Source organism: Rhodococcus sp. IEGM 1351, assembly GCF_030056875.1.
GTDB lineage: Bacteria > Actinomycetota > Actinomycetes > Mycobacteriales > Mycobacteriaceae > Rhodococcus_F > Rhodococcus_F opacus.
Map to the genome: position 1 here is coordinate 191,611 of NZ_JASHKU010000014.1, position 57,671 is coordinate 249,281.

49 protein-coding genes and 5 pseudogenes (1 of these 54 running past the window's edge) are annotated in these 57,671 nt (G+C 66.1%); 29 read left to right on the forward strand and 25 right to left on the reverse strand.

Annotated elements, in window-relative coordinates; translation table 11 throughout:
• On the reverse strand, window positions 1-243 hold a 243-nt coding region (locus QM806_RS24370), incomplete at its 3' end, for an Lsr2 family DNA-binding protein (protein ID WP_283293116.1).
• Window positions 244-1,427: 1,184 nt separating this feature from the next.
• Between QM806_RS24370 and QM806_RS24375 the strand changes: the two genes are divergently transcribed.
• Window positions 1,428-1,973, forward strand: coding sequence for a dihydrofolate reductase family protein (locus QM806_RS24375; RefSeq protein ID WP_005564900.1), 546 nt, complete (start codon window positions 1,428-1,430; stop codon window positions 1,971-1,973).
• Between the two features lie 259 nt (window positions 1,974-2,232).
• Entirely contained in the window at window positions 2,233-2,379 is a 147-nt protein-coding gene (locus QM806_RS24380; protein WP_005564901.1) for a hypothetical protein, read from the forward strand.
• 492 nt (window positions 2,380-2,871) lie between these two features.
• Here the strand turns inward: QM806_RS24380 and QM806_RS24385 are convergent, their stop codons facing one another.
• On the reverse strand, window positions 2,872-4,233 hold the full coding sequence (locus QM806_RS24385; protein ID WP_502943881.1) for a diguanylate cyclase domain-containing protein: 1,362 nt from the start codon (window positions 4,231-4,233) through the stop codon (window positions 2,872-2,874).
• Window positions 4,234-5,422: 1,189 nt separating this feature from the next.
• On the opposite strand from QM806_RS24385, the gene QM806_RS24390 reads away from it, so the two are divergent.
• The 6 genes and pseudogenes from QM806_RS24390 (at window position 5,423) to QM806_RS24415 (ending at window position 11,542) form a co-directional block, all read left to right on the forward strand.
• Window positions 5,423-5,761 (forward strand): WhiB family transcriptional regulator, encoded by a 339-nt coding sequence (locus QM806_RS24390; RefSeq protein ID WP_081276543.1) that lies wholly within the window; start codon window positions 5,423-5,425, stop codon window positions 5,759-5,761.
• Between the two features lie 13 nt (window positions 5,762-5,774).
• Window positions 5,775-6,068 carry a DUF4193 domain-containing protein gene (locus tag QM806_RS24395; protein WP_054248377.1) on the forward strand — a complete coding sequence of 98 codons (294 nt, stop codon included), beginning with the start codon at window positions 5,775-5,777 and terminating at the stop codon, window positions 6,066-6,068.
• Window positions 6,069-6,292: 224 nt separating this feature from the next.
• A pseudogene (locus QM806_RS24400) lies at window positions 6,293-6,716 on the forward strand (helix-turn-helix domain-containing protein); the annotation flags it as partial.
• A gap of 273 nt (window positions 6,717-6,989) precedes the next feature.
• Window positions 6,990-7,106: pseudogene (locus QM806_RS41750) on the forward strand (transposase); the annotation flags it as partial.
• A gap of 327 nt (window positions 7,107-7,433) precedes the next feature.
• The gene (locus QM806_RS24410; protein WP_169694499.1) at window positions 7,434-8,612 is read left to right on the forward strand and encodes a site-2 protease family protein; all 1,179 of its coding nucleotides are present in this window, start codon (window positions 7,434-7,436) and stop codon (window positions 8,610-8,612) included.
• A 315-nt stretch (window positions 8,613-8,927) separates the two neighbouring features.
• Window positions 8,928-11,542: pseudogene (locus QM806_RS24415) on the forward strand (cation-translocating P-type ATPase).
• A gap of 92 nt (window positions 11,543-11,634) precedes the next feature.
• On the opposite strand, the gene QM806_RS24420 reads toward QM806_RS24415, so the two are convergent.
• From QM806_RS24420 to QM806_RS24445, 6 genes and pseudogenes are all read right to left on the reverse strand, one after another.
• Window positions 11,635-13,134 (reverse strand): GNAT family N-acetyltransferase, encoded by a 1,500-nt coding sequence (locus QM806_RS24420; protein WP_120659138.1) that lies wholly within the window; start codon window positions 13,132-13,134, stop codon window positions 11,635-11,637.
• Between the two features lie 104 nt (window positions 13,135-13,238).
• Window positions 13,239-13,557 (reverse strand): annotated as a pseudogene (locus QM806_RS24425) (cold-shock protein).
• Window positions 13,499-13,936, reverse strand: coding sequence for an SPW repeat protein (locus tag QM806_RS24430; protein ID WP_054248887.1), 438 nt, complete (start codon window positions 13,934-13,936; stop codon window positions 13,499-13,501). The pseudogene QM806_RS24425 and the gene QM806_RS24430 overlap by 59 nt, the downstream one beginning before the upstream one ends.
• 58 nt (window positions 13,937-13,994) lie before the next feature.
• Entirely contained in the window at window positions 13,995-14,429 is a 435-nt protein-coding gene (locus QM806_RS24435) for a CBS domain-containing protein (RefSeq protein ID WP_005564923.1), read from the reverse strand.
• 62 nt (window positions 14,430-14,491) lie between these two features.
• Complete coding sequence (locus QM806_RS24440; RefSeq protein ID WP_043788861.1) at window positions 14,492-14,656, reverse strand: hypothetical protein; 165 nt, start codon at window positions 14,654-14,656, stop codon at window positions 14,492-14,494.
• Window positions 14,657-14,740: 84 nt separating this feature from the next.
• The gene (locus QM806_RS24445; RefSeq protein ID WP_039951477.1) at window positions 14,741-15,199 is read right to left on the reverse strand and encodes an Hsp20/alpha crystallin family protein; all 459 of its coding nucleotides are present in this window, start codon (window positions 15,197-15,199) and stop codon (window positions 14,741-14,743) included.
• Between the two features lie 197 nt (window positions 15,200-15,396).
• On the opposite strand from QM806_RS24445, the gene QM806_RS24450 reads away from it, so the two are divergent.
• Complete coding sequence (locus tag QM806_RS24450) at window positions 15,397-15,669, forward strand: hypothetical protein (RefSeq protein WP_005265613.1); 273 nt, start codon at window positions 15,397-15,399, stop codon at window positions 15,667-15,669.
• Between the two features lie 354 nt (window positions 15,670-16,023).
• Here QM806_RS24450 and QM806_RS24455 read toward each other — a convergent pair whose 3' ends face one another.
• Window positions 16,024-16,905 carry an SPFH domain-containing protein gene (locus QM806_RS24455; RefSeq protein ID WP_054248888.1) on the reverse strand — a complete coding sequence of 294 codons (882 nt, stop codon included), beginning with the start codon at window positions 16,903-16,905 and terminating at the stop codon, window positions 16,024-16,026.
• Window positions 16,906-17,348: 443 nt separating this feature from the next.
• On the opposite strand from QM806_RS24455, the gene QM806_RS24460 reads away from it, so the two are divergent.
• The 4 genes from QM806_RS24460 to QM806_RS24475 all read left to right on the forward strand — a co-directional run bounded on the left by QM806_RS24460 (window position 17,349) and on the right by QM806_RS24475 (window position 22,146).
• Entirely contained in the window at window positions 17,349-18,695 is a 1,347-nt protein-coding gene (locus QM806_RS24460; RefSeq protein WP_210461394.1) for a phosphoribosyltransferase family protein, read from the forward strand.
• Window positions 18,696-18,932: 237 nt separating this feature from the next.
• Complete coding sequence (locus QM806_RS24465; RefSeq protein WP_242323062.1) at window positions 18,933-21,305, forward strand: AMP-binding protein; 2,373 nt, start codon at window positions 18,933-18,935, stop codon at window positions 21,303-21,305.
• On the forward strand, window positions 21,208-21,735 hold the full coding sequence (locus QM806_RS24470) for a lysophospholipid acyltransferase family protein (protein WP_242323063.1): 528 nt from the start codon (window positions 21,208-21,210) through the stop codon (window positions 21,733-21,735). The genes QM806_RS24465 and QM806_RS24470 overlap by 98 nt, the downstream gene beginning before the upstream one ends.
• 186 nt (window positions 21,736-21,921) lie before the next feature.
• Window positions 21,922-22,146, forward strand: a complete 225-nt coding sequence (locus tag QM806_RS24475) for a DUF3263 domain-containing protein (protein ID WP_120659141.1) — start codon at window positions 21,922-21,924, stop codon at window positions 22,144-22,146.
• A 358-nt stretch (window positions 22,147-22,504) separates the two neighbouring features.
• Here the strand turns inward: QM806_RS24475 and QM806_RS24480 are convergent, their stop codons facing one another.
• Together QM806_RS24480 and QM806_RS24485 are read right to left on the reverse strand one after the other, a co-directional pair.
• Window positions 22,505-22,846, reverse strand: a complete 342-nt coding sequence (locus QM806_RS24480; RefSeq protein WP_269592287.1) for a hypothetical protein — start codon at window positions 22,844-22,846, stop codon at window positions 22,505-22,507.
• Between the two features lie 261 nt (window positions 22,847-23,107).
• Window positions 23,108-23,419, reverse strand: a complete 312-nt coding sequence (locus QM806_RS24485; protein WP_039951491.1) for a DUF4193 domain-containing protein — start codon at window positions 23,417-23,419, stop codon at window positions 23,108-23,110.
• A 718-nt stretch (window positions 23,420-24,137) separates the two neighbouring features.
• Between QM806_RS24485 and QM806_RS24490 the strand changes: the two genes are divergently transcribed.
• On the forward strand, window positions 24,138-26,189 hold the full coding sequence (locus QM806_RS24490; protein WP_283293123.1) for an NAD(+) synthase: 2,052 nt from the start codon (window positions 24,138-24,140) through the stop codon (window positions 26,187-26,189).
• Window positions 26,190-27,274: 1,085 nt separating this feature from the next.
• Here QM806_RS24490 and QM806_RS24495 read toward each other — a convergent pair.
• Entirely contained in the window at window positions 27,275-27,979 is a 705-nt protein-coding gene (locus QM806_RS24495) for an acyl-CoA thioesterase (protein WP_248949841.1), read from the reverse strand.
• Between QM806_RS24495 and QM806_RS24500 the strand changes: the two genes are divergently transcribed.
• From QM806_RS24500 to QM806_RS24510, 3 genes are all read left to right on the forward strand, one after another.
• A complete protein-coding gene (locus QM806_RS24500) occupies window positions 27,947-28,111 on the forward strand; it encodes a hypothetical protein (RefSeq protein WP_249343973.1) in 165 nt (54 codons plus the stop codon). The genes QM806_RS24495 and QM806_RS24500 overlap by 33 nt on opposite strands.
• Before the next feature lie 256 nt (window positions 28,112-28,367).
• Window positions 28,368-30,515, forward strand: a complete 2,148-nt coding sequence (locus QM806_RS24505; RefSeq protein WP_283293125.1) for an acetate--CoA ligase family protein — start codon at window positions 28,368-28,370, stop codon at window positions 30,513-30,515.
• A 175-nt stretch (window positions 30,516-30,690) separates the two neighbouring features.
• On the forward strand, window positions 30,691-31,482 hold the full coding sequence (locus QM806_RS24510) for an IclR family transcriptional regulator domain-containing protein (protein WP_005242619.1): 792 nt from the start codon (window positions 30,691-30,693) through the stop codon (window positions 31,480-31,482).
• Window positions 31,483-31,532: 50 nt separating this feature from the next.
• On the opposite strand, the gene QM806_RS24515 is transcribed toward QM806_RS24510, so the two are convergent.
• From QM806_RS24515 to QM806_RS24530, 4 genes are read right to left on the reverse strand one after another with little or no spacing between them, the layout of a single operon-like run.
• Window positions 31,533-32,432: an amidohydrolase family protein gene (locus QM806_RS24515; protein ID WP_283293127.1), complete on the reverse strand. Its 900-nt coding sequence runs from the start codon at window positions 32,430-32,432 to the stop codon at window positions 31,533-31,535.
• Window positions 32,433-32,462: 30 nt separating this feature from the next.
• The gene (locus tag QM806_RS24520; protein WP_005574796.1) at window positions 32,463-33,263 is read right to left on the reverse strand and encodes an SDR family NAD(P)-dependent oxidoreductase; all 801 of its coding nucleotides are present in this window, start codon (window positions 33,261-33,263) and stop codon (window positions 32,463-32,465) included.
• Window positions 33,260-33,796: a carboxymuconolactone decarboxylase family protein gene (locus QM806_RS24525; protein WP_043794065.1), complete on the reverse strand. Its 537-nt coding sequence runs from the start codon at window positions 33,794-33,796 to the stop codon at window positions 33,260-33,262. The genes QM806_RS24520 and QM806_RS24525 overlap by 4 nt, the downstream gene beginning before the upstream one ends.
• Window positions 33,797-33,841: 45 nt before the next feature.
• Window positions 33,842-35,203, reverse strand: coding sequence for a cation:dicarboxylate symporter family transporter (locus tag QM806_RS24530; protein WP_249343969.1), 1,362 nt, complete (start codon window positions 35,201-35,203; stop codon window positions 33,842-33,844).
• 336 nt (window positions 35,204-35,539) lie between these two features.
• Here QM806_RS24530 and QM806_RS24535 point away from each other — a divergent pair, with 336 nt between their 5' ends.
• The 4 genes from QM806_RS24535 to QM806_RS24550 all read left to right on the forward strand — a co-directional run bounded on the left by QM806_RS24535 (window position 35,540) and on the right by QM806_RS24550 (window position 39,616).
• A complete protein-coding gene (locus QM806_RS24535) occupies window positions 35,540-36,433 on the forward strand; it encodes an alpha/beta fold hydrolase (RefSeq protein ID WP_283293130.1) in 894 nt (297 codons plus the stop codon).
• Window positions 36,434-36,510: 77 nt separating this feature from the next.
• Window positions 36,511-37,488, forward strand: a complete 978-nt coding sequence (locus QM806_RS24540) for a Bug family tripartite tricarboxylate transporter substrate binding protein (protein WP_054247661.1) — start codon at window positions 36,511-36,513, stop codon at window positions 37,486-37,488.
• Complete coding sequence (locus QM806_RS24545) at window positions 37,485-38,108, forward strand: tripartite tricarboxylate transporter TctB family protein (protein WP_005265084.1); 624 nt, start codon at window positions 37,485-37,487, stop codon at window positions 38,106-38,108. Before QM806_RS24540 ends, QM806_RS24545 begins: the two co-directional genes overlap by 4 nt.
• A complete protein-coding gene (locus QM806_RS24550) occupies window positions 38,108-39,616 on the forward strand; it encodes a tripartite tricarboxylate transporter permease (protein WP_005265083.1) in 1,509 nt (502 codons plus the stop codon). The genes QM806_RS24545 and QM806_RS24550 overlap by 1 nt, the downstream gene beginning before the upstream one ends.
• 314 nt (window positions 39,617-39,930) lie before the next feature.
• Here QM806_RS24550 and QM806_RS24555 read toward each other — a convergent pair.
• Window positions 39,931-40,397, reverse strand: a pseudogene (locus QM806_RS24555) (DUF3109 family protein); the annotation flags it as partial.
• 535 nt (window positions 40,398-40,932) lie between these two features.
• Here QM806_RS24555 and QM806_RS24560 point away from each other — a divergent pair.
• A complete protein-coding gene (locus QM806_RS24560) occupies window positions 40,933-41,385 on the forward strand; it encodes a Clp protease N-terminal domain-containing protein (protein WP_005560720.1) in 453 nt (150 codons plus the stop codon).
• Window positions 41,386-42,332: 947 nt separating this feature from the next.
• Here the strand turns inward: QM806_RS24560 and QM806_RS24565 are convergent.
• From QM806_RS24565 to QM806_RS24585, 5 genes are all read right to left on the reverse strand, one after another.
• On the reverse strand, window positions 42,333-43,040 hold the full coding sequence (locus QM806_RS24565; protein WP_283293133.1) for an IS110 family RNA-guided transposase: 708 nt from the start codon (window positions 43,038-43,040) through the stop codon (window positions 42,333-42,335).
• Window positions 43,041-43,152: 112 nt separating this feature from the next.
• The gene (locus QM806_RS24570; RefSeq protein ID WP_283293134.1) at window positions 43,153-45,609 is read right to left on the reverse strand and encodes a tyrosine-type recombinase/integrase; all 2,457 of its coding nucleotides are present in this window, start codon (window positions 45,607-45,609) and stop codon (window positions 43,153-43,155) included.
• A complete protein-coding gene (locus QM806_RS24575; protein WP_283293136.1) occupies window positions 45,606-46,817 on the reverse strand; it encodes a tyrosine-type recombinase/integrase in 1,212 nt (403 codons plus the stop codon). The genes QM806_RS24570 and QM806_RS24575 overlap by 4 nt, the downstream gene beginning before the upstream one ends.
• Complete coding sequence (locus QM806_RS24580) at window positions 46,777-47,460, reverse strand: IS110 family transposase (protein ID WP_283293138.1); 684 nt, start codon at window positions 47,458-47,460, stop codon at window positions 46,777-46,779. The genes QM806_RS24575 and QM806_RS24580 overlap by 41 nt, the downstream gene beginning before the upstream one ends.
• Window positions 47,461-47,704: 244 nt before the next feature.
• Window positions 47,705-48,994, reverse strand: a complete 1,290-nt coding sequence (locus QM806_RS24585) for an ISL3 family transposase (RefSeq protein WP_283293140.1) — start codon at window positions 48,992-48,994, stop codon at window positions 47,705-47,707.
• A gap of 421 nt (window positions 48,995-49,415) precedes the next feature.
• Between QM806_RS24585 and QM806_RS24590 the strand changes: the two genes are divergently transcribed.
• The 6 genes from QM806_RS24590 to QM806_RS24615 all read left to right on the forward strand — a co-directional run bounded on the left by QM806_RS24590 (window position 49,416) and on the right by QM806_RS24615 (window position 54,642).
• Window positions 49,416-50,207, forward strand: coding sequence for a DUF3626 domain-containing protein (locus tag QM806_RS24590; RefSeq protein ID WP_283293142.1), 792 nt, complete (start codon window positions 49,416-49,418; stop codon window positions 50,205-50,207).
• A 240-nt stretch (window positions 50,208-50,447) separates the two neighbouring features.
• Window positions 50,448-50,810 (forward strand): hypothetical protein, encoded by a 363-nt coding sequence (locus QM806_RS24595; RefSeq protein WP_283293144.1) that lies wholly within the window; start codon window positions 50,448-50,450, stop codon window positions 50,808-50,810.
• Window positions 50,811-51,549: 739 nt separating this feature from the next.
• Window positions 51,550-51,837 carry a hypothetical protein gene (locus QM806_RS24600; protein ID WP_283293147.1) on the forward strand — a complete coding sequence of 96 codons (288 nt, stop codon included), beginning with the start codon at window positions 51,550-51,552 and terminating at the stop codon, window positions 51,835-51,837.
• A gap of 126 nt (window positions 51,838-51,963) precedes the next feature.
• Window positions 51,964-52,794, forward strand: a complete 831-nt coding sequence (locus QM806_RS24605; protein WP_283293149.1) for a hypothetical protein — start codon at window positions 51,964-51,966, stop codon at window positions 52,792-52,794.
• A gap of 94 nt (window positions 52,795-52,888) precedes the next feature.
• Entirely contained in the window at window positions 52,889-53,311 is a 423-nt protein-coding gene (locus QM806_RS24610; protein WP_283293151.1) for a hypothetical protein, read from the forward strand.
• A gap of 182 nt (window positions 53,312-53,493) precedes the next feature.
• Entirely contained in the window at window positions 53,494-54,642 is a 1,149-nt protein-coding gene (locus tag QM806_RS24615; RefSeq protein ID WP_265147458.1) for a hypothetical protein, read from the forward strand.
• Between the two features lie 91 nt (window positions 54,643-54,733).
• On the opposite strand, the gene QM806_RS24620 is transcribed toward QM806_RS24615, so the two are convergent.
• Window positions 54,734-55,669, reverse strand: coding sequence for a glycosyltransferase (locus QM806_RS24620; RefSeq protein WP_242323083.1), 936 nt, complete (start codon window positions 55,667-55,669; stop codon window positions 54,734-54,736).
• A 308-nt stretch (window positions 55,670-55,977) separates the two neighbouring features.
• The gene (locus QM806_RS24625) at window positions 55,978-56,337 is read right to left on the reverse strand and encodes a hypothetical protein (RefSeq protein WP_242323084.1); all 360 of its coding nucleotides are present in this window, start codon (window positions 56,335-56,337) and stop codon (window positions 55,978-55,980) included.
• Window positions 56,338-56,585: 248 nt separating this feature from the next.
• Between QM806_RS24625 and QM806_RS24630 the strand changes: the two genes are divergently transcribed.
• Complete coding sequence (locus QM806_RS24630) at window positions 56,586-57,110, forward strand: YceI family protein (RefSeq protein ID WP_183102182.1); 525 nt, start codon at window positions 56,586-56,588, stop codon at window positions 57,108-57,110.
• Between the two features lie 234 nt (window positions 57,111-57,344).
• Here QM806_RS24630 and QM806_RS24635 read toward each other — a convergent pair whose 3' ends face one another.
• A protein-coding gene (locus QM806_RS24635) for a MerR family transcriptional regulator (protein ID WP_407719927.1) crosses the window boundary here: on the reverse strand, window positions 57,345-57,671 show its 3' portion. It continues 51 nt past the right edge of the window; only the last 327 of its 378 coding nucleotides appear in the window; the start codon falls outside the window, past its right edge — the gene reads right to left on this strand; it ends in the stop codon at window positions 57,345-57,347.

The window sequence follows — 57,671 nt, forward strand, 5'->3', positions numbered from 1 at the left end:
CTTGTTCACGGCCGTCCTCGTGACCGGCGCCTTCGGCGCGACCCGCTTCTTCACGGCCGTCTTCTTTACCGGCGACGTTTTTGTCTGAACCTTCTTCGCCTGAGCGTCATGGAAGGCTTGCTCGAGCTCGGCCGAGATCCGGCCCCGGGATGACACCTCGCGCCCCTCCCCGATCGCCCACTCACGAATCTCCCTTGTTGTCTTCCTCGCCGAACCTTCTGAACCCCTCGGTGATACCGCCATGTGTCTCCTTCTTCGCCGGGCAACCGTCGAACGCACACAGTAACGGCAGGCGGCTTCTCCCGGTAATCAGGAAGCTCACCCGAACTGACAATTCACCGTCCCCAGCTCATCGCCGATCTGGGCAGGAAGTCACGGTCCTCTTGAAGCTCCACACTCACGACGCCCCAAGCTTCAGGCAGAACGAGCGCGGCTTACCTTGGCAATTAACAACATTGGTTGGCCGCAGCGACGACAGGCTTTAGAATTGCACTTCAGGTCCGGCGGTATCCATCAGGCCGAGTCACTCCGATCCGGATCAGCGATATCGAGCCGCATCTCTCGGGGCGGAACGCGTATCTGCGTGTTTCCGGAACGAGGCCTGAACCAGACAGCCATCCAATTGTGGGCCAGGAAATCCGGCTTTCGTTTCAGCCGTTCGGGAAATCGGCCAACTCCTGATATTTCTCTGATATTTCTCGAGAGGCCGCTTCCTGGTGGCCGTTGCTGAATACGATCTACGCCATCTGCTCGAAGTGCAAACCCGCCCGCTCAACAGCGTGAAAACCTCCTCACCGAGCACCATGGCATCCCCACGCCCCGGACACCAACGAATTCTTCCCAGAGTTGCTTTGTAGGCTGGTGCAGTGGGCTTGGAGGTTCTTGACGGAAGCGGACTGCCTTCTCCGATGCGAGTCCGGGATCGAGAATCTGCCACCGACCGATCTCGCCGAACGGGAGCAATCACGTGGTCGAGTGTGGACGCGTAGACCGCTGTCTCGCCCTTCGTGGCTAGCTCTTGAATCCGACTTCGACGACGTCGGACGCCGCGCTCTCCGACACAGACCTGATGTGGTGGATACTGCTACTGGCCGGGGCAGCGATCGGGGTTGACACGTGTTTGTCCTCACCGACCTGATTCAGACTCAGGCGGGCTGAGTCAGTAACCATCCACCGCCCGGGAGCCTTTCGCGCAGACAGATATCGCCCGGGGCACGGGTGGAAGAACCGTCCAAGGCCCAGTTCACCCGATCCAGATGACGACCCGATGGATGGCCGATCACAGAATGCCGGTCGACCTGAAGCCCAGACACGCCCCTCGCGCCGCGATGAAGTCGAGGGCCGTCAGTGCTTGGATCGCAACGGCACGGGTGGGGCTGTTTTCTGCTGGCGATGATTTTCCGGCCGAAGCGGGGTCAGTACTTGATATGAGGACACTCGCGATCACCCAGAACATCACCCTCGACGGCTCCATCGAGATGCTCGGCGACTGGTTCGATCCCGCGGACCAGGATCCGCAACTGCGCGAGGCGACCCGCCGGCAGTCCGAGCACGCGGATGCGATGCTGTTGGGTCGGCAGACGTTCGAGGACTTCCGCGGCTACTGGCCCCAACAGACCGACGACCAGACGGGGATCACCGACGAGCTGAACCAGATCCACAAGTACGTCGTCTCCTCGACCATGGCCGACCCCCAATGGCGGAACTCGACCGTGCTCACGGGCGACTGGATCACCCAGGTGCGGGATCTGAAGGGGAAGGAGGGCCGCGATATCGTGGTCACCGGCAGCATCACGCTGACCCACGCCCTGATCGTCTCTGGCCTGGTCGACGAGTACCGGCTGTTCGTGTACCCCGCTGTCCAGGGTCGGGGACGACGTCTGTTCCCCGACGGGTACGAGTTGCCGACGCTGCAGCTGGTGGAGGCCCGCGGCTTCCCGAACGGCGTATCTCTGCTGCGCTACACCATCTGAGGACATCACCCCCAGAGCAACCACCGGACGAACGATCTGCACACTCGATCCCGACGGCGGAACGGGACGAAACTAGCCTTCCCTCCATCCATTCGTGTCGAACCTGTCAACGGCTCGCCCCACAATTGTCGTCGAACCCAGAACAGACCCTGCCCGGCAAGCCCGAAATCGACCGTCCATTCGACGCGCGCAACGGGTGGGCAGCTTCCGGTTCTTCCTGACCGGGCAGCGATAAGAATGGACCGACGCCGTCGCCCGGATGCACGGCTACCAACCCGGCAAGGTGACCCTGACCACCGAACTGCTGCTGGCCCACAAGCATCCCGACGATCACCCGCGCGTCGCCCGAGTCCTGGACCGCCTGCACGACGACACCGGTCAGCTGACGCGCAATCACGGGCGGTGATCGAGCAGGCCGAGGGTGCTCCGATGCTGGTCTCCGGTATCCCCGCCGGGCTGGGTGGCCAACCCGCAGAACCCCGACCGAGTCACGACCGCGGTCGGGCACCGGTCCAGCCGGTCGGGCACTCGACCGGAACCGCTCCCTGAGCCGACGGTTTCCTCGAAAAGCCCGCGGCGAGTCGTATCCCGGACTGCCTAATCTCGACCCGACGGGATACGGCCCGCATCTCCAGGTTAAACCGCCCTCGGACGGACATCAATGGTCGGTTCGGGGCGGTCTTCGCCGTTCAGTCCGGGACCTTCGCGCCGCAGAACGACATCGACCATATCCATTCACAGCATCGGCAAGTCCGATCGTCCGCCGGACCGCACCGACCGGGCGGACGGCAAGGTGCGGGTACCTCGTTCCCACGGCGGGCCGCCACGCTGACGACAAGACCCTCCTTCAGCACCCCGATGTCAGCGCAGAATCGACTCAGAGGCAATGGGATTCAGGTCAGGGGGCCACGGCGTACCCGCTCCCGGCGGCCTTGGCCTGATACATCGCCGCGTCCGCGCGCCGGATCAGCGACTCTCGGGTTCCGTCCGGACCGGCGAGTGCGATGCCGACGCTGGCGGTGAACCGAAGACCGCGCCCGCCCGAACCGGGGCCGACCTGCAATTCGGTGACCCGGGTCGCGACCGTGATGGCGTCCTCGGCCGAGGCGATCTCCGGGCACACGATGAGAAATTCGTCGCCCCCGATCCGGGCCACGGTGTCAGCGGGACGCACCACCGACTCCAGCCGTTCGGCCCACTGGATCAGGGCGTCATCGCCCACCGCATCGCCGAGCCGGTCGTTGAGAATCTTGAACCCGTCGAGGTCGACCAGCAACACCGCAACCCTGAACTCGCTGCCGCGCGCCGCCTCCAATGCCGCATCGATCCGCCGATGTGCCAGGGCCCGGTTCGGTAGCCCGGTCAACACATCGTGCACGCTCTGATACCGCAGCGCCTCCTCCGCCTCGATGCGCCGGACCGCCGCCGCCAGCACCGCGGCCACCGAGCGCAGGAACATCACCTCCCGATCGGAATACTCCCGGGGGCGAGCACTCAACGCGGTCAACACACCCCACACCGACCCGGCGCGGCCGATGGGAACGCACACCCCGGACCGCAATCCGCCGGTCTTCATGACGGCGGTGGAGAATCGGTTCTCTCCGTACCGGTCGGAGCAGACGATGGTCTCGTTGACCGCGGCCGCATATCCCAGTTGGGAATCGGCGGCGAAGGTCTGCGGGGCGGGTGGTTGCCCCCGGTAGGCGAGCACCCGCAATACGCCGCCCGGGTCGCCTGCCCGGGCCACCGCGGCGCAGTTGACACCCATCAACGCAGCCGCCGCGTCCGCCGCGCCCGCGAGTACGTCGTCGAGGTCACCGTCCACGGCGAGCCGACTCAGCTCGGCAAGAGCTTGTTGTTCGCGGGCCCGGTACGCCGCCGCCTCCATCGCCGTGTGCAGGCGTTGTTCGTGCTCCTGCGCCGTCCTCAGGTCCTGGGCGATGCAGGCGATCACCGCCGGGCGATGGTCGTCGGTGTGCTCGACCACGAAGATCGACACGGTCACCGGGATCGGTTCCCCGGTCAGAAAATGCCGGAACTCCGACCTGCCGTCCCACAGGCCCCGCTCGAGCAGGGCCGCTTCCATCTCCGGGGCCTGCACCACCCCGACATCGGTGAAGAACTCCGGCGCCCTGCGCGCCCCGACCGCGGCCTCGTCGGCCAACCCCATCAGGTGCCTCCCAGCGGGGTTGAGATAGCGCAGGCGACCGCTGTCGTAGTCGGAGACGGCGACCAGGTTCTGGGCACGTTCGATCACCATGAGCAAAAGGCGAGCGTCCGTCGCTGCCGATTCCATCCTGGCTGTCCCATCGAGGTGTCGAGGTGTAGAGGTGGTGTTTCAGTTCCGTGGCCCACCAGCGGTGTGTCAGCGAGCAGTGCGAGTGCCAGGTCGGCGATCCTGGGCATACATGGCTTCGATTCTCGCCTTGATTTCGGCGGTGCTCATCGTGCTGGGCCGCCGCAGCGTGCGGGGCGTGGACACGGAGATCGTCGGGTTCGTGGGTGTTGCCATGAGAAGTCTGCCTTCGTCGCTGTTTCTTGGGGGGCGCCGCCGTGAGCGGCCGCGTAGGTGTTGTCAGCAACCACGCACACATGTGATCTGATTCACACGCAATAGTGTTACGTTCTCCGCCACCCGCGTCGACCGACTGCACTCGCACGCCGGACCTCCCCTGGGCGACGGGGCCGCCACTCCCCTGTCCAGGAACCCTGTGGGCTGGGGACGTCGGCGCTCACCCTCCCCCCATCGCCCAGGTCGAGACCGGGTCGGTGTGTCCATCAGCGATGGTGGCACCCCTCGTCGCGATCCCCCGCTACGGGAAGGCCGCAGGGACGTACCGTCAGGCTCTGCCGTCCCGCGACCCGGGCACCGCCCGCGTCGTGGCCGTCTCGGACAACGTCGGAGAAGCGCCGAACTGCCGACCGAGCCGGTCACCTCGATGCTCGCGACGAGACTGCGGATGTGATGCCAGTTACTTTCGAGCGATTCCCTTCAGCATCGAGCGCCGGGTCGCTACCATCGTTAGCACACCCTTTATCACCTCTCGAGAGGCGGCACGGGTGGATCCTCCGGGTTCGTCCCGGTCCCACCGATGTCGAGCCCAGGCATCAACGCACCGACACGCCCTGTGGACGTGGTGCCGCACCGTTTACAGTCCCGGAACCCGGCCTGTCGCTGCCGCTACCCGACTGCTGACTCTCGGGCATCAGGAGTGAAACCGCGATGTGTCGAGGAGTCATGTCGCACAACACTTTCAGACTGCACGGCAGTACGCGCCCGGTCCGACCCGGTTGCTTCCAAGGAGGTCCATCCCACCCACGCCGCCACATCGGCCTGCCCTGCACACACCCTCGGCAACAAGCCCAGGCCCGCCGGCCACACCCACGCGCCGCGCCGCCCTTGCCGACGGATCGGCTCACTGCTCCACTCCGAAAGCGACCATTCCGCTGTGCCTCATCATTTCCACCACCCCCGCGACCGGGACTGGCAACACCGCGCCTCCTGCCGCGGCACCGACACCGAAATGTTCTTCTCCCCCGACGGTGAACGCGGCAACGTCCGCGCCCAGCGTGAGCACGCCGCCAAACAGGTCTGTCACAACTGCCCCGTGCTCGCCGACTGCCGCGCCCATGCCCTCACCGCCACCGAGGCTTATGGCATCTGGGGCGGGTTGTCCGAGAACGAACGCGCCCGCCTCACCCGACGCACCCGCCTCCCGGCCCGACCCCGCGAGTGTGGCGCGCCGCCGGACCCTTTAACCTGGCGGATCCGAACACCCAGAGCGTGAAGGTAGAACAGTCATGGCCACCGACTACGACGCACCACGAGTCACCGAATCCGACGAGTCGACGGACACGTCCCTCGAACAGCTGACCGCCAGCCGGAAGGACACCCAGTCCCCCGCGGTGGACGTCGAGGACACCGACACCGCAGAGTCCTTCGAACTGCCCGGCGCCGACCTGTCCGGCGAAGAACTAGCCGTCCGCGTCATCCCCAGGCAGACGGACGAATTCACCTGCACCACTTGCTTCCTGGTCCACCACCGCAGCCGCCTCGCCGACAGCGAGCAGCGGATCTGCCGAGACTGCACCTGAGAACCGAGATACTTCGCGTGTCTCGGACACTTTCTGAGTGCTCAAAGCTGGGTGCACGCGCACCTCGCATCCCGAAATTCTGAGCTTGATGGCGCTCGCTGAAAATTCTCAGTTCTGCTTACCGAAAGTGCTCACCCGTGTGGCTCCGCCGATGAGGGCGGGTCTCCTTCGATGCTGGTGGTCTCTGACCACGCACCAGCGCCCGCGAAGGAGACCCGCATCTCATGTCGATAGGGGCGGAGGACGTGGAAGTACACGCACTGCACAAGCAGGGTTGGACGATCTCCGCGATCGCCCGACACACTGGACGCAACCGTCGCACCCATCCGCAACTACATCAACGGCGTCACCACGCCCGGCGTCCGCAAACCCCCACGTGAGGACCCGTTCGGGCCGTTCGTCGAGTACGTCACCTGCCGGCTGGCCGAGGATCCGCACCTGTGGGCTCGCACCCTGTGCGACGAGCTCGAAGAGCTCGCGTACCGGTTGTCGTATCCCACGCTGACCCGGCAGATCCGGAACCGCAAACTCCGCCAGGTATGCGAGGCCTGCGCGACGGCCACCGATCGGGCGGACGCGATCATCGGCCATCCGCCGGGCCTGCAGGCGATTTTGCACCGCAATCTGATGCCGCGCCCACCGGTCAGCGATCTGTTCGGCGCCGACGGGCGCCGGTGGCTGTTCCGTCAGGAGCTGCCCGAGGACGAGCATCACGCAATCGGAGCGCTGTTGCGGCAGCTGGACCTTCTCGGCAGCGAACTCGCCACCGCAGACCGCGAGTTGGCGATCGAGGCGTTCGCCGATCCGGTGGTGCGCCACTTGATGACCATCCCCGGAGTCGATGCGGTGGTCGGGTTGTCGGTGGTTGCTGCCGTCGGTGATTTCGGGTGGTTCGCCTCGGCCGAGAAATTGGTGGCCTAGTTGGGTCTGCATCCGAAGATTCGGCAGTCCGGGAATCAGCCGGCCAGTCACGGTCACATCACCAAGTCCGGTCGTGCGCAGACTCGCGGCATGCTGGTCGAGGCGGCGCGGGTTGCCTCCCGCACCAGAACCATTGTGGGCGTTCTACAACCGGATCAAAGCACGGCGCGGACCTCAAGTCGCGGCGGCGGCCCAGATTCCGCGACGTCTTCTGTCGGGAATCAGCTAGACGGGCCGATATCCCTTCTGCACACGCGACACGCTGAAGTCACGTTCGGGCGACCTACGGCTGACCGAACTCGGTGCGGAGACCGAATCGACCGCGCGCCGGTTGCAGTCCCGGCGAACGTGACCAATGGCCCTGCCGTGCCGATCCGGTCCGGGGTGGAATGGAACGGTTCGGGTCGCGTCCGGCGACCACGGCTTCCAGCAGGAGGTCCCCCGATGTTGCGAGGAGCGATTCCCGTCGGCCGGATAGCCGGCATCCGGATCTCGGTGCACTGGTCGCTCATCGCGACACTGGCGCTGCTGGCTTCGCTGCTGTCGCTGTCGATATTGCCCATGCAGCTCGCCGGGCGGCCCACGTCGCATTACTGGATCATCGGCACGGTGACCGCGGCACTGTTCATCCTGACTCTCGTCGCACACGAATTCGCTCACTCCGTGGTCGCACGCCGCCACGGCGTCTCGGTCGACCGGGTGACCCTGTGGTTGCTCGGCGGGATGTCCGAGTTGCGCGACGAACCACCCGATCCGCAGGCAGATCTCCACATCGCCCTCGCCGGACCGATCACCAGCCTGCTCATCGGTGTGACGTCCCTCGTCGTGGCCTTCTCGGTCGAACAGATCACCGGTCCGCTCGTGACCGCTGGCCTCATCTGGCTCGGGACTGCGAACCTGATCCTCGCGATATTCAATCTGCTGCCCGGCGCACCCTTGGACGGCGGCCGGGTGCTCCGTGCCGTCCTGTGGCGTCGCAGCGGCGACCGACTGGCTGCCACCACGTCCGCGGCCCGGAGCGGACGGACCCTCGGACTGGCGCTGATCCTGCTCGGCGGAGCACAGGCAATACTGCTCGGAAGCGTGGGCGGGCTGTGGTTGATGCTGCTCGGGTGGTTTCTCCGCACGGCGGCGAATGTGGAACTGATGACCGCATCGGCACGGCACCGACTCGGGGACCTTCACGTAGCCGACGCGATGACACCCACTCCCCTCGCCGCGGCCGCGGGCGACACCGTCGAAGGATTCCTCGCCACCGCGGCATCGTCGTCCCACCACCGGCTCTTCCCGGTCGTCGACCCGAACATGCACCCCATCGGAGTGATCACCCTGAGTGACCTGGCCCGGACAGCCCCGGCGGCGCGAAGCCGGACAACCATCGGATCACTCGCCCGGCCCCTGCCCGACGCCGACATCGTGACGAGTGATGCCCTGCTGGCGGACGTGGCCACGGCGGTACTGCTCCGACCGGGTCTGGATCTGATCGCAGTCGTCGACGGTGGGCAGCGCCTGACGGGTATCGTCACGGCCACCGATCTCGTGCGGGTGTGCGACCGGACCGCGCTCGGACTTCCCCTCCGCCACCACCCGACGACCCCCGGCAACGGCGGCGGACTCGACTGAACGTGGCGGGCAGCGGATCATTCACCTCGCCCCGGAACAGACCAACGGACGGTTCACCACCGCCACATGACGGCACTACGCTCCGCCGGTCCGCGTCCCCGCCCTCACTCCTCGAGCAGCCCGCCAAGGTGAGGACCTTCTCCCCTACGGCGCCATCACAGCAGCGGCGACGATGGTGGGGACTCGATGATCCGCGTAATCCGGGACCTGCTGCCGTGGGGGCGATCGGCAAGCGGTTTGCCTGGGCAGGCGCCTGACCCTTCGCACCACGGAGCAGTTTCGGGAGAACACGACCAACCGAGCCGAGGAGGCGGCGTGGACGGCGACCGCACAGCACAGACGGCCACCCGCAGTGGCCTGAAGAGTTCCGAAGCGGCCGCGCGCCTGCGCCGGGACGGCCCGAATCAGCTCCCAGCACCGAGCCGAGTGCCCTGGTGGCGAAGGCTGTTCGCCCAGTTGACACATTTCTTCGCGCTGTTGTTGTGGTTCGCGGCCGTTCTCGCCCTCGTAGCGGGAATGCCCGAACTCGGCATCGCCATCGTCGTGGTGATCGTCGTCAACGGACTGTTCGCCTTCGCTCAGCAGGAGCGGGCCGAAAAAGCCGCCGACAAGCTCGGGGAACTGCTCCCGACCTCGATCGTCGTGCGACGCGACGGTGAACTGAGCCCCGTGCACACCCGCGATCTCGTGGTCGGTGACGTGGTCGCGCTCGGTGGCGGGGACCGGGTCCCGGCGGATCTCACCCTGGTCGTGTCGGAGCGGTGCTCGTTCGACGAGTCGACACTCACGGGTGAGAGCGAGCCGGTGTTCCGGGCGACGGGCACCCCAGTCCTCGCGGGCACGTTCGTGGTCGAGGGCGAGGCCGAGGGCGTCGTGACGGCGACCGGGCCCGTACCCGTCTCGCCGGGATCGCCGCGCTGACCACCTCCGTCCGTCGTCCGCCCGGCCAGCTCGACAAGGAGATCCAGCGGATCGTACGCACGCTCGCGTTCGTCTCCGTCGGTGTCGGTGCCGTCTTCTTCGCGGTGTCGTTGCTCGTGGGCATCTCCTGGACGAATGCCTTCCTCTTCGCCGTGGGCATCACGGTCGCGCTGGTGCCGGAGGGCCTGCTCCCGACCGTGACGCTGTCCCTCGCGATGGGAGCCCAGCGCATGGCACGCAGTGACGCACTCGTCCGGAACCTCGAGGCCGTCGAGACACTCGGCGCCACCACCTTCATCTGCACAGACAAGACAGGGACTCTCACCCAGAACCAGATGAACGTCGTCGAAGTGTGGACTGCGGACGGGTCCGTGTCGGTCCACGGTGAGGGATACGAACCGACAGGTTCGGTGGCGGGCGCGCCGTCGGCCATCGCTCGAGCCGCGGAAGCCGGGAGGGCCGGAGTCGCGGCCTCGAAAGGACGGATCGTCCACAAGGACGGCGAGTGGCACCCCGTCGGTGATCCGATGGAGGCGGCGATCGCGGCCTTCGCGGCGCGTCTCTTATCGCCGGATTCACCGGTGCCGGCAGAGGAGGTGGTCAGACGTTTCGGTTTCGACCCGCGACGACGGCGTGAATCGGTGATCGTGCGCGGGCAGCTGTTCCTCAAAGGAGCGCCCGACGCTGTGCTTCCCCGCTGCGCCGCCGGAAGGGCGTTGCTCGTCCAGGCCCACTCCGCGGTCGAGGACATGGCCTCCCGAGGCCTACGGGTGCTTGCGGTGGCCCGCCGTGAACTCGACGACCCCGGCTCCGACGCCTCGCCCGACCTCATCGAGCGCGATCTGGAATTGCTGGGGTTGCTCGGTTTGGAAGATCCGCCGCGCACGACCGTGCCCCGGGCACTTGCGGCGGCGCGCAGCGCCGGCATCCGAGTCGCGATGCTGACCGGCGATCATCCGTCGACGGCGCACGCCATCGCCCGCGAGATCGGCCTGCTCGGCCCCGACGACATGGTTGTCCAGGGCGCGGACCTGCCCGCGGACGATCAGATCCTCGGCGCCCTCCTCGATCGCGACGGGATAGTCGTCAGCCGGGTGTCTCCGGAACAGAAACTTCGCGTCGCCAAGGCTCTGCAGGCCCGTGGACACATCGTGGCGATGACCGGGGACGGAGTCAACGACGGTCCGGCATTACGTCAGGCCGACATCGGGGTGGCGATGGGCCGGGGCGGAACCGACGTCGCCCGCGAAGCCGCGGATCTCGTGCTACTCGACGATGATTTCGCCACCATCATGACCGCAGTCGAACAGGGACGTGCCACATACGCCAACATCCGCCGGTTCCTCACCTACCATCTGACCGACAACGTGGCGGAGTTGACGCCATTCGCCTTGTGGGGGTTGTCCGGTGGCCTGTTCCCGCTGGCATTGAGCGTGCTGCAGATCCTGTGCATCGACATCGGAACGGACCTCCTACCCGCCCTCGCATTAGGCGGCGAAGCGCCCAGTAAGGGGGTCCTCGAACGGCCACCGGAACGCCGGCATCTGGTGGACACGTCGTTGTTCACCAGGGTCTTCGGTGTTCTCGGTCCCACCGAGGCGCTGGTGGAGATGACGGCGTTTCTCGTTGCCCTCATGGTGGCAGGGTGGCGGCCGGGCGGCGAGTTCCCCACCGGCTCTGCATTACTGGCCGCGTCGGGGGCCGCGTTCACGGCGGTGGTGCTGGGACAGATCGGGACCGCGTTCGCGTGCCGGAGCACCAGCCGACCGCCGTGGGCGATGGGGTGGACGACCAATCGACTGCTTCTGTGGGCGGTCCTCGCCGAGCTCGGCACACTGGCGTTCTTCCTGCTCGTCACTCCCGTCGCGGACCTTCTGGGGCACACGGTGCCGCCCACAGAAGGGTTCGTCGTCGCGGTCCTGGCCATTCCGGCAGTGCTCCTCGCCGACTACACCCACAAGCGAGTGCGGCAGCGTCGTAAGGCCGTCGGTGCTCGGCCGGTGGCCTAGCCGGTCACGCCGGTGAGAGAGCCGCGCCTACCCGACGGCCTCTTCGCCCTTGGAATCGACCTCCGTCGCCCACTGCGATTCGGGTTCGGCGTTCAGAGGCTTCCTTTCCGGATGACTCGACCTGCGTTTCCGTCCTGGGGAATCCCGGGTATCTGCGGGTGCAAATCCTGGTGTGAGATCAGTTCGAGGTCGAAATGCACCGTTGCTCCGTCGTGGTGCAGTGCGTCGGTCCAGCCCTGTTCGGTGATGACCGCGAGCATGAGGGTGTTCTCCGCGAGGATTTCCGCGGTCAGGTGTGCCACACCGTGAAGGTAGGCGGCCGTTCCCAATTCCCGCACCAGCTGTGTGCCGATGCCGTGCCGTTGTTCGTGGCCGGTGACCGCGAGTGCGATCTCGGCGCCGATGTTTCCGGGGGTGGTGTCGGTGACGACGTAGTTGGCGACGCCGACAAGGTGATCATCTTCGAAGGCGCCGAGGGACAGGTGCGCGTAGTCCTGCCGACAGATCTGTGAAGCGAACTCGCCGAGATGTTTCGGCCGCGGAGCGAAGAAACGCAGATAGGCATCCTCGTCGGACAGCTGCTCGTGCAGCTGCACCACCGCGTCACAATCGCCTGGGCCGAGCGCGCGGGTGGTGACACCGGGGATCGCGGTGTCGGTCGCGGACGCGGGCACCACCCTGGCTTGCGCGGTCGGCCGGCGCGCCCGGCCGGGTTCGCCGAGTGGCGGCCGGGGTGGGCAGACCATCGTCGGGCACCGGCAGTGGTGGAACAGGTACGGGCTCACCGATTCACCGGCCCCAGCCGCTACTGCGCGCCGTCGCCCGTGGGTTCCGATGACCACCAGTTGCGCGCCCACTGCGCGTTCGCTCAACGCCTCCCGCGGCTGGCCGGGCACCACGGATGCGGTGACAGCGACGCCCGGGAACGCCGCCCGTGCCGCGGACAGGATGCCCTCGAGGGTGTCCAGACCTGTGGCCTGCTCGGGTGCCGGCGCGGTGGGCTGGGAGTGTACGGCGATCAGTGGGGCACCGAACAGGTCCGCGTATTCGAACGCCACCATGGCGGCTTCGGCGCTGTCGGTGTCGCGGTCGACACCGAGGACCACGGGCCGCTGGTCGGGAACCTGCCCCGGCTGCCCCCGCCAGATGATGATCGGGCACGCGGTGTGTTCGGTGACGGTGCCGGCCCGCGAGGTCGCCGCCAGCACGTCGGTGCTTCCGGCGTCGGGGTGCCCGAGTACCACCAGCCGCGCGTCCTGGCCTGCGGTGGCCAGTGCTCGCGTGGTGGTCGGGTCGATGCATTTGCTGCTGGCTTCCTCGATCAGCGCACCACTCACGTCGAGATCGGGGAACCGCCGGTGGACGACCGCGATCGCATCGTCGACGACTGCGGTCGCCCTCGTATACGGTGCCCCGGCGGCCGGGTGGTGGGTGATGTCCGTCCAGGTGTGGTCGGCACCCTGAACGATGTGGACGATGCGTAGCGGGCAGTGCAGGCGGGCGGCCAGGGCGGCGGACCACAGTGCGGCGTCGCGCCCGATGGGTGGTTGGTCCACGGTGACCACGATCGGGGCTTGTTCGTGTGCAAGCATGAGTCTTCCTCATGATTCGGCCGGCTGCGACGTCCCCCGTCATCGTCTCCGCCGCCACGCATGTGCGCGATGGGCGGTGCCGTGCTCGACTTCAACCTCGTTGATCAAGCAGTGTGGCGGGACTGCACCCCGAGGGCGTGCACGTTGCGGGCTTGCGGTTGGTTCGTCGTGATTCCGTCGATCTCGTAGACCACCACCTCACCGTCGTGGAGGGTGCCGAAGCCGTCTCCGGCGATCGCCGAGAAGTGCACGAAGACGGCCGCCGCCGTCATCGGGCGTGATGAAACCGAACCCCTGCTCAGGGTTGAACCAGTGGACGACTCCGTGTTCGCGCGTCGGGGGAACGACCGCGCAGGGCCGCTGGTCATGATGATCGCCGAAGGAGGTCGGTTCCCACCGCGATGGCGGCCAGGCCCAGTACACACACCACCGCCCCGACGACAACGTTGGACCAGATCATCGCGGTGCCGGTGGTCACACCGGTGACGAGCCAGGGGGATACGACCAACCAGATCCCGAGCACCGGCGCGACAAAGGTCATGCCGTGGGTGCGGCCGTAGGCCGACCCGAACGCGGCCGCCAACAGCGCGACCGCGAGACCGGCGATCAGGTTCGACATGGTGAGCGAACTCTGGTCGGCGAAGCCGATGATCCAGGCGGACGCCGCGCCGTACAGTCCGGACAGCAACATCAGCCCGTCGGCGACCTGGGCGGTGGGCTGTTCGGCCGCCTGGTCGTAGCGTTGGCGCAACGCGACGATGTCCGGATGGGTGTGGATCGGGATGTGTGTCGAGGACGACATTGTTCTCAACTCCTACTGGGCGGCGGGGAGGGCCCGCACGGGCCTCCCCGCCACGGGTTCATTGACTCGGGAGGGCTTTCGGGGCGCAGATGGCTTCGACGAATGCGCCGACGGCGTGTTCGGGCAGGTGCCGGGCGATGTCGGCTTCACTGATCATGCCGACCAGCCGGTGCTCGTCGAGGACGGGCAGGCGGCGGATCTGGTGTTCTTCCATCACGGTGACGACCTGTTCGACGCTCGCGCTGGAATCGACGTGGTAGGTGCTGCCCTGTGCGAGATCACCCGCGGTCATCGTGTTGGGATCTGTGCCGGCGGCAACGCATTTGAGGACGATGTCCCGGTCGGTGATGATGCCGTGGAGGCGGTCGTCGTCACCGCAGATCGGCAGCGCCCCGACGTCCAACTCCCGCATGCGTTGCGCGGCGGTGGTGAGGGTGTCGTGTTCGCCGATGCAGGTTGCACCGGTGTGCATGATGTCACGTGCTGTGGTCATGAGTGGTGATCTCCAAAAGTCGTTGTCAAAGAATGGAATTCATCCGAGGAAGCCTGATTCTGTCAGCGGTGTCGGGGTCCGGTGACCGCGCTCGACAGCAGGTAGCAGCCCAGCACGACGGTGGCCAGCGAGGCGACCGCGAACGCGAACGCGATGGTGCTCCAGGCCGCGAGCGCGGCAAGCACGAGCCACAGGGCCGCGACGATCGGGATGATCGTCTTGGGCATGCTGTCCTCGATATGCGGGGTCACCCACCGGGACCGGGGCGATGGTGGTGGTGATCAGCCTGGTCCCGAGTTGCCGACCGCGCGTCAGTTGTGGCCGTTACCGGCGGCGGCCGTCTTCGTGATTTCGATGTGCTTTTCCGGGGTCGGGGATTCGGTGACCGGCATCGTCACGGTGAGGATGCCGTCGGTGTAGGACGCGTCGATGTCGTCTTCCTTCGCCCCGGCCGGCAACGGCATCGACCGGTAGAAGCTGCCGTAGTGGAATTCCGACCGGGTGCCTTCCTTGTGTTGTTCGGTGCGTTCGGCCTTGATCGTCAACTGCCCGTCCCGGACGCTGATGTCGACGTCCTTGGCGGGGTCGATCCCGGGCAGTTCGGCGCGCAACGTGTACCGGCCTTCGTCGAGGTGTTCCTCGACGCGGATCATGTGACCCTCGAGGGACGTCCACGGGGGCATCGACTCGAATCGGGCCATCAGATCCGACCAATCCGGCAATGCCGGCCACGACGATTGGCTGGGACGGCGGGGGGACAAAATACTCATGGCTGACTCCAGAAACTGGGAGGTGGTTGTTTGACCTTTCCGAGTCCACTCCCCCTCGGGATCTGGCAGTAGGGCCAACGGTCCTTACCTCGAGAACTTCCCCGGGACGGCGACCATCCTGGCCCGGGGCATGCTCGACGGCGGGCCGGGGTTGTCGAGGTCTACCGATCCGCAGCGCGAGCGCGCAGGATCAACTCATGGGCTTGTTCGAAGTGTGCGCCAACATCGACCCCACACACACCGTCCTCATCGTCCGTGACTCCTCCGGGGAGGTGGTGCACCGCATCGAGAAGCCGCCGCGATGGGGTCTGCTGCCGGAAGGATCCATCGATTTCGCCGCATTGGAGTCGGCATTGCTCACGTTGGGATACCACCGGGCCCCGGACGCGGATTGGGTCACCGGCCATTGGTCAGCCCACACCCTCGCCGAACCCGCGCCGGGCAGCCGTTCTCCCGATAGCCCCCGCTGATCCGAGGCGCGCGAGGAGCCACGGGTGACCGTCGACACCGGTCGCCGGAAGTTGGCGAGCGATCGCGACGGTACACGCAGCGAGGACTGGGAACACCGCCTGCTTCCAGACTGCGATGGCCCACAAGTGAACTCCTCCACTCACCATGCACAGGACACCCTCGCACCGAACAGGACGGATACCCCGTTCATTCGCTCGTGCCGAGCAGGCGCCAAGACCCGAACCGCGGTCCACACAGGCGTTATCGCCGAAGGGATTGGCCGCCTTGCGGCAGGAATGCCGGGTACTCCCCCTCTACGGCGAGGTGTCTGTCGGCATTCGCAGCGACCACACGCGATGTTCGCAATGTCTCTTCTAGTTGACGGTGGGTGCGGCTGTGGCCGGGTAGGGCGACGAAGTCGTCGACGGGTTGCCGTCCCTCGTGTCGATGTTCGACTGCCCCATGACCGGTTGGGTGAGGGGTGCGGCGGCGGCCGTTTCGCGGGACAGGAACGCCGCTACTTCGCCGATCGCACTCATCAGCGGGGCCGGGAACACCACCGTGGTGTTCTTCTCGACCCCGAGCTCGAGAAGGGTCTGCAGATTGCGCAACTGCAGGGCGAGGGGGTGGGCCATCATCGTGTCCGATGCTTCGCCGAGCGCCGCTGCCGCCCGCGCTTCCCCTTCGGCGGCAATGATCTTCGCTCTCTTCTCCCGTTCGGCCTCGGCCTCGCGGGCCATCGCCCGTTTCATGGTGTCGGGCAACTGAATGTCCTTGAGCTCGACAAGAGTGACTTCGACGCCCCACTCGAGGGTGGTGGTATCGAGGATCTGCCGGATGCTTCCGTTGATGACCGCGGTGTCGGACAGTGCCTCGTCGAGAGAATGCTGCCCAACGACGTTCCGCAGCGTGGTCTGGGCGATCTGGTTGATGGCGCTGTCGACGTTCTCGATCACGACCACCGATTTCCTCGCGTCGACGACCCGGAAGTACGCGACCGCAGCGATGTCGACACTGACATTGTCCCGGGTAATGATGCCCTGGGACTGAATCGGCATGGTCACGATCCGCATCGAGACCTTCGTGAGGTTGTCGACGACCGGGATGATCAGCCTCAAGCCGGGATCGTGGACGGCAATGATCTTCCCGAGCCGGAAGTGCACCCCTTTCTCATACTGCTTCACCACACGTATCGAGGCCGACAGCAGTAAGGCCACAACGACGACGATGGCGACAATGACGATGGTGGCTGTCACGACGACTCCAACCTCTCCCGGAACGATGCTGTCTTCCAGTGAACCCGTCAGTGGCCGGGGACATCAGGGTCCATCGTCACCAACAGCCGACGATCTTCGGCACGGCACTGCCTGGCCGCCATCACCCGCGGTGCGCAGAGGGCACCTCGCGCTCCGAACTTGATTCGATATCCGGCCACGCCTGGCGGTCTGGGCGTCCGGCACATTCAGCCCCGTCGTGCGACCGGACCCTGCGATGCTGACTTCATGCTCCCGGAATCGGGACTTTGGGTTGCGTTCCGGACTTCACCGCCGGACGTGGTTGCCCGTCGAGTCCTGCCTACCGGTGAGGTGATGCGTTCTCGTGAAGGACCAAGGTCCCACCGGTTGGTAACGGCTGGCCCTGTCGAGGGTGAGGGATCGGGCGCAGGGTGGTGAACAACCTGGGTAGGAGGTGGCTCCCGATGCCGTTTCTCGATCGCCGCGACGCAGGACGTCGGTTGGCCGGGCGACTCCAGGCCTTTCGCGACGAGAACACCGTGGTTCTCGGTTTGCCGCGAGGTGGTGTTCCCGTTGCCTACGAAGTGGCCCGCGCGCTGGACGCCCCTCTCGACGTGATCGTCGTACGCAAGCTCGGGGTTCCCTACCAGCCCGAGTTCGCCTTCGGCGCGATCGGCGAGGACGGGGTGCGCGTGCTCAACGACGACGTTGTTCGCATGGCGCACGTCACCGCCGAGGAGCTCACGATGGTGGAGCAAACCCAGCGGGCCGAGCTGCAACGCAGAAGCGCACGATTTAGGCGCGCGCGCCCACGGGTTCCGCTGACCGGGCGGACCGCGGTCATCATCGACGACGGGATGGCGACCGGCGCCACCGCCCGCGCGGGATGCCATGTGGCCCGGGCACACGGCGCGGCGCGGGTGGTGCTGGCCGTTCCGGTGGGATCTCGCGAGGCGATCCACGACCTGGCCGGAGAAGCCGACGAGGTGATCTCGCTGGAGGCTCCGACGTGGTTCGACGCCGTCGGGCAGTGGTACGTCCATTTCGGGCAAACCTCCGACGACGAGGTCTGCGACCTGTTACGCCGCGCCGCCGAACGCGTCCCGGAACCGGTTCCGCCACCGGCAGCCGACCCCCTGCTGCGAGACGAGGAGGTAACGGTTCGGGCCGGGCAAGTGTCGCTGACCGGGCACCTCACCGTCCCCGAGAATCCGGTCGGCATCGTCGTGTTCGCACACGGCAGCGGTAGTAGCCGACACAGCCCGCGCAACCGCTACGTCGCCTCGGTGCTCAACCGGGCCGGGCTGGGTACCCTGCTGTTCGACCTGCTCACCGCGGAAGAGGAAACCCACCGGGCCAGGGTCTTCGACATCGAGCTGCTCGCGCAGCGGCTGGTCGCGGTGACCCGGTGGTTGGGCACCCAAGCGGAAGTGAACGATCTCCGGATCGGCTACTTCGGGGCGAGCACCGGCGCCGGCGCGGCACTCCGGGCCGCGACCGACCCACAGGTCGACGTCGCCGCCGTCGTCTCCCGCGGCGGCAGGCCCGACCTCGCCGGCGACGAGCTGGCCGCCGTGCGCGCACCGACACTGCTCATCGTGGGCGGAAGTGACGACGTCGTGCTGGAACTCAACCGGCGGGCGCAGGCGGCCCTGACATGCGAGAGCGCGCTTGCGGTGGTGCCCGGCGCCACCCACCTGTTCGAGGAGCCGGGCACCCTCGAACAGGTCGCCGTCCTCGCCCGCGACTGGTTCGCCGAGCACCTGGCGCCGACCCGATCGGACGAGCAAACCGGGTCCGGGACCCGATGACTCTTGACATTGACTCCGGTACGGCCAACCGCCCGCTCGCGGACGTCGCGCTCGAGGGCTGGACATGCGCTACGTTCCGGCCACCGACATCGTGGCGCAACGGGACACTGCGTCGCCGCGGCAACTGTGTTCACTCGCGCCTCTGCCGGCCGAGGCAATCGCCCGCCTGCACAGTGACGGGCAGCGGGACAACCTCCTCCACCGCACGTGACGAGGTGGTCCCATGATGGATGACCGGTGACGACCTCCGGGCAGGACGAGGACCTGCTGCTCGCGGTTGTCCGGGATCTCGTGGCCGAACGGCGCACCGTCGATCGTGCGGCGCTCGCGACGCTCGACAGCGAGTTCGATCATGACCTCGGGCTGGACAGCCTCGGTGTCACCGAATTGCTCGCCCGTACCGAAGATGCGTTCGGGGTGAGCCTGGACCGCGGCGTCCTCGCCACCGTAGAGACGCCCCGTGATCTTATGACCGCCGTGCGCCGCGCCCCGTCGCGGAGCCGTCTGCCGTCGATACCCGTGCGGCACCCCGCGCCACCGCCGATCGCGCGGACTCCGGACGCGACCGCCACCCTCACCGAGGCGCTGTCGTGGCATGCCCGCACCCACCCCGATCGCGTACACCTGCGCATCCTTTCCGGCGGGACGGAAGACGCGGGAACACAGGACGAGGTCGGCTACGGCGAGCTGCAGTCTGCCGCCGCCACCGTGTCCGCCGCCCTACTCGCGCGCGACCTCCGGCCCGGCGACCGGGCAGCCATCATGCTGCCCACAGGCCGGGACTACTTCACCACCTTCCTCGGCGTGCTTCTGGCCGGCGGCGTCCCGGTACCGGTCTACCCGCCTGCCCGTCCGTCGCAACTCGCCGAGCACCTGCGCCGCCAGGTCCACATCCTCGGCAACGCGCAGGCCCGCATGCTGGTCACCGATCCGGAAGCCACGCGCCTGGCCCGGCTGGTACGCGGCCAGGTGGAGTCAGTGCGCCACGTCCTCACCCCGAACGAACTGACCGGCTACGGGGAAGCGGCCGGCGCGGTCCGGGGCGCCGATGACATCGCTCTGTTGCAGTACACCTCGGGCAGCACCGGCGACCCCAAGGGGGTGACCCTGACCCACGCGAACCTCCTGTCCAACATCCGGGCGATGGGCACGGCGACGGGAGTCTCCACTTCGGACGTCTTCGTCAGCTGGCTGCCGCTGTACCACGATATGGGCCTGATCGGTGCGTGGCTGTCCAGCCTGTACTTCGGTGTGCCGCTGGCGGTGATGTCGCCGCTGGAGTTCCTGGCCCGGCCCGCGCGGTGGCTATGGGCCATCGATGCCCACCTCGGCACGCTGTCCGCGGCCCCGAACTTCGCCTTCGAGCTGTGCATGCGCAAAATCACCGACGCGGAGCTCGGCGGGCTCGACCTCAGCTCGTTGCGGATGGTGTTCAACGGCGCCGAACCGGTGAGCGCGGATACCGTGACCAGGTTCGCCGAGCGATTCGCCGCCTACGGCTTACGCCGCCAGGCCCAGGCCCCGGTCTACGGACTGGCGGAGGCGTGCGTCGGCCTCACTCTCCCCCCGGTGGGGCGCGGTCCGGTCGTGGACCGTGTCGACCGCGAGCGTTTCCTGCGCACCGGACGGGCGATACGGGCCGCCGATGCCGACCTGGATCCGCTCCGATTCGTCGGCTGCGGCCAGGCGATTCCCAATCATCAGATCCGCGTCGTCGACTCGGCGGGAAATGTGCTCGGCGACCGGCGCGAGGGCAGGATCGAGTTCCGCGGACCCTCGGCCACCACGGGATACTTCCGCAACCCGCGGGCCACCAAGGCGCTGCTGCGGCACGGATGGCTCGACACCGGCGATCTCGGCTATCTCGACGGTGGAGAACTCTACGTGACCGGCCGGATCAAAGACCTCATCATCCGGGCAGGCCGGAACCTGCACCCGGAAGAGCTCGAGCGGGCGGTGGGCGATATCCCTGGTATCAGGAAGGGGTGCGTCGTCGTCTTCGCGACATCCGGGCACCCCGGCGGCACCGAACGCCTGGTGGTGCTCGCCGAAACGCGGCAGACCGCGGATGCCACGCTCACCGGACTGCGAGAACGCATCATCGGGATCAGCATCGACCTGCTCGGCACACCACCGGACGACATCGTGCTCGCACCACCCGGTACCGTGCCGAAAGACCTCCAGCGGCAAACTCCGGCGCGCCGCCACCCGTCACCACTACGCGCAGGGAGACGTGCGGGCTCGTCCCCGCCCGGTGTGGTGGCAGCTGGCCAGATTCGGGGCACGGGGTGTGCTCCCTCGCCTACGGCGCGCCGGTGCGATCACCTTGACCGGGGCGTACGCCCTGTGGTGCTGGTCGGTGGTCGTCGCGGTGGGCGTGCCGACCCTGATCGCCGTGGCTCTCGTTCCCGGCCTCGGCGCCCGCAGGGTTGTCGTGCACGCGGCCGCCCGCAGCCTCGCCCGGCTCACCGGCACCCCGGTGACCGCGAACGGAGTCGACCGGCTCGCGCAGATGACGTCTTGTGTCGTGGTCGCCAACCACGCCAGCTTCCTCGACGGCATTGCGATGTCCACTATCCTTCCCCACCACTTCACCTTCGTGGCAGGTGAAGTCTTCGAGCACAAACCGCTGGTCGGCTTCCTGCTGAGGCGGATCGGCACTCGATTCGTCGAGCGGACCGAGCGCGAACAGAGCGTGGCCGACACCGGTCACCTCGAGGAAGCGGCCGCTGGTGGCGAACCTCTGGTGGTATTCCCCGAAGGCAGCCTCTCTCCGGTGCCGGGCCTGCGCCCCTTCCACATGGGGGCCTTCGTGATCGCCGCTCGAGCCGGTCTTCCCGTCGTGCCGGTCGCGATCTCGGGCACCCGCGCGATGATGTGGCCCGACCGAGGCACGATCATCCACCGTGGAGCCATCCACCTCGCTGTTGCCGAGCCGATCCTCCCTGTCGGGAACGATTGGACCGCCGCCACAGTGCTCGAACGAAAGGCACACGCCGCGATAGCCGCACACTGTGGGGAACCCGACATCGGCCGGTGACCCACCACCACGACGGCAAGCCCTCCGACCTTCCCGGGCGAGGACTTCGGACTCTAGAGCGAGCCCCGATGATCGCCACACGTTGACTGCAAGCACGGCCCGGCCCCGGTGTGCGCAACTGAGCACAACTTGCGCCAGCACCTCCTCATGTCGGCGCACCGGACTGAACGGTGAAAGGCGACGATCATGCACAGTACCGAAGCGGTGCAGATGGTCGACTTCGAACGGCGATGGTACCGCCACCGCGGTGGACCCGCCGACGACATCCGAACCGGGTTCGGGCTGCCCGCGACCACGTTCTTCCGGCGCCTCGAGGATCTTCTCGAAACCGACCCACCCGACACCATCACCCAGTCCGAGGCTTCGGAGATGCTGCGAGTATGCCGACGCCGACTCTGGCTCAACGAGTGATCCCTGTACGGCCCAGGCACAACCTCTGGCATCGCCGTCTCCGCGTCGGTCTTCTCGGCAGGTGCTGCGTCTCGGCGACGAGGGTCGACAGCGAGCCCAGGAAGATCTTGCGGCGACGCCGCCGGAACGGACCCGATACAGCGTCTCGGGCGCGGAGTCGGCGGCGCTCGCGTTTCGTGGTGCGCCGACGGGGATCAGGTGGGTGAGGACGAGGTCCGAGGCGGTGACGGTGTGGGTGGGCCAAGGGCTCTGACCACTTCCCTTCGTCACGATAGGCAGGCCGGCGGTAACGAAACTTCACGTTCGCGTGGTTTGCGTTCTCTGTGTGCGGTCGACAACGAGGAGCTTCGTACGCGGACTACACCGTTCTTCCGCCAGGGTCTGTGCCATGCTTGCGACCCAACTCGGCGATCTGACCAGTGAACTCCGGATCGAACAGTAAGAAGCTCAGTAAGTCGCCGCGGTCCTCGTGATCCCCACCCACCAGCCGCGCGATCACGGATGGTGTCGGGTTGCGCAGGAACCTGCGCAACGCGGAACGGCCACCCGTCACCTCCTCCGCGATCTCGCCGATGCGTCCTGCCTGTTCGAGCGGTGGGCCGGCGAAGTCGATGCCGATGGGACGGTCGGCGGGCGAGACCGCCAGGCCCTGCGCGACCAATGCGTTACGAAACTCGAGTTCATGCAGATCCTCGATCATGCGATATCCGAGCATCGCTCGCAGTGCCAGCGCGGCTACACCCGCCACGTCAGGAGATACGGGCCGGCGCCGGCGACTACCTTCCGCGACGGCCGGTGGCCACACCCTCAGCTGCGTTGCGACGATACCCACGTGGCTCGCACCCAGCACCAGCGACGGTTTGATCGGGGTATTGGCGGGCACCACCCCACCCTGCCCCGCCCCGGCGGTGACTGCCGCTGACCCCGAAGGCGCACCGGCTGATCGATCCGACAAGCCGGCTCAGGTTGCGCAGTCCCGGCAGAACTTCATTCCATCCTTCGTCGCCGCCAGCCGCGAACGATGATGTACCAGAAAACAACCCGAACACACGAACTCGTCCGCCTGCCGAGGCCGAACTCGCACCGTCAACTCCCCCTCCCCCGACAGGTCCGCCCCCGGCAACTCGAACGCCTCCTCGACCGCGACGTCGTCGGCATCCTCATCGATCACCGGCATCGGGGACTGCCGGCGACCAGGCGGCTCCTCCACCGCATCGTCGGTATCGACATCCTCGACGCGAGTACGCCGCGGTGCGTCGTAATCAGTGACCATGACGACCTCCACAACTTCCACCGCGCCAACACCCGACACGGTGACATCGACGCTAGATCCCGCAACAGCACACCGACAGAGGCCATAGGTCACTACCGTCGCCCACAGGGTCACCGGTCGGCGGCACCGCACAATCTCGCTCGGCCGCGCCGCCGGCGGAAACACGAAGAGCAATTCGCCGTCATTCAGTCCCGTCGCGGTGTAAGGGGAGTATAGGGAACGTCTCGGATCGTTCGCCTACGCTGCCGGACCAGAGCCACTGCTCTCCATCGCACGTTCCTGACCTCGACCCGTCGGTCCACGTCATGGCTCAGCTCTTGCCCGACCGACAGGAGTACGGAACCGACACGAAAGCTTGGGAGCCGGGACGCTCCCCGCTACCCGCCTGTGTCATTCATGAATTGTGCGCACTCGCCGACTGTCGGTTTCGGAGGCCGATTGCACACGCTCCGGGAGAAAAATTCGACAGTGCACACAACTTCGTCGGCGACACGTATCGGAAATCAGGTGCATTCGTCGCGGCCGCAGAGGAACTGACTACCAGCAAGGTCGTGGTGGACGAGTGGGTGGTGCTGGTGACCCCAGCGTGGTCTCGGCGATTTCGGTCTCACTGCCGCGCCCCTGCGCGATGCGGGATCGTCTCCAATCCGGTCCGCACGTCCTATCGTGGATACGTGCAGGTGCACGGCCGCACACGGCGGGACGAGGGTGGTGATCGATGAACTTCCGCTCCAGCTATCGGCACGGTTTCCTCCGCGCGGCAGCCTGCACCATTCCCACGGCAATTGTCCAACCCGGGGTGAACGCGGTGTCCGTTCTGCGTGCCGCACGCGCCTGCCATGACGAGGGCGTCGGGTTGGCGGTATTCCCGGAACTGACACTCTCGGGTTACTCGGTGGACGACCTTCTGATGCAGGACACCGTGCTCGACGCCGCCGAGCAGGCGTTGGGTCAGGTAGTAACCGGCTCGGCGGAGTTGTTGCCCGTCCTCCTGGTCGGCCTGCCCGCACGCCACGGGCATCGGGTGTACAACGTTGTCGCCGTGATTCATCGCGGACGCCTACTGGGTGCGGTCCCGAAGTCGTATCTGCCCACTTACCGTGAATTTTACGAGCGACGGCAGCTCGCGCCCGGGGACGACCTGCGCGGTCGCACGACCCGGCTCGGCGGAACGGAGGTGCCGTTCGGCCCCGACCTGCTGTTCGAAGCCGGCGACGTTCCCGGATTCACGTTTCATGTCGAGGTGTGCGAGGACATGTGGGTTCCCATTCCACCGAGCGCCGAGGCGGCGTTGGCCGGTGCCACCGTGCTGGCCAACCTCTCCGGAAGTCCCGTCACAATCGGACGGGCCGAAGAACGCCGACTGCTGGTTCGGTCAGCGTCCGCCCGCTGCCTGGCCGCGTACATCTATTGCGCCGCAGGTCCGGGCGAGTCGACCACGGACCTGTCCTGGGACGGACAGACCCTGATCTACGAGAACGGGGTGCCGCTCGCAGAGGCAGAACGGTTCTCGCGGGGGCGCCAACGCGCCGTCGCCGACATCGACCTGCAGCTTCTGCGCAGTGAGCGGACCCGCATGGGGACGTTCGACGACAACCGGCGGCAACACAGCGCACGAGGCGAGTCGTTGCGCCGCATCACCTTCGAGTTGCATCCCCCCTCCGAGGACATCGGCCTGCACCGCCGAATCAGCCGATATCCCTTCGTCCCCGCCGACCCCGCCCGGCTCGAACAAGACTGCTACGAGGCGTACAACATTCAGGTCGCAGGGCTCGAACAACGACTGCGGGCGCGACCGGGATCGAAGGTCGTGATCGGGGTCTCCGGCGGCCTGGACTCCACCCAAGCGCTGATCGTGGCCGCCAAGGTGATGGACCGCCTCGGCCGGCCACGACGAGACATCCTCGCCTACGCCCTGCCCGGCTTCGCCACCAGCGACCGAACACGCACCAACGCGAGCCGGCTCAGCGCGGCACTCGGCGTCGACCTCACCGAGATCGACATCACGCCGACGGCACGGCTCATGCTCAGCGAACTGGGCCATCCCTTTGCCCGTGGAATTCCGCTGTACGACATCACCTTCGAGAACGTTCAGGCGGGTCTGCGCACCGACTACCTGTTCCGCGCCGCCAATCAACGCGGCGGACTCGTCCTCGGCACGGGCGACCTCTCCGAGATCGCACTCGGCTGGTCGACCTACGGGGTGGGCGATCACATGTCTCATTACAACGTCAACTCGGGAATCCCGAAGACCCTGATACAACACCTCATCCGATGGGTCATGACGACCAACCAATTCTCCGATGACGTGTCACACACCCTCGCGCGAGTACTGAACACCGTGATCAGCCCCGAGCTGATTCCCGCCGCACCCGGTGAGCCGCCCCAAAGCACCCAAACCACGATCGGACCCTACGACCTCCACGACTTCTTCCTCTTCCACGCACTCCGTTACGGATTCACCCCCTCGAAGACTGCCTTCATCGCCTGGCACGCCTGGCACGACCCAGCCGGCGGCGACTGGCCACCCGGATACCCGCCCTCTACCCGAGTCGCCTACCAACTTCCCGACATCCGGCAGTGGCTGACGGTGTTCGTCGAACGTTTCTTCGGGTTCAGCCAATTCAAGCGATCGGCGATGCCGAACGGTCCCAAGGTCAGCCTGGGAGGATCACTGTCCCCCCGGGGAGACTGGCGCGCGCCCTCGGACGCCTCCGCCCGCATCTGGCTCGACGAACTCGAGCGCAATGTCCCCACACACTGGGAATGATCGCCCAGCTGCGCTCTGGGAGCGCGGGCCTCGTGCGGCACGAGGACCAGCCCGACGACCAAGCCTCCAACCCGAAGATCCCGCTCTGTCCCGCACATCGAGTTATCGACAGATGCTCAGATGGAAGGACTCGCGCAGAGTGTTTCGGGAAACCCCCACAGCAGAGCATATTTCTGGTTCGGACAGCCGCGATCCCAGGGGAAGGTTCCATCGACGATGGTCTCACGCACCAGGGTCGGCAACCTGTTCCGCGGTACCGGTCGCTCATTGTGCGGGCGTTTTCGGTTCGTGGGAGTTCCGTGAGGCCTCCGAGGACTACTACCGCGAGATGGATGCGATGAAACAAGACCTCATTCAGTGGTATCGGTCCGGGAACTACGACAAGCCGTGCCTGGTGGTGTGGGTCGGCGACCCGGCGAGCGATTGCACTCGACGACGGTACGGACTCGTATGAGGTGCTCCGACAAGGCCGCGTACCAGCGCGTATGCGCGTGCAAGCACGGGATCCGACCGAACACAGTCGGCAAGAGAGGTTTCGCACTCGGCGACGTCGCGGGGTGCACTACACCACGCGGTAGGCCATGCCTGAACCCCCAACGGACGCAAGGACGAAACGCACCGGTTCCGCAGAATCGGCTATCAGCCCTCCGACAGAGCGAGATCCTCAACCACCACGCCGACAATTGACCGCCAAGTACGTCACCGATCCAAGGGTGAAGCGAATCCAGTTGGCACAGACATTCGGGTGTGATCAGGATCGATGTACGCCTGCATCGCCCGCACACGCAACGTGACGATCGCCAGTGGGTCGAGCGAGATTCTGAATCAACGCAATATCGACATCTTCGGCCACCGCTTCAAGAAACGCCCGCCAACAATCGGCTGATGAACACCGACCAGACCCCGGCTTCACCGCGATAGCCCCGCAAGGAGGGCCACTTCGATGACGATTCTGTACTGATCGGACTGCAGATCCGGTCTCCGAGGAGAATCGGACAGATCATTTTCTGAGGGCCGGTGCGATTGGGAGGCCTCGAATTCGATAGTCGACGAGGGCCTGTCAACGACGGGTTGGAATTGACATCTCACTGCCGAAATCCCTGTTGGGTGACTGTGGCGACGAGATCCCCTGAGGCGGAGTAGATCAGACCGCGTGCGGTACCTAGCCCGTGTGCGGTGCTGTGTGGACTGTCCTGAACGTACAACAACCATTCACCTATGTGCACGTCTTGGTGAAACCACAAGGCGTGGTCCACACTTGCCACCTTCTGTTCGCCGGAACGGCGAAGGTCGCCACGTGTATTTGCGATTACAGGAAGTAACGACCGATCGGAAGCAAACGCCACAATCGCCCGGTGCAGATTTTGTGATGCCGTAGACCTGAGCGCTTCGGCACGGAACCAGAAGCGCCGAAGCGCCGGATCGTCACCGTCGTCTATGTACCTCACATCCAACGGCCTGGATGCGGTGCGCCACCGGGTGCGGGTCGGCCAATTTATCCCGTCCGGAGGTACCGAGGGGTCCCGGTGACGCTGATGAAGTGGCAACAACGATTCGGGATCGGGCGACGGCGGTGGGGACTTGGAGACCACATCTTGCAGCGGGCGAGCCTCGGTAAAGGATGCTTGGAAGGTCATCAGTTCCCGAGCTCCCTGGTGTGCGGTGACCGATCGGGTCGAGAAAGATCTTCCGTCCCTGATACGGGTGACGGAATAGTTGATGGACTCCCCCGGCCGTCCGGGACGCAGGAAGTATGCATGCAGCGAGTTCGTTATTCGGCTGTCGTCCACCGTGCCGGTAGCCGCGAGAAGCGCCTGGGCCAGGAGATGCCCGCCGAATACTCGTTGTTCGAAGCCGTCTGGTGGATGTCCGACGAAGCGATCCGCAGCGACCGCAGTCAGCGCCAGTCGGGCGGCGAGTGAGGTCGTATTCACCATGCCGCGGATAGATGAGTCGTCGCCATCTACGCAATCGGTGGGTCCCGTCAGCTTCTCATCGGCTCGTCGAACGCTGCTTTCTGTCTCCATAGACAGTACTCTATAGAGTATGTAACTATGGTCACAAGGCATGGAGGCCGGTGATTCGGCGCACTTCGAATCCGAATCCGGTCGCTGAGCCGCTTCGGGCCTGGGGTGCATGACCCCTTTCGCACTATTCGCTGCACAGGAGTTGACAGATATGCAGAAGCAGTCAGATACGGCTATCGCGCGACCGCTGCTCGCGCCCAAGAGTGTGGCCATTGTGGGCGCCTCGGATGATCCGACGAAGACGACGGCCCGACCGCAACAGTTCCTGGCGCAGGCCGGATATGAGGGGCAGGCCTATTTCGTCAATCCGCGGCGGGAGACGGTGCAGGGAGTGAAGGCGTGGCCGAGTTTGTCTTCGCTGCCGGAGGTTCCCGAGCACGTGTACATCATGACCGGTGCGGAGGCCGCGATCGAGGCGGTCCGCGAGTGCGCCCGCCTCGGCGTCGCTGTGGCGACGGTGCTCTCGTCCGGTTTCGCCGAGGAAGGCTCGGAGGGGCAGGAACGGGAAGATCGCCTGCGTGCCGCGGCGGCGGAAGGCATCGTGCGGGTGGTGGGTCCGAGCAGCCTGGGCGTGGTCAATCCCCGCAACGGTGTGATGCTCACGGGTAACGCCGCGTTCGGCGAACCGGACATCCCCCAGGGCGGCATCTTCGTGGCATCGCAGTCCGGCAGCGTGATCGGGTCTCTGGTCAGCCGGGCTCGCGGTCGGGGAATCGGGTTCGCCGGCCTGGTGTCGACCGGTGGCGAGGCCGATCTGTCGTTGGGTTCGATCTGCGAGGCCACCCTCGACGATCCTGGGGTGACCTCGTATGCGTTGTTCCTCGAATCGCTGCGCCATTCCGAGGACCTGGCGTCGTTCGCACATGCCGCCCAGAAGGCCGGTAAGCCGGTTGCGGTGTATAAGCTGGGACGCTCGGAAGAGGCTGCCGCACTCTCGGTGTCACACACCGGCGCGCTTGCGGGTGAGGACAGCGAGTCGGAGGCCTTCTTCCGGGCCTGCGGTTTCGCCCGCGTGAACAACTTCGAGTCGCTGGTCGAGGCGCCGACTCTGCTGAAGCGGGTCGGGACGGCCGACCAGCCGCGGACACCCCGGATCGGTGTAGTCACCACCACAGGCGGCGGTGCGGCGATCATGGTGGACCAGTTGGCTATTCGGGGAATGACGATCGCCGGTCCGAGCGAGCAGCTGGTCGCCGACATGAACGCGGCAGGGGCTCCCATCCCCCACAGCTTGATTGCGGACCTGGGCCTGGCCGGGGCCCGGCACGACGTGGTGACCACGGCGCTGCGGTTGCTCCAGGACAGCGGTGAGTTCGACCTGATCGTCTTCGTCATCGGTTCGTCCGCCCGTTTGAACCCGGAACTGGCCGTGCAGGCGATTTCCGAGAGCGGGGGGCACGAGGTCCCGGTGGTGGCGTTCGCGTTGCCCGAGGCGCCCGAGGCCGCCGAACTCCTCAATCGTTCAGGAGTCCCGGCGTTCCGGACTCCTGAGTCGTGCGCCGATGTGGTGGCGGCGGCGTTCACGCGCGTGTCGGCGACCATCGGTGAGGGTGCTCGCTTCGCCGTCGATGCGGCCGCGAACACCGAAGTCCTCGACGAAAAGGTGTCGGCGGATCTGCTGACGCGCCAGGGTGTGGCCTTCGCGCCGTCGGTGGCGGTGTCGGTCGACGAACTCGACTGCGACCTCGGGCTTCCGTTCGCCTATCCGGTGGTCGTGAAGGTGCTCTCGGACAAGGTGCCGCACAAGAGCGATGCCGGCGGCGTGGTCCTCGGGGTCACCGATGACGAGGGAGTGCGGCGCGCGGCCCGGGAGATCGTGGCCAACGTCGCCGGCTACGACCCGGGCGTGGTGGTCGACCGAGTGCTCGTCCAGAAGATGGCGCCGAAGGGTCTGGCCGACGCTCTCGTGGGATACCGGGTCTCGCCCGATGTCGGGCCGATGGTGGTGCTGTCGACCGGTGGCGTGCTCGCCGAGATCTTCGCCGATTCGGCGGTGCGGCTCGCGCCGGTGGATGCCGCGACGGCGCGGGAGATGATCGACGAGGTCAAGGGACTCTCGGTCGTCACCGGATACCGGGGTCTGCCCGAGGGTGACGTCGCGGCCCTGACGGAGACCATCGTCGGCCTGTCCCGGCTGGCGATCGACGATCCCGACGTCCTCGAGGCGGAGGTGAACCCGCTGTCGATCGGTGCCGCAGGCACGGGCGTGGTTGCGCTCGACGCTCTCGTTCGGCGGATCCCGGTGGCCGCGGGCGCGTCCGCGGCCACCGAGTCCGTGGCGGTGCCTGCACGGAGCTGACGAACTTCCCCTGCCAGCTGCCACCTGCCACATCCCCAGGGGATCGGGCAGGTGGCAGCGTTGCGTCGGGGGTACTGGCCGAGAGGACGTTAGGATGGGTTTCGGCCGTGCCCAGCGTGCTCAGAGACTGCAGCGGCGTACGACCGGGTGCGTACGCGAGGAGGAGCACAGGCAGATGCCGAGAGACGATCCGGACTACATCGAGTCGGTCAGCAAGGCGTTTCAAGTGATCGAGGCGTTCAGCGCCGAGCATCCCGCCCTGACCATTTCGGAGGCGTCCGCGCTGACCGGGCTGACCCGCCCCACGGTGCGGCGGATCCTACTCACGTTGGTGCGACTGGGCTTCGCATCACCCGCGGAGAACAAGACCTTCGTGCTGACGCCGCAAATGATGCGACTCGGGTACGCCTACCTGTCGTCGACGCCGGTGTGGGATCACGCGATGCCCTACATGCGCGATCTTGCCGATTCGGTGCGGGAGTCGGTGTCTTTGGCGGTCCTGGACGCTCCCGATATCGTGTACGTGGCCCGCGTTCCGGCGGCCCGGTCGATGACGATCACGTTGACCGTGGGAGCCCGGCTGCCGGCGTATCCCACGTCGTTGGGCCGGGTGCTGTTGGCCTCGTTGTCGCCGCAGGCGCTGGACGAGTATCTCGCGAGCACCGAACTCCGACGATTGACGCCCACAACGATTTGCGATCCGGACGAGCTGCGTGAGGAATTGGCCCGGGTCCGCAAGCAAGGTTTCGCGATCATCGACGGCGAGCGGGAGGAAGGGGTGCGGTCGGCGGCCGTGCCCGTGCACGATCATCAGGGCCGCCCGATCATGGCGCTGAACGTCTCTGCCAATGCGGCACGGGTGACGGTGCAGTCTCTGGAAGAGGAGGTGGTTCCGCAGTTGCTCCGTACTGCGGAGACCATCTCGAGTCACAGCCGCTTTTCGCGGCATCACACCGCCTCGGGCTGACACATCAATACGGGCGCAGACCCGGCAAAGGATCTGCGCCCGTACCTATTTCAGACGGTGCTGGCGGTCAGGAGAAGTCGAACAATTCCGTCGGGTTGGCGACCAGGAGTTTGTGTCGGTTTCTCTCGTCGGGAACGATGTCCGGGATGCCGTCGAGGAGGATCCCGTCGTCGGGCATCGGGCCGTAGAGGTTGGGGTGGGGGAAGTCGGTCCCCCCACACGACGCGCTCGGGGGCGTGCGCCGCCAGGGATGCGGCGAGCGCGTTGGCGTCGTCATAGGGCGCGCCGGTGAGGGTGACTCGGTAGGTGCCGCTCAGTTTCAGCCAGACGGTGCCGGTGTCGAGCAGTCGTCGCAGTGCCTGCACGGGCGGGCTGTCGAGGCCGTCGTTCAAGTCCACCCGGCCGAGGTGGTCGATCACCACGCGGGTGGGGATCTTGGTGATGACACCGAAGCGGTCGACGGCTCCGGTGCCCGCGACGTGAATCTCGACGTGCCAGCCGAGCGGCTCGACCAGGTCGGCGTACCGCAGAATCTCCTCGTCCGTCGGTGCCGCCCCGAGGTGCGGCATGAACTGCAGCCGGATCCCGCGCACACCCTCGGCGTGTAGTCGGTCGAGTTCGCTGCGCGGGGTGTCGAGTCCGATCAGGACGACACCGCGGTAGCGGCCGCCGCCGGTACGCAGCGCATCGATCAGAACCGCCTGATCTCGTCCGTGCGAGGCGGATTGGACGATGACCGCACGGTCTATCCCGAGCGTCCGGTGCAACCGTGCCAGTGCGGCTTCGGGGACGTCGGGTGGGGTGAAGGTGCGGTCCGGGGCGAAGGGGAACGTCGCGGCCGGGCCGAAGACGTGGCAGTGGCTGTCACACGATCCCGGCGGGGGCCGGAAGGACGGCGGTGTGGGGTGTACGAGTGGTCCAGGGATGGTGGGTTCGGGTCCGAGGGTCATGGGATCTCCTGTCGGGCGACGGGCGGGTCGTCAGTCGCAGCGGGCGGACATGCCGCCGTCGACGACGATCTCGGTGGCGGTGATGAACCGTGCCTCGTCGGAGGCGAGGAACAGCGCGACGTTCGCGGTGTCGCGGCCGTCACCCATGAAACCGAGCGGGATCCGGGCCACGCGCTGCTCGAGCAATTTGTCGACGTCTCCCCCGGTCCGCTGGCCCGCGAGCCGGACCTCGACCATCGGGGTGTGCAGCTGGCCGGGAACGACGGTGTTCGCGCGGATGCCGAGCGGGGCGTGCTGCACGGCGATCGAACGGGTGAAGGCGATGATGCCGGCCTTCGAGGCCGCGTAGGCGGACTGGGCGGCGCCGGTCCAGCGGATACCGGAGGTGGAGGCGGTGTTGACGATGGCGCCCGACCCGGCCTCCTTCATGTGCGGGAGCACATGCTTACAGGTCAGAAAGGTGGTGGTGAGGTTGAATTCGAGCTGACGGTTCCAGTCCTCCTCGCTCATCTCCACCGGTCCCCCGGCGCGGGATCCGCCGACGTTGTTGACCAGGACGTCGATGGCTCCGAGCGTGCCACGGCATTCGTCGACCATTGTGCGCACCGCGTCGGTGTCGGTGACGTCGCACTGGAACGGGACGATGGCACCGTCGGGCCCGTCGAAGCGGGCGACGGTTTCGTCGAGGGCGTCGCGGTTGAGGTCGACGGCGAAGACGCGTGCGCCCTCTTCGGCGAAGCGGACGGCCGCTGCCCGGCCGTTGCCCCAGCCCGGGCCGACGCTTCCGGCTCCGGTGACGATCGCGACCTTGCCCTGCAGGCGTGCACTCATGCTGTTACTTCACTTTCTTCGGTCTGTCGTTGCTGTCCGACGTGGAGGGCGACGAGGAACCTCGACACCATGTTGTAAGCGGCGATGGTTCCGGTGAGTTCGACGAACTGCTGGGTGCCCAGTTCCGAGTGCAGTCGGTTGCTCAGTTCGTCGTCAACCGACACCGTCCGAGTCATCGCATCGGTGTAGTCGCGGACCAGCAGCTGCCGCGGGGTGAGCGGCGTGGAGTCGGCGCCGTCCCGTAGGGCTGCGACCTGTTCTGCGGACATGCCCTCACGCAGTGCCAGCGGGGCGTGGGCGCGCCACTCGTACTCGGCGCTGTTGAGGTCGGCAACCCGGCAGATCGCCAGCTCCCGCAACTCGCCCGGCAGGTCCATGTTGCTGCGGACCGCGCCGAGCAGGGTGTTCCAGCCGTCGGCGAAGGGCTCGCTGTGCAGCAGCGCCTCGTCGAGCGGGGTGAGGTGGCCGCCGCGGCGAGCGCGCACTCGGTCGGCGACTTCTCCGGTACCCGTCGCGGGTACGACTCTTGCCACGATTATTCGTCCTTTGGTCGATCGGTGTTCTGGCGGGTCGGCGCGTTATTTCGCGGCGAATTCTTTGGGGGCGACAGTCGGTTCGGCGTCGATCACGGTCGGGGTGGTGTGCCCTTTCATGACCTCGGTGGCGTAGGTGGGATCGAACTGCTTTTCCCAGCGGCTGACGACGATGCTGCCGAGCATCTGCCCGGACAGGCTGACCAGGCCGCGCATGGTGGACATGAACCGGTCGACGCCGAGGATGAGCATGATGCCGGCGACCGGAATGACCCCGGTGGTGGGCAAGGTCGCGGCGAGGATGACGAATCCTGCGCCGGCCACCCCGGCCGCGCCCTTGGAGGTGATGAGGAAAACGGCGAGCAGGGCGAGTTGCTGGGTCAAGCTCATGTCGATGCCGAAGGCCTGGGCCAGGAACAGGGAGGAGAACCCGAGGTAGAGGCAGACGCCGTCGGAGTTGAAGGCGTATCCGGCGGGAACTACCAGGTTGACGATGCGGGGCGGGCAGCCGATCTTGATGAGTTTTTCCATCAGCTGCGGCATGACGGCCTCGTAGTTCGACGTTCCCAGGGTCACCAGGATCTCGGGCTTGAAGTAGCCGTACAGGCGCAGCACCCGGATGCCGGCCATCCGGCAGATGATGCCGAAGACGGTCAGGCAGAACAGGATTCCGGTGACCCAGAACGTCACGACCAGCGAGGCCAGGCTCTGCAGGGTGGACCAGCCGTAGGCACCGGTGGCGTAGGCCATTGCACCGAAGGCGCCGATCGGTGCCAAGTACAGCACCAGCCGGACCATGTCGAAGAAGATGTCGCCGACGATATTGATTCCCTTGACCACCGGTGCCGCGGGGGTGCCGACCGCACGCAGGGAGATCGCGAACAGCAGTGCGACGAGCAGCACCTGCAGGATGCTGTGTCCGGTGAAGGCGCTGACCACGGTGTCGGGAATGATGTTGATCAGGAACGAGTACCAGTGCGTGTTCTCGGCGGTGGAGATGTATTTCTCCGCCGATCCGGTGATCGCCAGGTCGTCCGGGTCGGCGTTGACGCCGGCGCCGGGTTTGATCACGTCCACCACGACGAGGCCGACGATCAGCGCGATCGTCGTGACGACCTCGAAGTAGACGAGTGCCTTGAGGCCGATGCGACCGACTCCGGCGAGCTGGCCGGCCGAGGCGATGCCGGTCACGATCGCGCAGAAGACCACCGGGCCGATGAGCATGCGGATCAACGAGATCCAGCCGTCACCGAGCGGTTGCAGGGCGGTACCCACGTTCGGCCAGATCAGCCCGACCACCGCGCCCAGGACGATCGAGACCAGGACGGTGACGTACAGGTGGGTGGTGAAGGCCTTGCGCAAGAGCGACGGGCGTTTCGCGGGTGCCGCGGGGGTCGAGTCAGACATATCGAAGTCCATTTGTTCGCAGGACGTACATTTGTACGTAAGACGTTCACGACGATACGGAGTGGCGTGAATCTCTGTCAACACCCGCTCGGGCGTCGACCACAGCACTCAAGGTCGAATGGAGCAGGTCAACGTACAGTGATGGCAGTCACGGTGAGGTGTTGACAGTGTCGTGGAGCACGTTTAGCGTATCGACAGCCGTACGGATGTACGTCTGTCGAACATTTCAGCGGGCGGTGAGCCCGCTTCGCCCTCGTCTGGCGTGTGGGTTCCGGACATCTCTCCCCTCCCCACCTCAGAACTCGATACCTGCCGATTCGGCATGAAGGGAACCCTGTGAACCCGAGTGACCTACCCCCCGGCCCGCTGCGTGGCGCAGCGACCGCGCCCTCGACGGCATCACCTGCCCCGGCCCCCGGCACCTCGGCGGAGGTGGAACGAACGATCTTCGCCTACAACGATGTTCAGATCGAAACCCTGAGCCAGGGCCGCGGTCCCGTGATCGTCATCCTGCCGTCCCTCGGTCGCGCAGCCGAGGACTACGACGACGTCGCTCCCCGCCTCACCGCTGCCGGTTTCCGGGTTCTGCGCCCCCAGCCACGCGGGATCGGTGCGAGCAAGGGGCCGATGGACCACCTCGATATGCACGCCTTCACGGCGGATGTGGCGGCTGTTCTCGACCACGAGCAGGCCGGGCCCGCGGTCGTGGTCGGGCACGCCTGGGGCAGCCAGCCGGCGCGAATGTTGGCTCAGGACCGGCCGGAGCTGGTGCGCGGGCTGGTCATGGCCGCGGCGTCGGCCGGCAAGCTGCCTCCCGAGTCCACCGAGAAGCCCTACGGCAGGTTGCGTGAGGCCATCGACGGGGCCGGCGATCTGTCGCTGCCGGAAGCACAGCGCCTCCGCTACCTTCAGCAAGCGTTCTTCGCCCCCGGCCACGACCCCCGTCCGTGGCTGACCGGGTGGTTCCCCGAGACCCACCGCGCACAGGCACACGCACGCAACGTGACCCCGGTCGACGCCTACTTCGCCGGTGGCACGGTCCCTATGCTCGACCTGCAAGCCCAGTTCGACGCGGTCGTCGTGCCCGACATCTTCAAACCAATGCTCGGCGAGCGCGTCACCGTCTCGGTCATCCCCGACGCCGGGCATGCACTGGCGCCCGAGCAGCCCGCCGCGATGAGCGAAGCGGTCGCCGACTTCGCCCGCCGCCTGTACTTCACCGGTCGCTAGCCATGCCGCGCGCTGCACGCACGTCGCCGACCGATGAGCACCGCCGACCTCGAACGCGTCCGGGGAGAGGACCCGCCATGAAGCCGCTCCCTACCGTTCTGTTCGGCCTCCTGGTCGCCGCAGTCACCGTGCTGGCCTTCGTCAACGCCGCCTCCTCGGGAGGAACGGCCACCGCACGCAGCAAACTCACCCTGGTTGCCCCCGCGGCTCCCGGCGGCGGGTGGGACGGCTTCGCACGGGAGGCTCAGCAAGCACTGCGCGGTCAGGGAACGGTGAACAATCCCCAGGTCGTCAATGTTCCCGGTGCGGGCGGCACCATCGGATTGAGCCAATTCGTCCAGAACCCGGGACGCGAGGATGCCCTGATGGTCACCGGCGGGGTGATGGTCGGCGCGGTGGAACTGTCGGACAATCCCGAGTCCCTCGCCGACGTCGTGCCGATCGCCCGCATGGCCGACTATTACGCGGCATTGGTCGTCCCCGCGGACTCTCCGATTCAGACCCTCGACGACTTCATCGCCGCGTGGCGGCGCGACCCCGGCGGAACCTCGGTCAGTGGTGGCTCCCTCGGCTCAATCGACCATCTCCTGAGCGGTCTGCTCGCCAAACAGACCGGCATCGATCCGCGAGAGGTCAACTACATCCCCTATTCCGGAGGAGGAGAAGCATTGTCCGCCCTGCTCTCCCACGTCACCACGGCCGGAGTGTCCGGCTACAACGAAGTCAGTGACCAGATCGAAGCCGGCACCCTGCGGGCCCTGGCCATCTCCGCACCCGAGCGCATCGACGGAATCGATCTGCCGACGTTCCGCGAACAGGGCGTGGATGTGGCCATGTCGAACTGGTTGGGCGTCGTTGCAGCCCCCGGCGTCACCGATGAGGCCAAACGAGAACTCGTCGACATCGTCACCGAGATGCGGGACTCACCGCAGTGGCAGGAGGCCATCGACCGCAACAACTGGACCGACACCTTCTCGACCGACACCGAGTTCGCGCAGTTCATCGAACTCGAGGTCGCACGAGCCCAAGACATCATCGAGGAACTCGGACGATGAGTATCATCCACAGCCACGCCGTCCCGTCGACCAGCGCTTCGCAGCGACGACGATTCTGGACCGGTCGCAGCGAGTTCGTGGTCGTCGCACTGCTCTACGTGCTGGCCGTCTGCTTCACCATCGGCACCGTCTCCATGCACGTCCTCGGCACCGCCGTCCCGGGCCCGCAGTTCTTCCCGATCATCGTCTGCGCCGTGCTGTACGGGACAGCGACCGCGCTGGCCATCGATATCCTGCGGCATCCCCGCGTGCCCGATACCGAACCGCATCCCGGACACGGCGACTTCTCCGCCGAGATGCTCCGCGACCTCGGTGACGTCGGCGACGAGCGCACCGACGCCCGCCCCGCACCGATGTCGCCGCGTTGGAAGACGTACTCGGACTGGCGCACCCTCGCGCAGGTTCTCGCTGCCGCCATCGTGTTCATCGTCCTGCTCAACCCGGTGGGCTGGATCCTCTGCGCCGCCTTGCTGTTCTGGGTGGTTGCCCGGGCCCTGGGCAGTACGCGCCCGGTGTTCGACGTCGGTGTCGCGCTGTTGTTCTCGTCCGTCATCCAGCTCGCATTCAGTGCCGGTCTGGGATTACCGCTGCCGTCCGGGTTCGTGGGAGGGATGTTCTGATGGATCAGCTTCCGTTGCTGTTCGAGGGCTTCGCGCAGGCCCTGACTCCGATGAATCTGCTGTGGGTGCTGATCGGAGCGCTACTGGGCACGGCCGTGGGCGTCCTGCCCGGCCTCGGCTCGTCGATGGCCGTCGCCTTGCTGTTGCCGGTGACCTTTTCCCTGGAACCGACCGCTGCGTTCATCATGTTCGCCGGCATCTACTTCGGCGGCCTCTTCGGGGACTCCACCTCCGGGATCCTTCTCAACACCCCCGGCAATTCCTCGGCGATCGCCTCCACATTCGAAGGACATCGCATGGCTCGCAGTGGCCGGGCCGCCAAGGCGCTGGCGACCGCCGCCATCGGGGCTTTCATCGGCGGCATGATCGCCACCACGATGGTGGTGTTCTTCGCCCCGACCTTGGTCCGCCTCGCCACGGTCTTCGGACCGGCCGAGTACTTCGCGTTGGCGATCTTCGCGTTCCTCGCCATCTCAGCCGTGGTGTCCGAATCGGTCATCCGCGGTCTGGCCGCCCTCGGAATCGGGCTCGCCCTCGCTCTGGTCGGCATCGACGGACCGAGTGGTACCGCCCGCTTCACCCTCGGTATGCCGCAACTGTTCGACGGAATCTCGGTTGTCGTCATCACCGTCGGCCTGCTCGCTCTCGGCGAGGTCTTCTACGTCTGCACCCGAATTCACCGGGACCCCGTGGCAACCAGGACACCGACTGGCGGCAGGGCTCGGCTCACCCTCGCCGACTTCCGCCGGGCACTGCCCGCCTGGCTGCGCGGCACGGCGTTCGGGGCGCCCTTCGGTCTCATTCCTGCCGGCGGCTCCGAGGTGCCTACCTTCATGGCCTACGGGACCGAAAAGCACCTGGCCAAGCGGAGTAACGACACCGAGTTCGGCACCACCGGTTCCATCCGGGGCCTGGCGGCTCCGGAGGCAGCCGCGAACGCGACCGCGGGTACTGCAATGGGCGCCCTGTTGGCACTGGGATTGCCGACCTCGGCGACGGCGGCCATCATGCTCGCCGCCTTCCAGCAATACGGCATGCAGCCCGGCCCGCTGCTGTTCGAGCGCAGCGGCGACCTCGTCTGGACCCTGCTGGCGTCCCTCTTCATCGGTCTGGTCATTCTGGTCATGATCAATATGCCGTTCGCCGGGGTCTGGGCGAAACTGTTGACGATCCCCCGGCACTACCTCTATGCCGGCATCACCGTGTTCTCCATGCTCGGGATCTATGCCATCAGCTCGTCCGTCATCGACCTGTGGTTGCTGGTGGGCATCGGACTGATCGGTGTCATCATGCGCCGCTACAACATTCCCCTGGCGCCGGTCCTGATCGCGGTGATCCTCGGGCCGATGGCAGAAACGGAGTTGCGGCGCGCGCTGGCGGTGTCCGAAGGCAGCCTCGGCATCCTCGTCGACAGTCCCATCACCATCACTCTGTATCTGGTGTTGGCCACCGCCCTCGCGGTCAGTGGTGTTCAGCATCTCCGGCACCGTGCGCAGAAAGTTCGTTGACCCCGCACCCCCGACACCGCTCTCCAGCATGTGACGCCCGTTCGCCCCGTTCATGATCGGGGCGAACGGGCGCGCTGGCGTCTTCCCCACAAGGGGTGTAGGGCCGCCCATAGTGCGGGTTGACAGTGGTGCACGGCATCCCTAGCGCCATGACCGTCTTGCGTATAGTCGTCCGTCTGACGTACGCACGTCACTCTGCTGCGACTTCACGCAGCACATTCGCAGCACCATTTCCGTACGCATCGAGCCGACGGGTCGGCTCATAGGAGAACCCCATGAAGTATGGTCAATTAGCTCGTGTTGCAGTGGTTTCGGCAGCTGCCCGGCTTCACCTCGAGGGGCTCGATGCCACGCCTGAGGGCCATCGCACGCAGTGCGCACCCGATGCCACCCGCGAATCCAGGGCGGTTGAGGAAGATGCACCCGCCCCGGTAGCGGCGGGTACGCAGCGCCGGCTCGTCGTCGAGCTCGCCTCCTCGATGTACCCCTTCATCCCGAGACCCTGCTTCATGAACTGCCAGCCCTCGGGCCTGAGCAGCTTCACCGACTCGCGCAACCTCGCGACATCCTCCTCGCCGGTGAAGAACGCGCCGTGCGAGCAGCAGCCGTCGTCGGGTCGGCCCGCGACGATGCCCTGGCAGCCCGGGGTGCCGAACACGCAGGTCCAGCGCGAGAGAAGCCACGTCATGTCCGCGGCGATGAGGTGCTCGGCGTTGTCGGGATCGAGGAACTCGACCCATTCCCGAGCGAAGTCGAGCCCAAACTCAGGGCTCGGCGTCATCTTGCGAGCACGCCCCGCACTGCCTGCTGTCACAAACGCCCACGGTAGCCGACCCACATAACAGACAAGGACTGATCCGATCCCCGTCCGAAAGCGAACGACGCCCGACCCGACTCTCGCCGGCACCCCCATGACACCCCGCGGTGATATGCGGTCGATCAACCAGGCCCGGTGCCGCACATCGGAAGCAACGGCGAGCGGCACGGCCCCAAGACGTCCGGCACCCGGTCAGCCCGCGAGGACCGTTTCACGAGCCCGGCGGGGCGCGACTACCCCAGGTGGAAGCGCAGCTCCCGGTGTGGCCCGGTGCGATTCTTCGCCGGACCTGTGGACGCCGGTCCGTGCCATCCCACGTACCCCGCACTGCGCGGCCCCACGCCTGCATGCGCACCGAGTCACCCGGAGCCGCAACCGAGCACCGAACCATCCTCACCGAGGCGACTCATCGTTGCAGGCTCAGCGCCCCCACACGGAGACTGGAAGGGTGACAGCTCTCCACCCACGCGCAGGGCACTCGCCGAGGGAGTGATCAACGGTGTTCGACAAATTCAGCGACCAAGCACGCCACGTCGTCGTGCTTGCCTCCGACGCGGCCCGAACCCACCACCACAACCACCTCGGCACCGAACACCTCCTCACCGGCATCGTCGCCGCCGGCGGCCCCACCGGTGCCACCCTCACCTCCTGGGGGATCACCGGCCCCCACATCGACAGCGCCCTCGACGAGATCCCCGCCTACCCGAACACCGACAGCGAATGTGCCGGGCCCCCCTTCACCCCGACACTGAAGAAGGCCCTCGCCCAAAGCCTGCGCGAAGCCTCCCTAATCGGACACGACACCATCGACACCGAACACCTCCTACTCGCCCTCCTCGCCGACACCACCTGCACCGGCACCCGAATCCTCACCCACCTCGCCGACATCAACCCGAACGAGATGCGCGACCGCCTCCGAGAACTCGCCGAACACCCGCAACCCCACGAGTAGACCCGCACACCCCAGCGAACTCGTCCATCCTCCCGACCTCCACGCGCGACCCCTACGCCCGGAGGACACCAGAGCTCAGGTCAAGATTTCGGTGTGAGTCGGTTGCAGCGTTGTCCCTGATCGACCGATACCGTTCTGCGCCGCCCGCGGTGGGTGCGACAACTGCTGAGCCCCGCCGAGCCGGACGCTGGTGGATAATCCGACTAGAAGGATCCACCCCGAAGACGATGCCCTCGAAAGAACGCCGACCCCGGCCAGGGCCTCAGGACCGCCCGAGTTCGCCGGGGCCGACCCGGAGCGCTCGCCGATCCGACCAGCAGATCCCGAGGGGACGGCTTGGGGTGGATGGCGCATTTTGTTGCGTATTGCACCGCGAGCACAAACCCCAGGATTGGGGGCGCAGCCGTTACCGGTGTTCCAGGTCGGTGGTAACTGTGAGGTTGTGCCGTCGATACATCAATATGGAGAGATGACGTGCGGGTCCTGACACCGCATCCTCTTGGGGGACACCGAAGGTGGCCAACAACAGCTCGTGGACTGGATCGAGGTGAATAAGTAATGGACTGGAACTACTTCATCCATCCGGACATCTACCAGTGGATCTACTGGCTGGACGGCATGGGCCTGTTGTGGTGGTGGCCCAGGTAGACACGTCAGGTACAACCTGTAGGGTCTTGAGACTCGTGGCCAAATCTCAGATCGGAGGGCCACTCAGTGGCCACTTGGCCAATGGCTGAGATTGCATTCGATGTGGCTGCGCGGCGGGTCTCGAATCCCGAGGCGGAATCTCACGGCGGGTGGCGAGCCGTGGCGGATCCGCCATCGTGCTGCGGCGCGCCATTTCAGGCTCTGATCCGAAAATGGGGTGAGGTGCGTGCGGTCGGGACACGCGTTGTGATGCCCGCAGTGAGGTGGTCTCACGAGGTTCGGATCAGTGCTGGTTCGAATCAGGCTGCCGGGGCGAGGGTGACGGTGTAGCCGAGCGCTTCGAGTTGCCGAATGTGACTGTGTTTCTTGGTGTCCGGGTGGATGTGGCGGGTGTAGTGATCGGAACCGAGGTCGTGGAAGGTGACCTGTTCGTCGGAGAGCAGGTGCCAGACGACGACCAGGATGGAGCGACCGACGGCGACGATGGCGCGTTTCTTTCCCCGTTTCGCCAGCCGGCGGTAGCGGGCACCGAGGAAGGTGTCGGTCCTGCGGGTCATCACGGCGGCCTCACCGAGGGCTGCGGCCAGGTACCGGTTGCCATGCCCGGAGGAACCGTTGCCCTTGGTCTTTCCGGCCGAGGAGTTGATGCCGGGGGAGAATTTCGCCCAGGAACACAGGTGTCCGGCGGTGGGGAACCTCGACATGTCGACCCCGACCTCGGCGATGATGGTCGCGGCAACCACCGGGCCGATCCCGGGGATCTCATCGAGCCGGGCCGCCGCCGCCGCGAAAGGGGCCAGGTGCGCCTCGATCTGTTCGTCGACCGCCGTGATGTCGGCATCGAGGGTATCGATCCGGCCCAGCATCCGGGTGAGCAGGAACGCGTGGTGGTGATCGAAGTGCCCGTCGAGGGCCTCCTCGAGGCAGGCGATCTTTGTCCGCATCCGGGCCCGCGCCATCTGCGCCAACACCTTCGGGTCGTTTTGCCCGTCTATCAGGGCATCCATCATCTCCCGTCCGGAGACTCCGAAGATGTCGGAGGCGACGACGGAGAGTTTTATGCAGGCTTCTCTGAACTAAATGATCTTGACTTGTGCTGTTGAGCGGCGGTCTTCGTTGTCAGGTGGGGGCGGCGGGCATGCCGATGTGGACGGGGCGGCGCCGAGCGGTGAGGGTGTCGAGTTGGGCGAGCTTGTTGCGGGTGGCTTCGAGGCTGACGTTGAGCCCGTCGACCTCGCCGAGCCAGCGTTCGCGGTGGGCCTCGGCGATGCGATCGAGGAGATTGTCGCGGATCTGGATCAGTCTGGTCCGCTGGTCCGGGTCGGGGCGCAGGAGCGGGCAGCGGATGCAGCTGTGTTCGTGGATGCATGGTGTCGCGTAGGAGCGTGCGCAGGTGCCGAGGGCGACCCGGCGTCGTTCGAAGTGTCCGAGGAACTCCTCCCACTCCTCGTCGGTCGGTGTGCGGTATTCCTCGCTGGGCCGCAGGGCCCGGCGTCGGGCGATGAAGGCGCGGTGGCTGTTGATGACTTCTTCGGGGTAGACGGCTTTGTAGCCCATGGTGACATTGATATCGCGATGTCCGGCGACGAGTTGGGCTATATGCGGCGGCATTCCGTGCATGATCGCGTCAGTGATCAGGATCCGGCGGAAGTCGTGGGGCACGAACCGCAGCGGCTCTCCGCTGACGTCGGTGAGTCCGGTGCCGGCAAGGGCGGCGGCGATCAGCGTGCGGATCGCGTGCCCGGTGATGGGCCGGGGCTCACCACCGAGACGGCGCTGGAACAGCAGCGGCATCGGTGGGTTCCAGACTCGTTCGTGGTAGTCGTAGGCGACCACGAGGGGGACGGCGCCGGTGTCGTCCCGGACGCGGGTGATGATCGCCGAGAGCACGTCGGCCAGTTCCGGGCTGATCACCAGCAGCCGTTCGGTGTCGGTCTTGGACGGCGCGATCTGCAGCAGCGGAACGAGTTCGCCGGTGGCGGGCACTCTGTAGTGGATCAGGCTGTGGTGCGACAGTTCGGTGAGCTCTTCGATGCGGACGCCGGTGTGTCGAAGCACCTCGACGGCACTCCACGTCCAAAATGCTTGGTGTTCTTCGTGAGTGAGATCACTGCGCTTGCCTGTGTCCGGGTCTTCGGCCCAGGTCTTCCCGGCCGTGGCGTGGCTGGTGACCGAGCGGCGCAGCGTCTGACCCGCGGCCGTGAACAGCGCGCCCGGCTCGGTGTCCTGTGCCGCCTGTAGCCGCTCGACGGCGTCGTGGTGAGCCTTGGTGACGGTGTCGACCAGCACGGGCATCACGGGCAGGCGTTCGCGGGTGCGCTGATCCATCCGGGACTTGCGGTGCGAGCGCTTCTTCTTCTGCGCGGCCGCGTCGGTGTCGCGGATCGGGCACGGCGCCACCCACGGTCCCCATCGGGACGGGTCTTCGGCGGCCCATTGGCTCAGGTCGAGGTAGAAGGCGCGCACCGTCATCAAATGGTCGGCGGCATTGATCCGCGGCTCGGTGCACGCGGTGAGCTGTCCGTCGATCGTCCGACGGACCGTTTTGGTCGCGATGCGCTGCTTCCAGGCGGTCGCGACCTCGGCGGGCAGGCGCAGCGACGCGATGCCGGGGTGGTGGATCTCCAGGTCCCGCCAGAACAGACGGCCCAGGGTGTAGGAGAGCTTGTGCAAGCTGGCGTAGTCCAGGGCCGGCTGGCGTTCACGCAGGTAGTCCACCAGCAGATCACGCACCGGCGCGCAGTCGATGCCGTAGCGGTCGATCAGCTGCTCGCAGCTGAGCTGGCCCTGCGTCCGCAGGCCCCTCGCCGTCGGCGCGCCATCGCCGAGCACACCGGCGGCGCGCAGCAGCTGATAGAAGTACGGGCTGCCGGCCGCCGCTCCGGCCTGCTGGTCCTCGACGACCCGCAGCAGCTCCAGACAGTCGCCGACGGTGATGTCGTCGACCCGCCCTCCCTTGGCGGCCAGGATGGCCGCGATCCGCCGCATCGCGAGCTGAGCGGTGTGCGTGTTGACGCCCGCGCCTCGGCACAGGGCGGCCAGTTTCTCGAACCCGGCCGCGTCGCGGCTGCGGGCGAACTCGGCGGCCAGATCCCTGGGGGTGCTCGGTGTCATCAGCCAACCCAGGCTCGGACGGATCACGTCGCCGCAGACCAGCAGCGACATGCCCCGGGCCACCGCGAGCCGGCCGTGTTCGGTGTCCGCCCGGGACCGGTCGGTGGCGGGCAGCCGCCGCCAGGCCATGTTGCCCTCGGCGTCGGCGCCCGAGGCGAGCCACCGGTCCTGCCAGCTGTCGCCGGGCTGGTGCTCGAGCCAGTCGAGTACCCGAGTCAGACCGCGGCGCCGCCCGGGCTGCAGGCCCGCCGAGACCGTGGTGAACGGCTCGGTCAGCAGCCGAGCCACGATCAGCTGCCGGGGTTGCACGGTTTCCGGCCAGCTGTCCGGCAGCGGGCGGGGCGGGAACCGGCGCAGCGACGCCAGCACACTCGACGACCCCGCCTCGGTCCGGGCTTCGGGCCGGGCTCCCTGATACAACCCTGCGTGCGAGACTCCGCCCACCTGCGCGGCGGCGCTCACCGGTCCGGTCCCCCGAACAGCACCCGCAGTGATTCGGGGCGGTAGCTCAGCCGCTCGCCGCTGCCGTCCGGTGGCGCGGTGGGCCCGGCCGCACGCCGGTCGTGGTGGGCCAGTACCTCGGCGATCATGTCCTCGACCGGGGCATTGGTGTAAAGCTGGGTGGTGGACAGGTGGGCGTGTCCAAGGACCCACTGCACGTCGGTCAGCGTCATCTGTGGGTCGCGGGCCATCCGATAGGCTGCCGTGTGCCGAAGATCGTGCAGCGTCCAGTTCGATCCCAACGACTCGTTGGCCCGGGTGAACATCGCCCGAGCCGCATGATAGTTCAACGCGCGCAACGGCTTCCGTAAAGTCCACCACAACGGCTGATCCCGACCGGCCGGCACCAGACCGGTCAGCTGCACCTGATACAGCCGCAGCCACACGAACGCGTCCGACGAGGCGGGCAACTGCTGCAACGCCCGGCTGCCCTTCCGGATCACGGTGATCAGCTGTTGCCCCGGGTCGACGTCGGCGACCGTGGCCCCCAACAGCTCCGAGGCCCGAGCCCCGGTCGAGACCCAGAACGCCACCAGCGCCCGATCCCGATGCGACCCCAGCCGGGCGAACAGCTCGTCAAATATCTCGTCCGGGATCTGGCGCGGCACCCGCGAGGGCACCCTCGGTCGAAACCGGCCACGACGTTCGGCCGTGAACGCGTCCATCGGGTTGTGATGCGCATTCGCCCGCCCGGCCCGGCGGTGCCGTGCCAGCGGGAACGGATTGACCATCGGCCCACTGCCGGCCTCGAGGTGGAACTCGTAGAAACCGCGCAACACCGTCTCGCAGTGCGCCACGGTCGCCGCCGCGTACCTGTCGCCAGGCGCGGGCTTGCCGGTCACCGGGTTCGGGACCGGCGTCCGTCCCCGCGCGGCCGACGCCGACAGCTCATCGTCGCCTCGACTCCGTGACGACACACCGGATGGCTTGTCGACCAATTGAATCCAGCAGCAGAAATCACGGGCCTCGACCGCAGTCGCGCGCTCCCACCCGATCTCGATCGCCCACACAAACCGGAACCAGCGCAGCAGGTCCAGACCGTAGGACCGCAGCGTGCTCTCCGAGCGACCGCACGCCTGCAGTTCCCGCAAGAATGCCGCGACCGGTCCGACGACGCCGCCACCGGGGTCAAGGAGCCGATACGGCTCGAACACCTCGCCAGTGGCCACGACCGACCCCAGCCGCGGCACAATCAACGACTCCAGATCCCGCGGCATACCCGTTTCTCCAGTCACGAGGCCGAACCGTAACCACACACCCTGGGATCAGTCCGCCGAACACGGAAAACACCCTCCGTAGTTCAGTCAACGGGGCGTCCTCGAGGAGTTTCTCGATCCGGTTGTTCTCCGCTGTGCGGGCGGCGAGAAGAGTGCTGCGGTAGCGGGTCAGATCCCGCAGCTGCCGGATCGGGCGCGGGGGCACGAAGCTCGGGCGCAGCATCTGCCGTTCGGCGACCTTGCACAGCCACACCGCATCGAGCACATCGGTCTTCGGTCGACCCGGTAGGTGTTTAACGTCGCGGGCGTTGACCAGCCACGGGTCGAGTCCGTGTGCCTCCAAGAGGTAGAAGACTGGTTTCCAATAATCAGACGTTGCTTCCATCACCACGCGTTCGATCCCGAGGTCGACCAGGTGGTTGGCCAGCTCGGTCAGCGCCCGGGTCATCGTGGAATGGGTGGTCACCTCCTGTAGTCGCGGAGTGGATGCGCCCTTCCCCGGGACCCGGACGCAGCACACCAGTTCCGCCTTGCCGATGTCGAGTGCCGCGACCCTGGCGATGATTTGTTCCTCGTCGCGGGATTCTGTCAGCATCTTCTGCTCCTATCCTCGGCGTATCGACGTGTCACAGGTGGTCGCCCGTGGGGGTCACAGGAGGGAAAGGCTTAAGAATCTGATCCTCGTGCTCGGTGATCGAATGGCAACACTGAAGGGCCCACGGCGTGATCCCCGCGCCCCGCTACTGAACAGTCTCGAAGAACTAGAGAGCCACGGCGTCGACAGGCGACCACGAGATCATTTTCAGTCCTGAATGGGCGTCCCGCCAGGGACAACGTCGCTACTGACTCATTCGTGGGTGGGTTCGGCCGGGTAGTTGTGGTCGAGCGCCTCCGAGGCTGAGCATCGCGAGTGCGATGACGGCCTCGGGGGTGTGGAACCCGAATCCGCGTCGGGTGATGAGGCGGATTTTGGTGTTGACCGATTCGATGCGCCCGTTCGACAGGCCGTGTTCGATGGCGGCGAGGATGGCGGGTTTGTGGGCGCGGATGCTTTTCTGCAACGCGACAAAGGCCGGGATCCGGGACCGTCTCGCCCAGCCGATCCATCGATCGAGTTCGGTGGCGGCGTTCTCGGCCGGGAGTTGGAAGGTCAACCGCAAGGTTTCCTTGAGTAGGTAGGCGCGGTGCAGCACGGGATCGTGCAGTTCGATCCACCGCAGCGTCGCCTGCTGCCCGACGGTGAGGGTGTCCGGGTTCTTCAGCAACGCCCACCGGCTGCGTTTCACCGTTCGAGCTGGTCCGGCCTTCGGGCGGCGGCGTGGTTTCCCACCGCCGCCGCGGGAGGCGTTCTCGGTGGCCCGGGCCCGATTCCACGCGGCCCGGCGGACCGCGTCGAGGGCTTCGGTGGCCCAGGCGACCACGTGGAACGGGTCCGCGCAGCGGATCGCATCCGGGCAGTACCGGGCCACCACCGATCCGATCCACCCGGCCGCGTCCGAGGTGACGTGGGTGATTTTCGCGCAGCGTTCGGGCCCGAGCCGGTCGAAGAACCCGGACAGGGTGGCCGCGTCCCGGCCGGGGGCGGCCCACACCAGCCGACCGGAGTCGTGGTCGACGACGACCGTCAGATACTTGTGGCCCTTCTTATAGGAGATCTCGTCGATCCCGATCCGACGCAGCCCGGCCAGCGGGTCCCGGGCGGGTGCGGTGTCGGCCCACACCCGGTCCACGATCGCCCCGACCGTGCGCCACGCGGTGCGCATCACCTCGCACGTCGCGGCCTTCGAGGTGTGCGTGGCCAGCCACGCCACCGTCTGGTCGAACGAGTAGGTGTGCCGGGCCCAGGGCACCGCGGCCACCGTGACCCCGTGTTCGCGGCAGGACACCCGTGGGGCGTCGGCCTCGATAAAGGTGCGGACCAGGCCGCAGTCCGGGCCGCGCCATCGCCGCCGCCCGGCACCGCCGTCGTAGCCGGGGCTGCGCCGACCGCACACCCCGCCCCGGGACCGGGCCCGGGCCTGCGGCCGGACCGCGACAATCACCGCCGCGGCCGATTCGTCAAAATCGACGTGCTCGATCACCGTCTTTTCGACACCCAACACCTGACGCCATATCCTGGCTTCGCGCACGCCGTTCTCCACACATGTAGCCGACTGACCCTAGACAAGCCAGAACGCTACTAGGACAACGGCGTGCGCCCTCACCAGGACCGGAATTCACCCACGATCACAGCAATAGAGCCCCATTTCAATCGGTTCACCGAATCGCCACTAACCGGAGCGGGCGGCGTGATCCTGATCGTTCGGGGTGTCCCGATTGACGCCCCGAAAGCACAATCATCACCGGACGGGTCAAACGGGAACGCGCAGATCAGGAGTCTCGGTCAACGACCCGCTTCCGATGACGTGCCGGTCACCGTTCTGCTTGCGGACAACCGCTAGCGATGAATCAGATAATGAATGCGTGCCTGCCGATACCTCTCCTGGGTCCATTGCCGTCGCGCATGTGCGTGGTCTCGCCGAGGGCGTTCCGCTCGATCGGACCCTACGTGTGACACTGCATTTTCACCCTGACCTACCCTTCGCTGACGGTTCGACGTTGGAAGCAATCGCGGACCGCGGCGCGTACCTGTCACAGTTCGAAACCCGAACCGGAAACGGTGGACTGACCGCCCACCTCGGCGGCGACAGGTGGAAGTGGGAAAGCCGCATGTTCGGCGGCGCCTACGACGAGCACGAGCCGGCGCAGCGACCGAAGTACGGATCGCTGAACTACCGCGCCGACCCCTACGGCGGATCACCTCGTTTCGGCTCCTCCTACTTCCTGCTGGCCGAGCACACCCTCGATCGCACCACTTTCTGCTTTCCCGACAGTGTCTTCGAGCCCGACCTGTTCGGCACCGCCGAGGCGATGAACTTGATGGAGGCCGCCGCCGCGGTGGAATTCGACGATCCGCTCGACGACTACATCGAGGCGCACGTTCACGGACCCATCGACATCGCGTCGGATGTTGAGGCCCTCGTTCTCGACCCGAGCTACCGCGACACACCTTTCGACGTGATCGCCCGGTCCCTCGCGTGCCCCGTGTGGTGGCACGACGGGTACACGGTGGGCGTCGAGGAGATTGCGCACCATCCCGACTACCGGGGGCCGCGCATCGTCGACCTGGCCCGAGGCATCGCACACGATGGCGTGCTCACCCCGTCCATCCTTGGTCGTGCACGGGGTGGATCCTACGATCCGCAGGACCTGAAAAAGGTGTGGCACTACATCGCCCGATACGGCACCCGAGCGTTAGGTATCGGCGCAGACGTGAGGACGGCGGACGACTCGGTCCGCTGAACCATCCCCAATCGGTCTCTCGGAGAGACTCGATGTCTGCCGGATCATCAGCAGAGTAAGTGACGGGGACTCTACGCTGAGGTAATGGACGGTCTGGATCATCCGGCCGCGAGGAGTGCCCTTGCGTCCCTCCATGCTGGTGGCCGGAGTGGCGGTGCGGTGGAGCCGTACCTGGTTGTTGTACGTGAGGATGTCGCTGCAGTTGCGCTCCGAAACGCCGAGTCGCGGTACGTCGTCACGGTGAACGAAGTGGACGGGCAGTGGGAAACCCCGCAAATGATGACTGTTGGCGAGTCGCCGCGAGCAGCCCCTGATCGAGATTTCCGGCCATCTTTCATCCAACGCCTGGAAATTTCTCGAAACGGACCACCCTCTGCTGACGGTGGTCCTCCCGACAGTTCATGGATCACCATCAGCGGCTTCGTGGCCAGCGGGGCGCGGAGTATCGCGATTACCAGTTCCCTCGATGAATATGTTGCGGATGTCGCCGATGACGGATTCATCCTTGCCGTGCTGCGGTCACCATGGCGCGAGAAGCCTTCCGTTGTCGTCGTCATGGGGGACGACCGCAGGATCCCGTGTGCCCACCCGAGCCTCGCTTGAACGATCCTCACCTGCAGAACTGTTGAGGGATCGCTGATCGGCAATCCGGTACTGCGTTTTCGTTCCGAACTGCTGGCTCGAGTTCTCCGGGGCATTCGAGGCTGGGGCAGGGAGTGAAAGCACTACCGTTATGTCGTGGCGTGGTTGCTATTTCTTGCCCTCGGAGTCGTGGCATTGGTCGCGCGTGTGGTCTTGCCGAGGCGTGCACGACTTGAGCGGGCCCCTGGGTTCCCTTGGTTCTGGTGGCATTCCCCGTTACGTGCCTGGCGGTCGCCGCCGCGGTGGGTGCTTTCACTGCCTGGCCCCACGCAGTGAGCGGCATGAGGAGTTTCTGGTGGGATCTGTCCAACCCGGACAACACACGCGGAATGCAATTCCTGTCGAGTGAGCAGTACCACCGGGCTGTCACCATGGGGAGGGCGAGGCAGGTGCTCCCGGTGGTAGCCGTGGCGGGCATCGTCTGGTGCGTCTGGACGTGGCGTCGAGGACGCGTGTGAGGCAGACCGTCTCCGGCATGGCGCTGCGATCCATTCCGTGTCTCAGTCCCGACAATCCGGCTCCGATGGAGGAACCTGCACCGGGACGAGATCGGCGCCCAGCGCGGACGGCACTTCGTCCCGGTGATGGTTCCGCTTCCGGTGAGGTTGACGGATCGGCCACCGAGACAGACGGTCACGGCGCAGTGCCAGGTCTACTTGGCCATGCTGGCAGTAGTGTCGATTGGACGAGGAGGTCTCTGATGCGAAAGACAGTGCTCTTTGCAGTTTTCGCGACTGCCGTGGTGTCGGTAGCAAGTGTGTTCGCCGCCGCCGTCGGACCCGGCCATGGCGACGGACCGGATCCCGAAAATGAGGTTGTCGACTCTCAGGATCCGGTCATCGGTGAAGGACGGCCCGCGACCACCGAAGATCTCTGGCGGGATGCGATGGAGGGCCAAGAGCTGAGTCAACCACCGGCGGTCGCGCCGGGTGGTTCCGCCATCACGAACGCTACTGCTCAGGGAACACTTACTCAGGATGACGAGTAATCCCTTTGTAGAAGCACGACCAGGGGAGACGAGTTCGCCATTCGGTCAACGATCAGTGACCAGTCACCGATCGTCATTCGGCTCCGATGGGCGTCCGCTGACAGCGAGCGCTGCGACACTATGGCCATGACGTCTGATCTTGCGGTCAACCTCCTGGCCACGTTCCCCGGCCGCATGTTGATCGATTGGTGGGGAGAGTGGCGCGCACTGCATCCAGAGTTCTCCTCCGCTGGGCAGTACGCCGACTCGATCGACACCGAGGACTACTCGGGCCGCGTGGCGATGGTCCTTCACATGTATCTGTACGGCGGCGACTTCCAGGACGTCATCGACCTCGACACCACCGACCCCGACATCGTGGAGATGAGCGAGGCCGTCGCGGCCGCACTGTGCTCACCCAGCCGCGAAACGCTGCTCTCCCCACAGAGTCATCACGGCAACCTCACCGAGTTCCGCACACTAAGCGTCGCTAACCGCCACCGACCCAGCGCTTTACCGGACGGCGCCTTCTGGACGGCGACGAAGTTTGCTTGCGGAAACGATGCCTGGCTGCTCCATGGCGAACACGACGCAGAGCGCAGTCCCCTGCGCTACGACGTTCATTTCGACCCGGCGGAGGCGCGGATCGCGCGGGTCGATTCGGCGCCCTCATGGGAGGCGCTGCTGACGGCGCATCCCCGCGAGCACGAAGGGACCGTGTTTCCCGATTGGCAGTCGATCGCCCAGGAGTGGGACGCGGTCCACGTATCGCTTAGTGGACTGCTCTGCGCCGAGCCGCTGATATCGCAAGTGCCCTACACCGGAGAAGATCCCAGCGGGTACACGCACTGTCAGTCCGGCCCCTACGTCGGCGTCGCCGAATGGGCCGTTCCGAGCACAGCCTGGCTTCGTCCGTCAGCCCATATGAGGGTCGAGCCAACTGCCCTTGCAGGAGGGCAAGCGATCGATGACCGGTGAGCGATCCGCTTGCGGAACGACGGTCGACTGCCGCCGGCACGCGCTGAGACGCCACTTCGTCCGAAGCAGGTTCGGGCAAAGGATCCTCTTCCTCTTGCCCGACGACGTCACTACCGGGAGAGTCACGACGATGAGTGTTCCCGATCGTACCGAGCTCGATCGGCTCTTCATGCTGTGGAAAAACAGATTGTGGACTGCGTTTGGTGTCTCTGAAATCGAGGCAGCGAGCGAACCGGAGCTCTATCGCTTCAGGGTCACCGGGATCGGTCGGCTCGACGAGAACTCTCTGGAGATCCACATCGAGTTCGCGCCTAATGCCGTCTACGGCATCGAGCACGTGCCCGCCTCGAAGGCTGGCATTGTGATCGCGCTGTACTCACATGGTGAGGTCAACGCTCCACCCGGGATGGAGCATCTGCTGACCGAATTCATCACGTCCGGCGGGATCCACCCCGCCAACCTCGTAGGCACGGATGCCGACGGCAATCCCCGGGTCTTCTGGGACACAGCAGGATAGGAACCCGCAGGCGAGTGTCCCGTGCCGGGCACTCGTACATCTGGTCATGGTGGCAGACGCCACCAGGCCAACGGTGACCTGTTCCGTATGCGGATCCTCATCCGGTGCTAGCGCAGGCGTTCCTCATTGCGAGCGGGAGGGTCCCGCGACCATCCTCAGGTGGCGTACCGGATGCTTAGGTCATGCGACAACCCCAGGCAGGTACCACCCGCAACAAGGCAGTCCGAACTGCAACGTGGGCGGCACTGCTATCGGTTGCCGTCTCCTGCGGCACCACCCCGGACCATCCGGGTGCCATCCTCGATGATCTCCCACCAGGCGCAGTCGGTGCCGTGTCGGTCGGGCCACAGGGTCTCGAATCAACAGGCGGCCGCACGATCGTGTTCGTCTTCGATGAGAAGGGAAACGTTCTCGGCAGACTCGAAGACGAACCGATCTATGCCAATCCTGTCTTGGCCTCGAAGCAGAGCCTTGTCACAGCGTCCGGCCGAGCGGTCACCACACTCACGAGTACCTCAAGGATCGACGTCCCCGTCGACGAGAGCATCGTCGAGGCCGCAGCGAACAATCCCGAAACCGGTTCCGCAACCGTCTGGTTCAACAGCGGACGCACCAGCAATTTCGTCTCGGTCGACGCCGACGGCCAAACCCACACGGGAAGCGTGGAAGGGATGGTACGAACGGCAACCTACTGCGGAGACCGCCAGTTCGCCGTCGTACGCGACATCATCCCCGCCGGGGACATGACCAAACACCGGTTGTACGAGCTTCTACCGGGAGGCAGGCTCGCCGTGCGTGGCGAATGGGACCTTCCCGTCGGCGTTGGACCGGCGTCGCGAAACCCCGCCTGCGCTGCTGACGGGCAATCGATTCTTGCACTGTGGAGAATGTCCCCGACGTCCTCGCCGCCCGACCACGACCTGGCGCTCGTCCGCATCGATGTAACTGACGGTTCGCAATCCGAAACCGTTCTCGACATGCCTGGGTACGCGCAGAACGCGTGGGGTACGACCGCAGTAATCGGTGATCGTTTGTATTGGCTCAATCAAGACGGGCAGGTCCTGTCCGTAGCCATCGAGGGTCCGCCGGCAGTGTCCCTGGAATGGACGATTCCCGACTCAGAGGAGGCCACCACAACGGTCAGCGGCACAACCGTCACCATCGTCAACTCCCGAGGCCGGCCGGTATTCTCGCAGCACGACTTGATCACCGGGAACCAGACGCGGGATCCGATTGAACTTCCCTGGCTCGAATCCATCGTCGGTTCACCGGCCGGAAACACCCTCTATTCGACCACGGATGTCACCGGACTCGAAGAACAGCCCCGGTAAGGGATCCCGTTCCGGGACGAGCGTCGCCGGCAGCCGGACATGCGCTCGGCGCCGATCTCGTCCCGCTGGTGGTTCCGCATCTGGCGCGGGCTCAGCGCCGGCTGACGTTACCCATGAGCAGTTCCAAGTCTGCGACTATCGACGCAGGGGAAGGCATTTTCTCGATCTCGTCGCGCACACGTTTTGCGCCGGTCCTTAAGGAATCCGAGGCCAGGGTGCGGAGTGCGGATCCGTGGACCTCGGCTGACGTCACGGTGAGCGGATCAAGCGTGATGCCGGCGCTGAGAGCTGTTAGCCGCTCGGCGTTGAGTTCCTGGTCTGCCCCCATCGGAAGGGCGATTACGGGTATACCGTGGGCAAGCGCCCCAATGACACTCCCTGACCCGGCGTGGTTGACGACGAGATCGCAGTGCGGCAGCACGGCTGATTGGGGTACGAATCGTTCGATCCGGACGTTGTCGGCGATTACCGGGATGCTGGCCGGATCGATGTTGACGCCGACGGTCGCGAGGACGCGCACAGGGAGCTTTCGCAATCCCTCAAGGACACGGATGAACAGGTCACCGGACTCGGTATTGAAGATGGTGCCGAGCGTCAGGTACACCCGTCCTGGCTCCCTTCCTGCGGCAAGCCAGTCGACGGCGGAAAACGGGCGGGTGTCGCGCTCCGATTCCGGCCGGATCGATACCGCAGTCCTGGGAAGCGGGAAGTCCGGGTGCCGGAAGGACTGCGGGAAAGGCGAGACCACGAGATCGCGGGTCAGTTCTGTGCATCCGGGGTCGTCCCCCAGGCCGTGAACTGCTCGTAGCAGCGCCACTGGCTGTCTGATGTGCTTGATGCGGGTCAGAGCGCCGGAGGCGATGACGTTGACGACGACGCGCGGGATCTCGGCTTGTTCGGCCGCGATCATTGCTCCGAAGTCCATTTCGTCGCAGAGCAATAGATCCGGTGCCCAATGATCGATGCTCTGCTGAACATCGCCGAAGCGCCTCGCGGCAAGGGTGCCCGCAAAGTACGTGCCGATCACAGAGAACTCGTGCTCGAGATCGGGGTGGGCCAGTGAGCCCGTCGACTCACTGGTGGACGTTGGGCCCGAACTTCCGCGAGGAAAGTACGCGTCGAATCCGCTCGCGCCGTCGATGATGCTGGCTTGGCCGCACACGCCCACGATGTGTCCCGCGCTGCGGAGTGCTCTCACGATTGGGAGCATGGGGTTCAGATGTCCTATTCCACCGGCAAAAGCGAATAGGACCTTCCTGACAGGTTGCACGCCATCATTCTGAAGCACTGCAGATTAGGACAATCATGCCCGGTTCCGATCCTCGATCGAGGTGACTACTGACCGAACGTGAAGCGCAGGTTCGCGTTGATGAGTTCGTTCACTCGCTTGCGCATCCGGACGGTGGTCTCCCGGTCCGGGACCGGGTCGTCGACAATCAGCGTCCAGGACAGAGTGGTGCTGCCGTGGGGAGGGCCGACGATGTCGAAGCGGATCCGTGCATCCGGACGCCACGGCCAGATTGAAGTCCATACGACGAGGTTCGGTTCGACAGCTTCTGCGATCGTGGGACGTTGTTCGTCGTTGCGCAGGATCAGCCACCGACGAACTGGGTCACGGTCAGGGTCGGTGAGCGCTTCGTAGACGATGCGAGGCGGCGGTGGTTGGGTGCGTCGCCGGCCGGCAATTTCGGGCACACCGAACCATAGCGTTGCCTCTCACTTTCGATTGCCGATTTGTGCCCGCTCATCGATCCCTCTACCGGGGCAGCCCGCGAGCCTCCGGTGGATGCTGAACCACCTTGTTACGGTACTTGCCAGACGGGTCGCCCTCTTGACAGAGCCGGCAGAGCGCCGCGGCCGATTGGTCGGTGATACGTCGATCAAGCTAAATGCGCTCGACCAGAGACCTTCTCGCAGGGACCGCCATCTACCGGAGGTACACGATGACAACACCCATGGAGCCCGCTGCCAACCTGTCTGCGTTCGCCGGTTCCTGGACCCTAGACCCCTCTCGTACGTCGATCGCATTCCACACCAAGGCATTATGGCTACTCCCGGTCACCGGAACTTTCCAAGCGGTCCAGGGCACCGGAACGGTCAGCGACGACGGCAGTATCACCGGAACGCTGGTCGTCGACGCCACCTCCGTGAACACCAAGAACAGCAAACGCGATGCACACCTACGGGCCGCCGACTTTTTCGACGTACAGACATACCCCGCCATCACCTTCACCGCGACCGAAGCACGACACGCCGCTTCGGAACACATACACCTCGACGGTGACCTGACCGTTCACGGCCAGACTCGACCGCTCACCGTCGCCGCCCATATTGTCGCCACGGATTGCACCGCGACGGTCACCGCCAATCTGCATCTCGACCGCAGCAATTGGGGCCTGACCTACACGAAAAAGGGCTCCCGCCTCGCCACCCGGATCGTCATTGATGCCCACTTCGTCAAGTCCTGACCAACCGGCACGGCGGCTGTCGATATACACAGTCCGTGACAGGAACCTGCACCGGGACGAGATCGGCGCCCAGCGCGCACCCGCAAGAGTCGGCGCTCGTCCCGAAAGCGGATGGTTGATCGGGATCGAATGCCGACGGGCGAAGAGGTGCAGTCTGGGCTGCCAGCGGCCGCCGAGTGGAAGGGCAACTTCCAGGAATCGCCCTCGACTGGCGTTCGGAGCAGCGGCGGTGTTTCAGCCGACTGCAGGGGCGGGCCCGTCCGTCGGGTGGGTGTGCTGGAGTTCAGCGTTGATGCGTCGGGCCTCGGCCAGTTGGTCTTCGAGGATGATGATGCGGCACGCGGAATCGAGTGCGGTGCCCTGGTCGACCAGTTCACGGGCGCGGGCGGCGATGCGGAGCTGGTATCGGGAGTAGCGGCGGTGGCCGCCCTCCGAGCGTCCGGGGGTGAGGAGCTTCGCGGCGTCGAGGCTGCGGAGGAATGCTTGTGTCACGCCGAGGATCTCGGCGGCGTGACCCATGCTGTAGGCCGGGTAGTCCTCGTCGTCGAACTTCCCGGCCGG

Bases quoted from the DNA above. Each gene is read 5' to 3' on its own strand.
- QM806_RS24375 (WP_005564900.1), top strand. From the start codon at position 1,428: ATGAGGACACTCGCGATCACCCAGAACATCACCCTCGACGGCTCCATC.
- QM806_RS24380 (WP_005564901.1), top strand. From the start codon at position 2,233: ATGCACGGCTACCAACCCGGCAAGGTGACCCTGACCACCGAACTGCTG.
- QM806_RS24385 (WP_502943881.1), bottom strand. From the start codon at position 4,233: ATGGTGATCGAACGTGCCCAGAACCTGGTCGCCGTCTCCGACTACGAC.
- QM806_RS24395 (WP_054248377.1), top strand. From the start codon at position 5,775: ATGGCCACCGACTACGACGCACCACGAGTCACCGAATCCGACGAGTCG.
- QM806_RS24410 (WP_169694499.1), top strand. From the start codon at position 7,434: ATGTTGCGAGGAGCGATTCCCGTCGGCCGGATAGCCGGCATCCGGATC.
- QM806_RS24420 (WP_120659138.1), bottom strand. From the start codon at position 13,134: ATGCTTGCACACGAACAAGCCCCGATCGTGGTCACCGTGGACCAACCA.
- QM806_RS24430 (WP_054248887.1), bottom strand. From the start codon at position 13,936: ATGTCGTCCTCGACACACATCCCGATCCACACCCATCCGGACATCGTC.
- QM806_RS24435 (WP_005564923.1), bottom strand. From the start codon at position 14,429: ATGACCACAGCACGTGACATCATGCACACCGGTGCAACCTGCATCGGC.
- QM806_RS24440 (WP_043788861.1), bottom strand. From the start codon at position 14,656: ATGCCCAAGACGATCATCCCGATCGTCGCGGCCCTGTGGCTCGTGCTT.
- QM806_RS24445 (WP_039951477.1), bottom strand. From the start codon at position 15,199: ATGAGTATTTTGTCCCCCCGCCGTCCCAGCCAATCGTCGTGGCCGGCA.
- QM806_RS24450 (WP_005265613.1), top strand. From the start codon at position 15,397: ATGGGCTTGTTCGAAGTGTGCGCCAACATCGACCCCACACACACCGTC.
- QM806_RS24460 (WP_210461394.1), top strand. From the start codon at position 17,349: ATGCCGTTTCTCGATCGCCGCGACGCAGGACGTCGGTTGGCCGGGCGA.
- QM806_RS24470 (WP_242323063.1), top strand. From the start codon at position 21,208: ATGACGTCTTGTGTCGTGGTCGCCAACCACGCCAGCTTCCTCGACGGC.
- QM806_RS24475 (WP_120659141.1), top strand. From the start codon at position 21,922: ATGCACAGTACCGAAGCGGTGCAGATGGTCGACTTCGAACGGCGATGG.
- QM806_RS24480 (WP_269592287.1), bottom strand. From the start codon at position 22,846: ATGATCGAGGATCTGCATGAACTCGAGTTTCGTAACGCATTGGTCGCG.
- QM806_RS24485 (WP_039951491.1), bottom strand. From the start codon at position 23,419: ATGGTCACTGATTACGACGCACCGCGGCGTACTCGCGTCGAGGATGTC.
- QM806_RS24490 (WP_283293123.1), top strand. From the start codon at position 24,138: ATGAACTTCCGCTCCAGCTATCGGCACGGTTTCCTCCGCGCGGCAGCC.
- QM806_RS24500 (WP_249343973.1), top strand. From the start codon at position 27,947: ATGCAGCGAGTTCGTTATTCGGCTGTCGTCCACCGTGCCGGTAGCCGC.
- QM806_RS24505 (WP_283293125.1), top strand. From the start codon at position 28,368: ATGCAGAAGCAGTCAGATACGGCTATCGCGCGACCGCTGCTCGCGCCC.
- QM806_RS24510 (WP_005242619.1), top strand. From the start codon at position 30,691: ATGCCGAGAGACGATCCGGACTACATCGAGTCGGTCAGCAAGGCGTTT.
- QM806_RS24515 (WP_283293127.1), bottom strand. From the start codon at position 32,432: ATGACCCTCGGACCCGAACCCACCATCCCTGGACCACTCGTACACCCC.
- QM806_RS24520 (WP_005574796.1), bottom strand. From the start codon at position 33,263: ATGAGTGCACGCCTGCAGGGCAAGGTCGCGATCGTCACCGGAGCCGGA.
- QM806_RS24530 (WP_249343969.1), bottom strand. From the start codon at position 35,203: ATGTCTGACTCGACCCCCGCGGCACCCGCGAAACGCCCGTCGCTCTTG.
- QM806_RS24540 (WP_054247661.1), top strand. From the start codon at position 36,511: ATGAAGCCGCTCCCTACCGTTCTGTTCGGCCTCCTGGTCGCCGCAGTC.
- QM806_RS24545 (WP_005265084.1), top strand. From the start codon at position 37,485: ATGAGTATCATCCACAGCCACGCCGTCCCGTCGACCAGCGCTTCGCAG.
- QM806_RS24550 (WP_005265083.1), top strand. From the start codon at position 38,108: ATGGATCAGCTTCCGTTGCTGTTCGAGGGCTTCGCGCAGGCCCTGACT.
- QM806_RS24565 (WP_283293133.1), bottom strand. From the start codon at position 43,040: ATGGATGCCCTGATAGACGGGCAAAACGACCCGAAGGTGTTGGCGCAG.
- QM806_RS24580 (WP_283293138.1), bottom strand. From the start codon at position 47,460: ATGCTGACAGAATCCCGCGACGAGGAACAAATCATCGCCAGGGTCGCG.
- QM806_RS24600 (WP_283293147.1), top strand. From the start codon at position 51,550: ATGCGAAAGACAGTGCTCTTTGCAGTTTTCGCGACTGCCGTGGTGTCG.
- QM806_RS24605 (WP_283293149.1), top strand. From the start codon at position 51,964: ATGACGTCTGATCTTGCGGTCAACCTCCTGGCCACGTTCCCCGGCCGC.
- QM806_RS24615 (WP_265147458.1), top strand. From the start codon at position 53,494: ATGCGACAACCCCAGGCAGGTACCACCCGCAACAAGGCAGTCCGAACT.
- QM806_RS24630 (WP_183102182.1), top strand. From the start codon at position 56,586: ATGACAACACCCATGGAGCCCGCTGCCAACCTGTCTGCGTTCGCCGGT.